General features: G+C 70.4%; 52 protein-coding genes and 1 pseudogene (1 of these 53 running past the window's edge). 19 read left to right on the top strand and 34 right to left on the bottom strand.

All coding sequences use genetic code 11. The features are described 5' to 3' along the window. A pseudogene (locus tag AB0M02_RS43655) lies at nucleotides 1–1,002 on the top strand (LLM class flavin-dependent oxidoreductase); it begins 84 nt to the left of the window's first position. Nucleotides 1,003–1,010: 8 nt separating this feature from the next. On the opposite strand, the gene AB0M02_RS43650 reads toward AB0M02_RS43655, so the two are convergent. Continuing rightward, the gene (locus tag AB0M02_RS43650; protein ID WP_364238410.1) at nucleotides 1,011–1,802 is read right to left on the bottom strand and encodes a sulfite exporter TauE/SafE family protein; all 792 of its coding nucleotides are present in this window, start codon (nucleotides 1,800–1,802) and stop codon (nucleotides 1,011–1,013) included. Nucleotides 1,803–2,057: 255 nt separating this feature from the next. Then, on the bottom strand, nucleotides 2,058–5,150 hold the full coding sequence (locus AB0M02_RS43645) for a glycoside hydrolase (RefSeq protein WP_364238409.1): 3,093 nt from the start codon (nucleotides 5,148–5,150) through the stop codon (nucleotides 2,058–2,060). Nucleotides 5,151–5,311: 161 nt separating this feature from the next. Here AB0M02_RS43645 and AB0M02_RS43640 point away from each other — a divergent pair, with 161 nt between their 5' ends. Then, the gene (locus AB0M02_RS43640) at nucleotides 5,312–5,854 is read left to right on the top strand and encodes a QsdR family transcriptional regulator (RefSeq protein ID WP_364238408.1); all 543 of its coding nucleotides are present in this window, start codon (nucleotides 5,312–5,314) and stop codon (nucleotides 5,852–5,854) included. On the opposite strand, the gene AB0M02_RS43635 is transcribed toward AB0M02_RS43640, so the two are convergent. Beyond that, the gene (locus AB0M02_RS43635; RefSeq protein ID WP_364238407.1) at nucleotides 5,846–8,992 is read right to left on the bottom strand and encodes a penicillin acylase family protein; all 3,147 of its coding nucleotides are present in this window, start codon (nucleotides 8,990–8,992) and stop codon (nucleotides 5,846–5,848) included. The genes AB0M02_RS43640 and AB0M02_RS43635 overlap by 9 nt on opposite strands. Before the next feature lie 175 nt (nucleotides 8,993–9,167). Then, nucleotides 9,168–9,542: a hypothetical protein gene (locus AB0M02_RS43630; protein WP_364238446.1), complete on the bottom strand. Its 375-nt coding sequence runs from the start codon at nucleotides 9,540–9,542 to the stop codon at nucleotides 9,168–9,170. Between the two features lie 120 nt (nucleotides 9,543–9,662). Between AB0M02_RS43630 and AB0M02_RS43625 the strand changes: the two genes are divergently transcribed. Continuing rightward, complete coding sequence (locus tag AB0M02_RS43625) at nucleotides 9,663–10,547, top strand: hypothetical protein (RefSeq protein ID WP_364238406.1); 885 nt, start codon at nucleotides 9,663–9,665, stop codon at nucleotides 10,545–10,547. A gap of 10 nt (nucleotides 10,548–10,557) precedes the next feature. Here the strand turns inward: AB0M02_RS43625 and AB0M02_RS43620 are convergent, their stop codons facing one another. Together AB0M02_RS43620 and AB0M02_RS43615 are read right to left on the bottom strand one after the other, a co-directional pair. Then, nucleotides 10,558–11,316, bottom strand: coding sequence for a hypothetical protein (locus tag AB0M02_RS43620; protein ID WP_364238405.1), 759 nt, complete (start codon nucleotides 11,314–11,316; stop codon nucleotides 10,558–10,560). After that, nucleotides 11,313–11,867: a sigma-70 family RNA polymerase sigma factor gene (locus AB0M02_RS43615; RefSeq protein WP_364238404.1), complete on the bottom strand. Its 555-nt coding sequence runs from the start codon at nucleotides 11,865–11,867 to the stop codon at nucleotides 11,313–11,315. Before AB0M02_RS43615 ends, AB0M02_RS43620 begins: the two co-directional genes overlap by 4 nt. Nucleotides 11,868–11,973: 106 nt before the next feature. On the opposite strand from AB0M02_RS43615, the gene AB0M02_RS43610 reads away from it, so the two are divergent. Next, on the top strand, nucleotides 11,974–12,546 hold the full coding sequence (locus tag AB0M02_RS43610; protein WP_364238403.1) for a DUF6817 domain-containing protein: 573 nt from the start codon (nucleotides 11,974–11,976) through the stop codon (nucleotides 12,544–12,546). 93 nt (nucleotides 12,547–12,639) lie between these two features. On the opposite strand, the gene AB0M02_RS43605 is transcribed toward AB0M02_RS43610, so the two are convergent. From AB0M02_RS43605 to AB0M02_RS43595, 3 genes are read right to left on the bottom strand one after another with little or no spacing between them, the layout of a single operon-like run. Continuing rightward, the gene (locus AB0M02_RS43605; protein WP_364238402.1) at nucleotides 12,640–14,598 is read right to left on the bottom strand and encodes a methyl-accepting chemotaxis protein; all 1,959 of its coding nucleotides are present in this window, start codon (nucleotides 14,596–14,598) and stop codon (nucleotides 12,640–12,642) included. Between the two features lie 31 nt (nucleotides 14,599–14,629). After that, nucleotides 14,630–15,697 (bottom strand): hypothetical protein, encoded by a 1,068-nt coding sequence (locus AB0M02_RS43600; protein WP_364238401.1) that lies wholly within the window; start codon nucleotides 15,695–15,697, stop codon nucleotides 14,630–14,632. A gap of 2 nt (nucleotides 15,698–15,699) precedes the next feature. Further along, nucleotides 15,700–16,224: a sigma-70 family RNA polymerase sigma factor gene (locus AB0M02_RS43595; RefSeq protein ID WP_364238400.1), complete on the bottom strand. Its 525-nt coding sequence runs from the start codon at nucleotides 16,222–16,224 to the stop codon at nucleotides 15,700–15,702. A 109-nt stretch (nucleotides 16,225–16,333) separates the two neighbouring features. On the opposite strand from AB0M02_RS43595, the gene AB0M02_RS43590 reads away from it, so the two are divergent. Together AB0M02_RS43590 and AB0M02_RS43585 are read left to right on the top strand one after the other, a co-directional pair. Then, a complete protein-coding gene (locus AB0M02_RS43590; RefSeq protein ID WP_364238399.1) occupies nucleotides 16,334–16,864 on the top strand; it encodes a sigma-70 family RNA polymerase sigma factor in 531 nt (176 codons plus the stop codon). Beyond that, entirely contained in the window at nucleotides 16,861–17,565 is a 705-nt protein-coding gene (locus tag AB0M02_RS43585) for a hypothetical protein (protein WP_364238398.1), read from the top strand. Before AB0M02_RS43590 ends, AB0M02_RS43585 begins: the two co-directional genes overlap by 4 nt. On the opposite strand, the gene AB0M02_RS43580 is transcribed toward AB0M02_RS43585, so the two are convergent. Further along, nucleotides 17,566–18,975: a diguanylate cyclase gene (locus AB0M02_RS43580; RefSeq protein ID WP_364238397.1), complete on the bottom strand. Its 1,410-nt coding sequence runs from the start codon at nucleotides 18,973–18,975 to the stop codon at nucleotides 17,566–17,568. Between the two features lie 84 nt (nucleotides 18,976–19,059). Continuing rightward, complete coding sequence (locus AB0M02_RS43575) at nucleotides 19,060–19,824, bottom strand: arylamine N-acetyltransferase (protein ID WP_364238396.1); 765 nt, start codon at nucleotides 19,822–19,824, stop codon at nucleotides 19,060–19,062. Nucleotides 19,825–19,927: 103 nt separating this feature from the next. On the opposite strand from AB0M02_RS43575, the gene AB0M02_RS43570 reads away from it, so the two are divergent. Then, nucleotides 19,928–20,287: a PadR family transcriptional regulator gene (locus AB0M02_RS43570; RefSeq protein WP_364238395.1), complete on the top strand. Its 360-nt coding sequence runs from the start codon at nucleotides 19,928–19,930 to the stop codon at nucleotides 20,285–20,287. Then, a complete protein-coding gene (locus tag AB0M02_RS43565; protein WP_364238394.1) occupies nucleotides 20,284–21,270 on the top strand; it encodes a permease prefix domain 1-containing protein in 987 nt (328 codons plus the stop codon). The genes AB0M02_RS43570 and AB0M02_RS43565 overlap by 4 nt, the downstream gene beginning before the upstream one ends. A gap of 150 nt (nucleotides 21,271–21,420) precedes the next feature. On the opposite strand, the gene AB0M02_RS43560 is transcribed toward AB0M02_RS43565, so the two are convergent. Beyond that, entirely contained in the window at nucleotides 21,421–22,158 is a 738-nt protein-coding gene (locus AB0M02_RS43560) for an NAD(P)H-binding protein (protein WP_364238393.1), read from the bottom strand. A gap of 122 nt (nucleotides 22,159–22,280) precedes the next feature. Between AB0M02_RS43560 and AB0M02_RS43555 the strand changes: the two genes are divergently transcribed. Beyond that, nucleotides 22,281–23,645, top strand: coding sequence for a hypothetical protein (locus AB0M02_RS43555; protein ID WP_364238392.1), 1,365 nt, complete (start codon nucleotides 22,281–22,283; stop codon nucleotides 23,643–23,645). 75 nt (nucleotides 23,646–23,720) lie between these two features. On the opposite strand, the gene AB0M02_RS43550 is transcribed toward AB0M02_RS43555, so the two are convergent. From AB0M02_RS43550 to AB0M02_RS43525, 6 genes are all read right to left on the bottom strand, one after another. Next, nucleotides 23,721–24,281, bottom strand: a complete 561-nt coding sequence (locus tag AB0M02_RS43550; RefSeq protein WP_364238391.1) for a helix-turn-helix transcriptional regulator — start codon at nucleotides 24,279–24,281, stop codon at nucleotides 23,721–23,723. Nucleotides 24,282–24,355: 74 nt separating this feature from the next. Further along, nucleotides 24,356–25,927 (bottom strand): ATP-binding cassette domain-containing protein, encoded by a 1,572-nt coding sequence (locus tag AB0M02_RS43545; RefSeq protein ID WP_364238390.1) that lies wholly within the window; start codon nucleotides 25,925–25,927, stop codon nucleotides 24,356–24,358. Between the two features lie 209 nt (nucleotides 25,928–26,136). Continuing rightward, nucleotides 26,137–26,547, bottom strand: a complete 411-nt coding sequence (locus tag AB0M02_RS43540; protein ID WP_364238389.1) for a DUF2809 domain-containing protein — start codon at nucleotides 26,545–26,547, stop codon at nucleotides 26,137–26,139. After that, nucleotides 26,544–26,972, bottom strand: a complete 429-nt coding sequence (locus AB0M02_RS43535) for a discoidin domain-containing protein (RefSeq protein WP_364238388.1) — start codon at nucleotides 26,970–26,972, stop codon at nucleotides 26,544–26,546. Before AB0M02_RS43535 ends, AB0M02_RS43540 begins: the two co-directional genes overlap by 4 nt. Before the next feature lie 458 nt (nucleotides 26,973–27,430). After that, entirely contained in the window at nucleotides 27,431–27,691 is a 261-nt protein-coding gene (locus tag AB0M02_RS43530) for a hypothetical protein (RefSeq protein WP_364238387.1), read from the bottom strand. Between the two features lie 64 nt (nucleotides 27,692–27,755). Further along, nucleotides 27,756–28,496: a DUF4386 domain-containing protein gene (locus tag AB0M02_RS43525; protein ID WP_364238386.1), complete on the bottom strand. Its 741-nt coding sequence runs from the start codon at nucleotides 28,494–28,496 to the stop codon at nucleotides 27,756–27,758. A 115-nt stretch (nucleotides 28,497–28,611) separates the two neighbouring features. Between AB0M02_RS43525 and AB0M02_RS43520 the strand changes: the two genes are divergently transcribed. Further along, the gene (locus AB0M02_RS43520; protein ID WP_364238385.1) at nucleotides 28,612–29,283 is read left to right on the top strand and encodes a TetR/AcrR family transcriptional regulator C-terminal domain-containing protein; all 672 of its coding nucleotides are present in this window, start codon (nucleotides 28,612–28,614) and stop codon (nucleotides 29,281–29,283) included. Between the two features lie 98 nt (nucleotides 29,284–29,381). On the opposite strand, the gene AB0M02_RS43515 is transcribed toward AB0M02_RS43520, so the two are convergent. Then, a complete protein-coding gene (locus AB0M02_RS43515; RefSeq protein WP_364238384.1) occupies nucleotides 29,382–30,776 on the bottom strand; it encodes a PLP-dependent aminotransferase family protein in 1,395 nt (464 codons plus the stop codon). Between AB0M02_RS43515 and AB0M02_RS43510 the strand changes: the two genes are divergently transcribed. Then, complete coding sequence (locus AB0M02_RS43510; protein ID WP_364238383.1) at nucleotides 30,775–31,743, top strand: DMT family transporter; 969 nt, start codon at nucleotides 30,775–30,777, stop codon at nucleotides 31,741–31,743. The two genes, AB0M02_RS43515 and AB0M02_RS43510, sit on opposite strands and share 2 nt — an antisense overlap. Before the next feature lie 49 nt (nucleotides 31,744–31,792). Here the strand turns inward: AB0M02_RS43510 and AB0M02_RS43505 are convergent, their stop codons facing one another. Continuing rightward, complete coding sequence (locus AB0M02_RS43505) at nucleotides 31,793–32,425, bottom strand: NAD(P)H-dependent oxidoreductase (RefSeq protein WP_364238382.1); 633 nt, start codon at nucleotides 32,423–32,425, stop codon at nucleotides 31,793–31,795. Nucleotides 32,426–32,534: 109 nt separating this feature from the next. Here AB0M02_RS43505 and AB0M02_RS43500 point away from each other — a divergent pair, with 109 nt between their 5' ends. After that, complete coding sequence (locus AB0M02_RS43500; protein WP_364238381.1) at nucleotides 32,535–33,062, top strand: MarR family transcriptional regulator; 528 nt, start codon at nucleotides 32,535–32,537, stop codon at nucleotides 33,060–33,062. Here AB0M02_RS43500 and AB0M02_RS43495 read toward each other — a convergent pair. Beyond that, entirely contained in the window at nucleotides 33,059–33,895 is an 837-nt protein-coding gene (locus tag AB0M02_RS43495) for a carbohydrate kinase family protein (RefSeq protein WP_364238380.1), read from the bottom strand. The two genes, AB0M02_RS43500 and AB0M02_RS43495, sit on opposite strands and share 4 nt — an antisense overlap. A gap of 1 nt (nucleotide 33,896) precedes the next feature. Then, complete coding sequence (locus AB0M02_RS43490) at nucleotides 33,897–35,324, bottom strand: FAD-binding oxidoreductase (protein ID WP_364238379.1); 1,428 nt, start codon at nucleotides 35,322–35,324, stop codon at nucleotides 33,897–33,899. Between the two features lie 93 nt (nucleotides 35,325–35,417). Here AB0M02_RS43490 and AB0M02_RS43485 point away from each other — a divergent pair, with 93 nt between their 5' ends. Continuing rightward, complete coding sequence (locus tag AB0M02_RS43485; RefSeq protein ID WP_364238378.1) at nucleotides 35,418–35,963, top strand: PadR family transcriptional regulator; 546 nt, start codon at nucleotides 35,418–35,420, stop codon at nucleotides 35,961–35,963. Further along, on the top strand, nucleotides 35,960–37,684 hold the full coding sequence (locus AB0M02_RS43480; protein WP_364238377.1) for an acyl-CoA dehydrogenase: 1,725 nt from the start codon (nucleotides 35,960–35,962) through the stop codon (nucleotides 37,682–37,684). Before AB0M02_RS43485 ends, AB0M02_RS43480 begins: the two co-directional genes overlap by 4 nt. A gap of 79 nt (nucleotides 37,685–37,763) precedes the next feature. On the opposite strand, the gene AB0M02_RS43475 is transcribed toward AB0M02_RS43480, so the two are convergent. The 3 genes from AB0M02_RS43475 to AB0M02_RS43465 form a co-directional block, all read right to left on the bottom strand. Next, nucleotides 37,764–38,456, bottom strand: coding sequence for a DivIVA domain-containing protein (locus AB0M02_RS43475; protein ID WP_364238376.1), 693 nt, complete (start codon nucleotides 38,454–38,456; stop codon nucleotides 37,764–37,766). A 167-nt stretch (nucleotides 38,457–38,623) separates the two neighbouring features. After that, nucleotides 38,624–38,971, bottom strand: coding sequence for a hypothetical protein (locus AB0M02_RS43470; RefSeq protein ID WP_364238445.1), 348 nt, complete (start codon nucleotides 38,969–38,971; stop codon nucleotides 38,624–38,626). A 47-nt stretch (nucleotides 38,972–39,018) separates the two neighbouring features. After that, complete coding sequence (locus tag AB0M02_RS43465) at nucleotides 39,019–40,452, bottom strand: APC family permease (protein WP_364238375.1); 1,434 nt, start codon at nucleotides 40,450–40,452, stop codon at nucleotides 39,019–39,021. 154 nt (nucleotides 40,453–40,606) lie between these two features. Here AB0M02_RS43465 and AB0M02_RS43460 point away from each other — a divergent pair, with 154 nt between their 5' ends. Beyond that, nucleotides 40,607–41,950 carry a glutamine synthetase family protein gene (locus AB0M02_RS43460; protein ID WP_364238444.1) on the top strand — a complete coding sequence of 448 codons (1,344 nt, stop codon included), beginning with the start codon at nucleotides 40,607–40,609 and terminating at the stop codon, nucleotides 41,948–41,950. Nucleotides 41,951–41,963: 13 nt separating this feature from the next. Next, nucleotides 41,964–42,473 (top strand): MarR family transcriptional regulator, encoded by a 510-nt coding sequence (locus AB0M02_RS43455; protein ID WP_364238374.1) that lies wholly within the window; start codon nucleotides 41,964–41,966, stop codon nucleotides 42,471–42,473. Nucleotides 42,474–42,835: 362 nt separating this feature from the next. On the opposite strand, the gene AB0M02_RS43450 is transcribed toward AB0M02_RS43455, so the two are convergent. Genes AB0M02_RS43450 through AB0M02_RS43425 form a run of 6 tightly spaced genes read right to left on the bottom strand, consistent with a single transcriptional unit; the run spans nucleotide 42,836 to nucleotide 49,041 of the window. After that, the gene (locus AB0M02_RS43450; RefSeq protein ID WP_364238373.1) at nucleotides 42,836–43,549 is read right to left on the bottom strand and encodes a gamma-glutamyl-gamma-aminobutyrate hydrolase family protein; all 714 of its coding nucleotides are present in this window, start codon (nucleotides 43,547–43,549) and stop codon (nucleotides 42,836–42,838) included. After that, complete coding sequence (locus AB0M02_RS43445; RefSeq protein WP_364238372.1) at nucleotides 43,542–45,017, bottom strand: aldehyde dehydrogenase family protein; 1,476 nt, start codon at nucleotides 45,015–45,017, stop codon at nucleotides 43,542–43,544. The genes AB0M02_RS43450 and AB0M02_RS43445 overlap by 8 nt, the downstream gene beginning before the upstream one ends. Beyond that, nucleotides 45,014–45,865 (bottom strand): fumarylacetoacetate hydrolase family protein, encoded by an 852-nt coding sequence (locus tag AB0M02_RS43440; RefSeq protein ID WP_364238371.1) that lies wholly within the window; start codon nucleotides 45,863–45,865, stop codon nucleotides 45,014–45,016. Before AB0M02_RS43440 ends, AB0M02_RS43445 begins: the two co-directional genes overlap by 4 nt. A 10-nt stretch (nucleotides 45,866–45,875) precedes the next feature. Further along, entirely contained in the window at nucleotides 45,876–46,796 is a 921-nt protein-coding gene (locus AB0M02_RS43435; protein ID WP_364238370.1) for a catechol 1,2-dioxygenase, read from the bottom strand. 2 nt (nucleotides 46,797–46,798) lie between these two features. Then, nucleotides 46,799–48,247: an aldehyde dehydrogenase gene (locus AB0M02_RS43430; RefSeq protein WP_364238369.1), complete on the bottom strand. Its 1,449-nt coding sequence runs from the start codon at nucleotides 48,245–48,247 to the stop codon at nucleotides 46,799–46,801. Next, nucleotides 48,244–49,041, bottom strand: a complete 798-nt coding sequence (locus AB0M02_RS43425) for an acetoacetate decarboxylase family protein (RefSeq protein WP_364238368.1) — start codon at nucleotides 49,039–49,041, stop codon at nucleotides 48,244–48,246. Before AB0M02_RS43425 ends, AB0M02_RS43430 begins: the two co-directional genes overlap by 4 nt. 105 nt (nucleotides 49,042–49,146) lie before the next feature. Between AB0M02_RS43425 and AB0M02_RS43420 the strand changes: the two genes are divergently transcribed. After that, complete coding sequence (locus AB0M02_RS43420) at nucleotides 49,147–50,394, top strand: cytochrome P450 (RefSeq protein WP_364238367.1); 1,248 nt, start codon at nucleotides 49,147–49,149, stop codon at nucleotides 50,392–50,394. Between the two features lie 17 nt (nucleotides 50,395–50,411). Beyond that, nucleotides 50,412–51,335 carry a PDR/VanB family oxidoreductase gene (locus AB0M02_RS43415; protein ID WP_364238366.1) on the top strand — a complete coding sequence of 308 codons (924 nt, stop codon included), beginning with the start codon at nucleotides 50,412–50,414 and terminating at the stop codon, nucleotides 51,333–51,335. 51 nt (nucleotides 51,336–51,386) lie between these two features. Here the strand turns inward: AB0M02_RS43415 and AB0M02_RS43410 are convergent, their stop codons facing one another. Genes AB0M02_RS43410 through AB0M02_RS43400 form a run of 3 tightly spaced genes read right to left on the bottom strand, consistent with a single transcriptional unit; the run spans nucleotide 51,387 to nucleotide 54,756 of the window. Further along, nucleotides 51,387–52,232, bottom strand: coding sequence for a geranyl diphosphate 2-C-methyltransferase (locus AB0M02_RS43410; protein WP_364238365.1), 846 nt, complete (start codon nucleotides 52,230–52,232; stop codon nucleotides 51,387–51,389). 2 nt (nucleotides 52,233–52,234) lie between these two features. Further along, the gene (locus AB0M02_RS43405; RefSeq protein ID WP_364238364.1) at nucleotides 52,235–53,344 is read right to left on the bottom strand and encodes a family 2 encapsulin nanocompartment cargo protein terpene cyclase; all 1,110 of its coding nucleotides are present in this window, start codon (nucleotides 53,342–53,344) and stop codon (nucleotides 52,235–52,237) included. Beyond that, nucleotides 53,344–54,756, bottom strand: coding sequence for a family 2B encapsulin nanocompartment shell protein (locus tag AB0M02_RS43400; RefSeq protein WP_364238363.1), 1,413 nt, complete (start codon nucleotides 54,754–54,756; stop codon nucleotides 53,344–53,346). Before AB0M02_RS43400 ends, AB0M02_RS43405 begins: the two co-directional genes overlap by 1 nt. A gap of 312 nt (nucleotides 54,757–55,068) precedes the next feature. Between AB0M02_RS43400 and AB0M02_RS43395 the strand changes: the two genes are divergently transcribed. Continuing rightward, nucleotides 55,069–55,670 (top strand): Clp protease N-terminal domain-containing protein (locus AB0M02_RS43395; RefSeq protein WP_364238362.1); only part of this gene is annotated, 602 nt, incomplete at its 3' end.

Genomic DNA, 55,670 nt, shown 5'->3' with positions numbered 1-55,670 from the left:
GGTCTGGGCTCCTTGAATGGCAGCCTTCTGATTACCGGTCTTGGCGAGCGGAAGGGCAATTCCGTTCACGCTCTTGATCGGGCCCAACTTGCCGAACTGCGCGAACCGGAAGGCGGCCCCGAACCCCACCCTTCCCGTCGACACCACGCATCGACAGCAATCGATGGCCACGCGTTCAAGCCGCTCGTCGCGATCCGGCCGGGTTACTGGCGGCCGGCCAACTTCGCGGCGGCCGCCGCCACCCTGCAGCACCTCTCCGGCAACCGCGCGCTGGTCAACATCGCCTCCGGGCGAGACAACCTCGCGGCGTACGGCGACAGCGAGGGTGACCAGGAGCATCGGTACGGGCGGACGAGGGAGTTCCTGCAACTGGTCCGCAAGCTGTGGACCTCGGACGCCGTGACGTACCGCGGGGAGCACTTCCACGTCACCGGCTCGCCCGTGGCGCTGCGCCCGGCCAAGCCGCCTAGACTCTACTTCTGAGGGGCGTCGGCGGCGGCCGAGCGGGTCGCGGCGACCGAGGCCGACGTGCAGCTGTTCTGGGGTGAGCCGTACGACGGTGTCCGCGAACGGATCGAGCGGCTCCGGGCGCTCAGCGACGCACTCGGCCGGGAGCACGCTCCGCTGGAGTTCGGGCTGCGGATCACCACGTTCGTCCGGGACACGACCGAGCAGGCGTGGGCGGACGCCGAGGCCAAGGTGGCGGAGATCGCCGTCTCCGGAGGCCGGGACCCGAACCGCTTCGTGGCCGTCGGCCAGCAGCGCCTCCTCGACCTGGCCGCCCGTGGAGAGGTGCTGGACGACAACCTCTACACCACGCCGGGCAGGTTCGGCGGCGGTGGCGCCGGGACCACGTGGCTGGTCGGCTCGGCGGAGGATGTGGCGAAGTCACTGCGCAAGTACCAGAACCTGGGCATCACGCACTTCGTGCTCTCGGACACGCCCCACCTGCGGGAGATCTCGCGGCAGGGTTCGCAGTTGCTGCCGCTGCTGCACCTCTGACGCCCGCTTCAGCCGCGGATCATCAGGATCACGGCGATCAGGCCGACCACGACGATCACGGCGCGCAGTGCCGGGTCCGGCAGTCTGCGCCCGAATCGCCCGGCGATCAGGCTGCCGAGGATCGAGCCGGCCGCGATCAGGCCGGCCGGCGCCCAGGCGACCGTCCCGGCCACGATGAAGATCACCGCGGCGACCGCGTTGACCAGGCCGGCGAAGACGTTCTTCACACCGTTGAGCTGCTGCAGCGTGGCGGGCACGAGCAGGCCGAGGATCCCGAGCAGCAGCACACCCTGCGCGGCGCCGAAATAGCCGCCGTAGACGCTGGTCAGGAAGATCCCGGCGGTCAGCAGCAGCCCGCGCCGGCCGGTCGGCCGGGCCTCGACGAGTACGCCACCACCACCCGGTTCCTCGCGGCCGCCGCCCTGCCGCTGCCGGAGGAACCGGGACAGCCAGGGCTGCAGGACGACCAGGACCAGGGCGATCACGATCAGGACCGGGACGATGGCGCGGAAGGCGGACGCGGGCAGGACCAGCAGCAGCACGGCGCCGGTGGTGCCGCCGAGCAGGGCGGTCGTGCCGAGGCGCAGGAGCAGGTGGCGCTGGGTGGCCAGTTCACGGCGGTACGCGTACGCCCCCGCCATCGACCCGGGCACCAGCCCCACGGTGTTCGAGGCGTTCGCGACCACCGGCGGATAGCCCAACGCGAGCAGCACCGGAAACGTGATCAGCGTGCCGGAACCGACGATGGTGTTGATCGCACCGGCCGCGGCACCGGCGGCGAACACCAGCAGGAGATCCACAAGTCGATCATCGTGGACGGCCCCAGCCCGCGCCCCCACAAGTGACGTACCCCGCACCCCCACCCCTGGTGTGTGTGGAGTTGGGCCCACCTGCGCGCCCGAACTCCACACGCTGTGTTTGGCGCGCTTGGTGTGTGGAGTTGGGCCCGCCGGCGCGCCCGAACTTCACACGCTGTGTTTGGCGCGTCTGGTGTGTGGAGTTCGGCCCACCTGCGCGCCCGAACTCCACACGCTGCGGTTTGGTGGGGGAGGGGTTCAGTGGAGGTGGAGGTGATAGACGTGGGTTGTGGTGGTGTCCTCGCTGGTGACGGTGATGGTGCGTGTCGAGGTGTGGCCGGTGACGGTGACGGTGGCGTACGGGTCGGCGGCGGTGGCGGTGACGACGGCGTTGGGGCGGGCCCTCACCCGGTAGTCGGTCACGTCGGGGTCGAAGCCGGGAAGTGGGCGGCCGTTGACGGCGATCGCGGCCAGGTGGGCGTCGGAGGAGACGCCCGGGACCTTGGCGAGGACGTCGATCTCGGCGACTGTCAGGTAACCGTTCGGCACCGGGGTCAGCACCACGCAGATCCGGTCGGTGGTGGCCGTCAGCGCGGCAGGGACCGCGAGCGGACTCGCCGTACCCACCGCGATCTCGGTGCCACCCGCGCAGGTGCCGTCGGCCGCGGGAACGCCGACCCGCAGCGACGCGGGGAGGCCACCACCCGAGGCGCTGTCACGGTAGAGGTGCGTGACGACACCGGTCACGTCCCGTGAGCGTGGGAGCGTCACGGTGAGTGTCTCGGAGGCGTTGCGGTCGCTGGGCTTCCAGTTCGACCAGGCCTTGTCGGTCGTGTCGCCGTTCACCAGCCCGGCCGCCGAGTACCCGCCCTCGGTGAACGTCGCCGTGACCGTGGTACCGGATTCGATCGCGCTGCCCGACGCCGGCTCGGTGACCTGCACACGGGCCGTTGCCGGGAGGGTCGTGCCCGGCACCACCGTGGCGGTTCCGGTCACCGTGACGACGCCGATCGAGGGGAACGGCGGCAGCGCGTCCCAGGTCACGGGCAGTTCGGCGCTACCACCGTGGCGGCCGGCACCGGTCACGGTTGCGGGCAGCGACGGCGCGCCGCCGGGGAAGGTCTTGGCCCGCCCGGGCGAGGTCGAGGTGAACACGTCCACCGTGACCTCCGCGCGAGCGGCGATCCGGTTGCCGAGGACGTCCGTCGCGGTGCCACGCACGGTGACGACGCCCGGCGACTTCCAGACCCGCTCGGGCGGCAGCTTCCAGGTCACCGGCAGTGCACGCGAGGCGCCGCCGGCCAGGACGGTGGTCACGGTGGCGGGAAGCTCCGGCACGCGACGCGGCACGGTGTACGCCGAAACCACCTCGGTACGCACCGGAGTCTCGTCCCGCAGCGCCCACCGCTGGTTGGACCCCGATGTCGGCTGGTACAGCCCCACCCGCGTCCCGTCGGCCGTGGCCTGCCCCGGCACGTCGACGAGCCGCCGCGCCGCCACGTTGATCAGCGTCCAGGTGCCGTCCCCGGTCGTCGACACCACCCACTGCGCACCCTCGTCAGCTGCGGAAACGGCGTCCTCGACCACCACCGCCCCGTCACGCACGGCGAGCCGCTGCCCGGTGCCCGCGTTGCCGATCACGTACCGTTCGCGGTTGCTCAAACCGTCACCGAGCGCGTCCAGGGTCCACAGTTGATCGGCCGCCGCCGGGTCCGACGTCCGCAGCACGGCGCCGCCGTCCGACGGGGTGAGCGAGCGGCCGCTCTGCACACCCTCGAGCCGATAGGTGTGACCCTCGCTCGTCACGGCGCCGGACACGCCGTCGATGAGGAACGTGGTGACCGACTGCGCGGGCACCGTGATCGTGGCCTGCTTGCCGCTGATCCGCACCGGCGTGCCCTTGACCAGCTTGCCGGCGGCGCTGGTGACCACCGGCGTGACGCTCGCCTTTCGCGATATTTCCGAAAAATGCGACAAATCCAGCGTGACGGCCCGGTCGGTCGCCGTCTGATTGGCGTGCACGGCCGTCGCCCCGGTCCCGTCCCCCCGAATCGCGGCAGTCGTCGCGGTGTCGCTGACTTTCACCATGCGATCGCCGGGGTGGATGTAATGGGTGAAGTTCCTAATCGTGTCGAACTTGGTGTTAGTTCGAACAGGGCATGTTTCGAGCGTGTCTGAAATATCGCAATCAAAGGATACGTGAATCGACCCCCACTGCAGATTCCCCTCGGCAACCATGTTGTCCGCGTCCTCGATCGGCTGCCACAACACCCACGCCGACGGCTCCAGCTCCCGAATGTCGTCGATGATCCGCTGAGCCATCCCGAGGCCCGAGTTCATGCTGGTGTAGTCGTTCCCCCAGCTGCCCTCCACCTCGCTCATCCACAACGGCAGCCGCTCCGCCTTCGCCACGTCCCGCGCCGCCGTCCGCTGCCCCGTCCCGTACGCGTGCACGTTCAACTGCGACACCGCTGCCTGCGCGGCGGCCGGGTACCCGTACCAGTCGGTGACGAACGTCCCCGGGTTCGTCTCGTCCGGCGCTGACACGAGGGCGCCCGTCGACGCCGTGGCCAGCCGGTTCTTGAGCGCCGTCACGACCTGCGCCTGCAGAGCCGGCCCCGCGTGCGCCCCCTCCTGCCGCCCGCCGGTGGGCTGCCCGTCCGCGCCGAGCGTCGTACGCCAGTAGTTGGTGTTCGGCTCGTTGAGCGGATCGATCGTGTCGAACGTGATCGCGTGCGCGTCCTCCAGGTGCTCGGTGACCCGCACCAGGTAATCCGCGAACTCGTCCACCCGGTCCGCCCGGATCTGGTCGGTGTTCGCGTCGAAGCCGCCGCTGACGTACCCGCTGACGGTCTGGAAGTACGGCGGCGAGTTGCTGAACGCCTCCCACCGCGTGATCCGGTCCTTGACCTGGTCGACCCACCAGCGTTGCGCCGGGTCCGCGTCGAAGTTCCAGTGTGCCGGGTCGGCGGGGTCCCACCACTCCTTGTCCTGCGGCCCGTACTCCTGTGGCGCCTTCCAGAAACCCGGCACCGCACCGCCCGGCCGCAGGTAGGGCCGGACCGCCGGCGCGTTGCCACCGCCGATGTTGAAGCGGGCGATGTTGAGGTTGAGCCCGTCCTCGCCGAACACCAGGTCGACGAGGCGTTCCCGGATCTCGTCCGGGTAGCCGCCGGTGGCCTCGGCCATCCAGGCCAGGCTGGTCCCCCACCCTTGGAACTCCGGCTGCTGGTAGGAGGGATCGATCGTCACGGTCACACCGGCGGCCGCGGCGGGGGCGGCCGCGGAAGCGGGCGGCGCGGGAAGCATCGCGAGGACGACGGCAGCGAGGACGCCAAGGCGGACGGACATGGGCTCGCCTCTCGTGTTTACGTAAACATCGACCGGTGGACGTCCAGCTATTCATAGCCGAGGATCGATGTCAAGAGCCGGATTGATATTTCCGGGGCCGCGATACGTATCACCACACGCGAGCTCATTCTTGGGGAGTGCCCTTGCCAGCGAACCGGCGTGTGATCGAACCGGATGCGTTGCTGCGCGGAGCGGCAATGCATTATCTGAAGCATTCAACGATCGACATGGATCTGCTCGCGAGTGAATTGGCGATCAGCCGCGCCACGCTCTACCGGGCGGTCGGCAGCCGCGACGCGCTTCTCGGCGATGTGTTCTGGGCGATCGGCCGGATATTCCTCGCCGAGGCCGGCGGTGAGGCGGGCGGAACGGGGGCGGAACGGGTCATCGAGGTCTCCCGCCAATTCGCCGAACTGATGTCCACGGCCCAGCAGTTGAAACAGTTCGTCGCGGCCGAGCCGCAGACCGCCGCGCGGGTGCTGCTGACGTCGGCCACCGAGGTGCACCACCGGGCCGTGGACGCCCAGCTGGAGATATTCACGGCGTCCGGCCTCACCGGCGAGCCGGAGGAGATGCGGCGGCGCGCGTTCCTCTACGTGCGGCTGATGGAATCGGTCGTCTACAGCGACCTGCTCGGCCTGCCCGAATTGAATTTCGAGCAGGCCGAGCCGGCCTTGCGGGCGCTGCTGGAGGAATCAGCGTGAATACAGTTCGACCTCATAGAGGGAAAGGCCGTACTGGGTCGCACGGGTGACGCCGACCAGGCGGACATAGCGGGCGGTTGCCGCGGGGAAGGCAACGTTGTCCACACCGCCGTTCCCTCCGGTCACGGCAATCGCCGGGGTCCAGGTGCTGCCATCGGTCGAGGTCTCTATACGGTACGCCGACGCGTACGCCGATTCCCACGACAACGTCATCCGCGCGACCGTCGTGGCGGCACCCAGATCGACCCGGATCCACTGCCCGTCGGCCCACGAGCTCGCCCACCGGGTGGACGGGTTGCCGTCGACCGCGTTCGCCGCGCCGTTCCCCGACTGCGTGCTGGACGCCGTGACCGCCTTCCCGGCTGCCAGGTTCGCGATGGTGTCCCCGCGCTTCGCCGGGAACGACACGACCTGCTGATACGTCGGCCGGTTCTGCCACGCGATCAGGTCGTGGCCGATCCCGCCGAGCGGCGAGTGCAGGATCGCGTCCGCACACCACTGGTTGCCGGCCGCACAGTGCTCGTCGGCCGGATACGTGGTGGCGGCCGGTTCGGCGATCGCGGCCGACAGGCTGGTGAGCAGGGCGCTGCGGCAGGCGCTGACCGAGCCGTTGCCGCAGTACTTCGTGGACCAGTTCGGGACCGTGTCGCCGAGGACCGCGCGCAGGTCCTTGTCGACGTAACCCCACCAGCCGTACTGGAACGAGGAGCCCTTGTGACCCTGCGCGGTGTTCGCCGAGTGCGGCAGATCGGAGACCGGCCCGGTCTGCTTGCCGGAGGGCGACTCGTTGATCTGCAACGTGTCCACCATCGCGTCGAACAGCCCGGTGCCCATGCCGGTCGCGAACTGTGCCTGGACCAGGCGCGGCCACCAGGCGTCGAAGATGCGGATCGCGTCGGCGTCCGCGTACACCTTGCTGTTTGTGTTTGTCTCCTTGCGCAACGCCCCGCCGGACAGCCAGGTGCGCAGCTTGGCCACCGCGGCGGCCTGGGTGGTGTCGGTGACCGTGGCGGTGTCGATCATCCGGAGCAGGACCGGCAGCACCTCCTTTCCGCGCAGATCGGTGAGCCCGGCCTGCTGGACGACCTTCAGCAGCGACGCCCGGTCGTATTTCGTGCCGGCCGCGATGCCGGCCTTGAGCGGAACGTCGAGCAGGTCGGCACGGTGCACCGAGCTGAAGCTGAAGTTGCCGTCGGCCGCCGAGTAACCGGCCGCCTGCTTGTTGTTCCAGCTGACGAAGTAGTCCTGGTTGACCGCCTGCACGTGCGCGGAGGCGGGACGCAGACCGGTCCACTCGTTCGCGGCCTCACCCCAGACCGGCAGGTTCGGATCGGCGGTGGCGGGGCGCACGGGCTCGGAGCCGGAGGTGAACATCGCGGTGTCGGTCGAGTTGACGTAGAACCAGTTGAACGCGAAGACGATGTTCGAGGCCGAGTTGGCGAACGCGGCCGGCGTGCCCATCTGCGCGGGCTCGTTGAACATCTGGAAGCCGATCGCGGAGTCGGCCTCGTAGCCGTACGTCGAGCGCAGACTGGTGAAGGCGACCGGGACCCCGCCGGACAGCCCGCGCCAGGTGACCAGGCCGTACCGGCTGCGCAGCACAGTGAGCCGATACGACCCGGCCGGGGTGGAGTCGGCCGTCGTGGGCGCCCACGAGTTCGTCCGGGTCAGGCTCTCGAACGGCGTGCACACCCCGCGATACAGATAGCTCGTCGAGGTCAGGGTGGCGGCGCTGCCGTCGGGGTTGCAGAGGCGGACCGCGTACGTGTCGGTGATGTCCTGCACCGACGAGGTGGCGCTCCAGGCGTAGTCGGGACCGCGCCCGAGCAGCGTGTAGAGGTTGAGCCCGCTGAACGCGACACCCCGGCTGCTGATCCCCGGGCCCTGCAGTTCCTGGAGCATCAGCAGTTGGGGCGCGAAGTACCCGGTCTGCGGCCCGAAGACGGCGACCGGGTGCCCGGTGGCGGAGTGCGCCGCGCTGACCACGGCCGCGTTCGACATGCCCTGATGCGCGCTGTTGATCCGCAGGGAGATCCGGCTCTGCCCGGTGACACCGGTGGCCGCCGAGCCCGTCCGGTCGTACACCAGAGGTTCGGGAGTCGCGCTCTCCGGCATGGCGACACCGGACGCACCCGGGTTGCCACCGCCATACGGGAACGACTGTCCGTTGTGCAGCGTGAGCACCGCCTCCGGGTCGTTCTGCGCCCGGAACTGCTGCCACACCTGGTCGCCGGCCGTGGCGCCGTACTTGGCCCGCGCCGCGATCCGCACCAGCGCGGACTGCATCTCGGTGCCGCCGCCACCGCCGAACAGGCCGCCGATCACCCCGCCGATCGCGATCAGATCGGTGGCCACGAAGTCCTCCGGCCCGCCGGCGTTGGTGACCGAGTCGAGGTGGCCGGTGAGCACGTACTCGCCGGGGCAGTCGCGGGCCGCCATGCAGTCGTCGATGTACCTGTTGATCCCGGCCAGGTACTGCTGGACGTCGTCGTAGAGCTGCGCGCCACGCGTACCGGAAGCGCGCAGCCGGTCGATCTGGGCCTGCAGGTCGGCCTCGGTGTACGGCGAGGTGCGCCAGACGCTCTGCTCCAGGTCACGGTTGCCCTCGGCGCCACCGGCGAAGCCCGTGAGGCTGCCGCGGGCCACGTGGCGCATCAGGTCCATCAGGAACAGCCGGTCCTGCGCTCCGGCGTAACCAGCGCCGAACATCGTCCCGGCGCGGGTGGTGCCGGTGATGTGCGGGACGCCGAGCTTCCTGTCGCGCACGATCGTGACGTCCGAGCGGGGTGTCTTCGTGCTCGCGACGTCGTTCGCGGCGACACCGTACGAGGCGTCGTTGAAGAAGCCGTTGATCTGCTGCGGGGTCAGGCCGGTGTAGCTGTAGGTCAGGTTGGCGTACGGGGCGAGCTGGTTGTCGGAGTTCGGCGGCATCGAGCCGAACGCCTGGTGAGCCAGGATCTGGGCGAGATCCGCGTCGCCGTTCTGTCCCGGCGGCAGGATGTCGGAGCACTCGCCGAGGCAGTAGTCGTTGGTCGCGAACGCGGCGGTGGCGGCCGGTTCGCTCGTGGTCGCTGCGGCCACCGAGATCAGGAGGGAGGCGGTGAGGACGGTGCTGACCTGGGCAAAGCGTCGGCGCATGGGGAATCCCTTCGGGGAACGCTCGGACGCGAAAAATGTTCATAGATATTAAAACTTCGATGTCTGCCGAGGCCAGGGCCGGCTTTTCAGTGCCGGCTTTTCAGGGCCGGCTTCGCAGGGACAACGAGAAGGCCGCGCAGCGTCGTGCCGCGCGGCCTCAGTGGTCGATTTGGGCTCAGTTGGGCGTGAACAGCCCCTGGATGCCGACGACGATCGCGATGATCCCGAAGATCGCGAGGAGCAATGCCCGGCCCGTCGGCCCGTCGCCGCTGTCCGCGGGCTTGCGACCGGTGATCCGGTCCCAGAGCAGCGCCAGCCCGACGCCGATGCCCACCACCTCGAAGTGGAACAGGTGCGGCCCGGAGGTGAGGTGCACGATCAGGTAGTAACCGCCCGCCACCAGCGCCAGCACGCCGATCAGCCAGGCCCACCGCCCGATCCGGTCGGCGAACCTACCGATCTCGTAACCGACCGCGGGCAACTGCCGCAGCAGCGGAACGGCGAGCAGCAGCCCACCCAGGATGTTGACGAGGTCGAGCAGCAGAGCCATCACGACGCCGGTCCTCTCGCAGAGATGGATCAAGAGCGTAGCGCGTTGTGGGAGCGATCCCATCGGCGCCCGCGAAGACCTTTCCAGGGGCGGCGGGCGCCAAACCCGTACGCTCTCGCCGTGCGTACCACTCCCTCCCCGCCGGTCGACGTGGCCGCGCTGTTGCCGGACCTCGCCCCGCTCGCCCGGACCACCGTGCGGCTGCACCCGCGCCCCGGAGACCCGGCCGCGGGGGAGAGCTCACTGGGCGGGCCGCTGCTGTGGCCGGCCGGCGAGCCCTGGCCGATGTGCGACGGCCCGAAGGGGTACGACCACTTCGACGAGCCGGCCGAGGCGGAGGTCCCGCTCGCGCCGGTGTTGCAGATCCTCGCCGAGGACGTGCCGGAACTGCCGTTCCCGGACGATGCCGACGTGCTGCAGGTGCTGTGGTGCCCGTTCGACCACGAGCCGTTCTCCTCGCCGCGGCCGCAGGTGCGCTGGCGTCGCCGGTCGGAGATCGGTGAGGTGCTCGCCGTGACGCCGGCACCGGACGAGGAGGCGCAGGAGCGCCACCTTCCGGACCCCTGCGTGCTGCACCCGGAACGCGTGGTGGAGTACCCGTCGTGGGACCTGCCGGACGAACTGTGGGACGAGATCGCGCGCATGGACGAGGCGACCGGTGAGTCCTACGAGAACGACCTGTCCGTCGCCTCCGGGACGAAGATCGGCGGCTACCCCGGCTGGACCCAGAACCCGCATTGGCCCGTGTGCGAGTGCGGTTCCCGGATGGAGCATCTGCTCACGGTGGCGAGCTGGGAGTTCAGCCGCGGCGACGAGAAGCGCTGGATCCCGGTGGAGGACCGGCCCGCGATGGCCGGCTGGACCTGGGACGCCGCCGACGACCACCCGTCCAAGCCGATCCAGAACCCGGCCGGCCTGATGCTCGGTGACGTCGGCGGCATCTACCTCTTCATGTGTGTGACGTGCCCGCAGCGCACGGTGGATTACCGCTTCGACTGCTCCTGACCTCCGGCGGTCAGTTGCCGCGCCAGCCGCGGGCATCGCGGATCACGGTGCCGTCGCGCAGGGTGATGTCGAAGGTCATGATGTCGTATGCGTCCGCGCCGTCACCCGCCATCGCCGGCCCCGGCCACCACGCCGCGTACCGGCCGTCGCGGACGGTGGCCTCCACGGTGAACTCACCGGCGTGGACCGTCACGCCGGTGACGTCCGCGCCGACCGTGCCGTTGGTGATCGACGCGTCGCCGAAGTCGGCGAGTGCGCCCTCGGTGTACTCGCGGGCGGGCGGGCGGACCATCGGGCCGGAGCTGCCGCCGGCGCCCCAGTTCACGTCGTCGACGTCGTCCGAGCCGGGCAGGTTGTGGGCGAGGCAGGCGCCGGAGATGTCCGGGTTGTCGTTGACGTAGAGCAGGACCGCGTACTCGCCGCGGCGTTCGGCCAGGACGATCCGCGCGCGGGAGAGGTCGAACGGGCCGCGGCCGAGGTCCTTCTTGCAGACCGGGCCGATCAGCGCGACCTCGGCGTCGGTGAGTGCGGCGGGCACCGGCGTCCAGGAGGCGTAGGAGCGGCCGCCGGGAAGGACGACGGCGGCCGCGGCGACCGCCGCGACCCCGAGGGCGGCGGCACCGATCAGGAGCGGGCGGCGCAGCGGCCGGCGGGTGACGGGAGCGGCTTCGGTCGCCAGGATCCGCTCGAGGGTGCCCGCGGCACGCTCGTGGTCGGCGTCGGTCAGTGGCTGTGCGGCGTCGAGGGCGCGCAGGTCGGAGAGGTTCACGACGGGTTCTCCATCCGGAACTCGAGGATGGCCGGCGACTCGGGCACCGGCGCGAGGTGGCGGCGCAGTGCGCGGCGGGCGCGCAGCAGTCGCAGCCGGTAGGACGCGGCGGTGATGCCCAGGACACGCGCCGCCTGAGGGGAGGTCAGGTCGTCGAAGACGGTCAGGGCGAGCGTCTCCTGCTCACCGGGTGTCAGCTGCCGCCACGCGGCGACCAGGTCGAGCCGGCCGGCCGCCGCCTCGTCCTCGAGCGTCTCGGGCGGCGCGATGCCGGCGAGCGCGACGCGCACCGCCAGGGCGTCCTGCCGCCCCAGCCCGCGCCGGGTGTTGAGCAGGCAGTGCCGGGCAATGCCGAAGAGCCAGGCCCGGACGTCGCCGGGCTGGCGCGGCGACTCCTCCAGGCGGCGCCAGGCCACCAGGAACGCGTCGGCGGCGACGTCCTCGGCGTGACTTTGCGGGACGCGGCGCTGGGCGAAACGCAGCACGTCGGCGTAGGTGTCGGCGTAGAGCGCCCGGAACCGGGCCTCTCGGTCGGGCTTCAGTGTCCTCACACCCCATACCTGTCCGGCGGCGCCCCGCCTGTTACGCACCGATTGTGACCGAGAGCGCACGCTCCGGGGCGGCGCTTTGGCGCCGTCTGCTCCTAGGGTGCCTGGTATGGGGACTGACGTGCGCGAATGGCTGAGGCAATGTGGAACCGAGACGGTCCGGCACCCGGGCGGAACGCTGTTCGCCCACCTGTGCCGGGTCCAGGAGCGGCTCGCCGGGTTCGGCCACGACGAGGACGTGCAGGCGGCCGGGCTGACCCACGCGGCGTACAGCACCGACGGCTTCGACCTGGCGCTGGTCTTCTGGCAGGACCGGGACCGGCTGCGTGACCTGATCGGTGTTCCGGCCGAGGAGCTCGTCTACCTCTACGGCGCGTGCGACCGGGACCGGACGTGGGAGCGGCTCGCCGAGACGAGGCAGGTCACCAACCGCTTCACCGGCGACGTCCACAAGCTCACCGATGCTCAGCTCACCCCGTTCGTCGACCTGAGCATTGTCAATGAGCTGGACGTCTTCGACCAGACCCCCGAGATCCTCAGCCGCAACATCGGATATTTCCGGAAATTGTTTACCGCCTGGGAGCCGATGGCCTCGACCCCCGTCGCGGCGGAGGTCCGCAAAGCCCTGTCCCGCCAGCAACGGCAACAACCGAGTCGTCCACCCACCCAGACGCGGAGATGAACGGACATCGAAGCGGCGTGCTGACGGGTTGCCTGTGGGGGAACAGCTGGCGTCGAAAGCCACCGTCACCGAGGTCCACCGCGTCCGGGCGGGTCAGTAGCGGAACGCGCCGACCAGGCTCGTCAGATCAGCCGCCAGCTGGGAGAGATTCGCCGCGGCCTGCTGCGTGGTACGGGCGCCGTCGGCGGTCGAGGCCGCCACGTGGGCAACGCCGGTGATCGTACGCGCGACGTCCCCGCTGTTGGCCGCCGCGTCCGTGACGGTCCGGCTCATCTCCGCCGTCGTGGCCGTCTGCTCCTCCACCGCCGACGCGATCGTCGTCGTGTAGTCACCGATCTGCGTGATGACCTGCGCGATCTCGCCGATCGCGGCCGCCGCCGAGTCGCTGGACGACTGGATCGCGGTGATCCGCGCGGTGATCTGCTCGGTCGCCTGAGCCGTCTGCTGCGCCAGCTCCTTCACCTCGCCCGCCACCACCGCGAAGCCCTTGCCCAGCTCACCGGCCCGCGCCGCCTCGATGGTCGCGTTCAGGGCCAGCAGGTTCGTCTGCTCCGCGATGCTGGTGATCAGCCGGACCACCTCGCCGATCTCGTTGCTGGCCGCGCCGAGTTCGGCGACCTGCCCGTTGGTGCGCTCGGCGATGGTCACCGCCTGCGCCGCCACCTGGGCCGCCTGGGTGGCGTTCGAGGAGATCTCGGCGATCGACGCGCTCATCTGCTCGGCACCCGCCGCGATCGCCTGCACACCGGCGTTGACCTGTTCGCTCGCAGCGCTCGCCGAACCGGCCTGCTCGGAGGCCCCGGTGGCGCCGGACTGCAGGCGCCCGCTGACCTCGTTGAGCTCCTGGGCCGCCGCCGCGAGCGTGCCGGTGGACCCGGCGATGCCCCGGATCGTGGTGGCCACCTTGTCGACGAACCGGTTGAAGGCGGCCGCCAGCTGACCGGCCTCGTCGTCGCGGGCGGCGTCGACCCGCAGCGTCAGGTCACCGTCGCCGTCGGCGATCTCGGCCATCCGGTCGCGGAGCCGCTCGATGGGCCGCACGATCGTCCGGGCCACGAAGAACGCGACGGTCCCGGCGACCAGCATGGCCACCAGGGTCAGCACGATGCTGAGCCGGCCGGTGGCGTTCGCCGCCTCCAGGACCGACGCGGTCGGCACCGTGACCACCAGCGACCACGTGTCCACCGCGCCGAGCCGCAGCCGCGCGGCGATCCAGAGGGTCTCCTCACCGTCGTCGGTCACCCGCCGGCTGGTCTCCTGCTCCGACTGCGCGGACCGGGCGGCCAGCGCGATGACGTCCTCCGGCACCGCCTGCCCGGCCTTGCTCACGTCACCGCCGGCCACCAGCAGCCCGGCGGTGCTGAGCAGGATCGCCGTACCGGTGCCGAACGGCCGCACCTCGCCGACCAGGCCCTGCAGCATGGCCAGCGACATGTCGATGCCCGCGACACCGACGACCTTCCCGTTCACGGTGATCGGCGCCGCGATCGAGGTGATCAGCGTGTCGACGCCACCCACCGCGTAGAGGTACGGCTCGATCACCTTCTCCTTGCCGCTGTCGTGCGGCACCAGGTAGTAGTCGCCCGGCCCAGCCTTGTCGTAGTCCACCAGCGGCGAAGAGCTGATCTTGCCGCCCTCGCGGAACCAGTACGGCACGAACCGGCCGGTGGCGTCGTGCCGTACGTCCGCGTTGCGGTGCCGGTTGTCGCGCCCGTCGAACGCGTTGCGGTCCCACCCCGCCCACACCCCCAGATAGTCGGGGTGCGCCTCCAGCAGGGCCCGCATCTCCGCGTTCGCGGCCGACCGGGTCGCACCGGTGGCCGCGTCCGCACCGAGCACACCGGCCAGGTCCCGTGCCGTGCTCAGCCCGGCGAGCAGCGTCTCCTCGATCTCGGCGGCGTTGTGCTTGGCCACCTCGTCGGCGTACGCGAACCCGGTCTCCCGAGCGTCGGACGCGTTCCGGCTGGTGATGTACGTGACGACCGCGGCCATCGCGACGACCAGCATCACCACCATGGAGGCGATGACGCGCACCTTGATCGTGATCCGCACAACCGGCTCTTCGGCAGGTCCCCGTAGGGACTTAGCGCTCGGTGAACAGGGTCAGGTAGTGCTCGCCCTCGCCCACGTCGTAGACAGCGCCCCGGATCATGTCGTCGTCCACCCAGCTCACCGAGACGTACGGCTGGTCCTTGCGCCCGCCGGTGCCGTCGATCGGCCGGTCGGCCAGGACCGCTCCGGAGGAGACGTCGAGCAGCGCCACGCCCATCCCGTCCTCGGGGTCCGGGTTCGTGTAGACCATCGCGACCTTGGAGCCGTCCGGGGAGAACCTCAGCAGGGACAGCGCGGAGCACCGCTTGAACGGGATCCACGTGCCGGTGGGGCCGGTGATCTCGTGCACCGCCAGGTCGCAGGAGTCCTGGGCGCGGGGCGTGACGAGCCGCCCGGCGGCAACGTCGGCCACCGGGCCCGGCAGTTCCTCATCGATCAGCGTCCGTTCCCTGCCGGAGGCGAGGTCGTGCTCGACGAACCCGGCCGGGCGCGACAGGTAGGCGACCCGGTCGGTCGCGCCGAGCAGGGCCACCCCCTCGCCCTTGCGGCGGATGTCGCGCTGCAACTCGACGTCACCGTCCGCGCTCACCACGACCAGGTTGAACTCGACACCCTCGACGTCGGGCCCATCGGTACGCTTCTTCCCCGGCATCGTGTCGTGGGAGCCGAGCGCCACGAAGCTCCCGTCCGCCCGGTCGACGAAGCTGTCCCAGCCATCCGCCCCTAAAACCGGATAAGTACGGATTTTTCCACTCATATCGACTTCAGCGATCCTGCCCTCGATCGCCACCGGACCGCTCTCCAATGTCCGATAAGTCCCGTTGGCCCCGCGTAGGAAGAGCCGCTGGGCGGGCCCGACAGACGACGACGGGGCCGGAGCAGGAGTCGCCGGCGGCAGCACCGCTTCCGGCCGCCGCACCGCCACACCCACCCCCGCCAGGGTCAGCAGCACCGCAACACCGGCGAACCCCGACACCACCCGCCGATCACGCCGCCGCCGGACCCGCCGCCGCACCTCCCCGAGGTCGGCTCCGTAACCCGGCCGGGCCTCCGCCACGGCCCGGACCGCACTCTCGATCTCCACCGGAATCCGGTCCATGGTCACTCCTCCACTCTCAGGGCACGCCGCAGGTCCGCGAGCGCGCGGGACAACCGGCTCTTGACGGTGCCCTCGCTGATCCCGAGCGCCGCCGCCGTCTCCGCCGTGGAGAGGTCCAGCAGGATCCGGCAGACCACGACGGCACGCTGCGGCCGGGGCAGCCGCGCCAGGCACTGCTCGGCGACCACCGCGTCCTCGGCCACGCCCGGTGGACCCGCCACGTCGTCGTCCGATCCCGGCGCCCGTTCCCGGCGAACCTTCCGCCACCACGAGGTCGCCCAGTTCAGCCCCACGCGGAAGACCCATCCGGCCGGGTTGTCCAGCTCGCGTACCGCCGGCCAGCGCGTGTAGGCACGCGCCATGGCCTCGGCCATCGCCTCCCCCGCCAGGTCGTCGCGGCGCAGCGTCACCGCGAGCGCCCGATAGACGCGGTCCGCGTTGGCCCGGTAGAAAGCCTCGAAATCGCCCTCGCCGGCCGCCTCCGCGGCCTCCTCGGACTCCGCGACCCCGCCGGTGGTCACTCTCACCGATCCCCTCATGCTCCGTACACGCATGGGCACGGCAGGCGGTTCCCGCAAGCTTGACGAAGATGTACGCGTAAACGCGCGCCCCGGCCGGACATTACGTGGTGTGAGAGTGAAGCAGACGCCCGACGAACAGCTCGTCCTGTTGTGGACCGAGCATGCACCGCGCGTGCTGGCCTACGCGTCCCGGCACGTCGACGCGGACACCGCTCAGGACGTCGTCTCGGAGACCTTCCTGACCGCGTGGCGCCGCCTGGCCGCCGTACCCGACGACGCGCTGCCCTGGCTGCTCGTCGTCGCCCGCAACACGATCGCCAACCAGCGCCGCTCCGGCCGCCGGCAGCAGCGCCTGGCCGCACAGATGGAACGCCTGCGGCAGATCACCGAACCCGCGCCCGCCGCCGACGTCCTCGCCGCCGAACGCGCCGCCGTGCTGGACGGCCTGGCCGCCCTCACCCCGCGCGAACGCGAGGCGCTCCTGCTGATCGCCTGGGACGGCCTGGAGCCGGCCCAGGCCGCGCGGGTCGCCGGCTGCTCCCTGCCCACCTTCCACGTCCGCCTCTACCGCGCCCGCCGCCGGTTGCAGGCCGCCACCGCACCCGCTTCCCCAGACCTCGCCACCCGGACGGAGACGACCGCATGAACACCACCGACGACCCGATCGACGTCCTGCGCCGGCTCAAGCCCGCCCCCGCCCTGGACCCGGCCGCCCTGGACCGGCTGCTCGCCGAGGCCGCGCACACGCCGCCCGCGAAACGGCGCGCCACGACGAAGATCGCTCTGACCGCCGGCCTGCTCGTCTCCGGCGTGGCGGTGGCCGGCGCGACCGGCATGCTGCCGCACGCCTTCACCGACTCGCTGTCGTTCTGGCACTCCGAGACCCGGGGCGGGGTCAGCGCCGGCAACGGCCACCGGGTGGCGCAGCAGCCCGGCCCCGGCGGCCGGGTCCTGACCGTCTGGTCGGCCACCGCCGCCGACGGCACCACGTGTGTCTCCGCGCTCTACGAGACAGCCGGCCCGCTCGACCGCCCGGCACCCGCCGACTTCCACTCCGCGGGCGGCCAGTGCACACCGGCGACCGGCCCGGCGGAACCGTTCGGCAACACGGGCGGCTCGTCCGAACCGGACGGCGTCCACACGATGTGGGTCTCCGCCGGCGACGCCGTCACCGCCGAGCTGAAGCTGGCCGACGGCACGACCCGCCCGGCTCTCGCGGCGGCCGGCCTGTTCTTCTGCTGGTACACCGCCGGCCCGTCGGACGAACCGCCGGTCCTGGTGGGCCACGACAAGCGGGGCCGGAAGACCGGTTCGATCCCGATGCCGAACCTCTCCCGCCCCCGCTGATCAGCTCGGGCGGCCGGTCTGCACCAGCCGGCGGGTCGGGGGCGCCACCTCGAAACCGTGCGCCCCGGCCCGCTTGGCCTCGTACATCGCCAGGTCGGCACGCCGCAGCAGCTCGCCCGCCCCGGAGCCCGGCGACGACACCGCGACGCCGATGCTCGCCCGGATGGGCAGTTCCAGACCGGCGAAGACCACCGGGTCGCTGAGGCCGGCGAGGATCCGCTCCGCCGCCTGCTCCGCGCACCCGTTGGGCCACGGGATGATCACGCCGAACTCGTCGCCGCCGAACCGGCCGACCGTCGCGCCGCGCGGTGACCACCGCCCGAGGATCTCGGCCGCCTTGATCAGCAGGGCGTCGCCGGCCTCGTGCCCGTACGAGTCGTTGATCTGCTTGAACCCGTCCAGGTCGACGAAGAGCACCGCCGTCTCGCCGGCCGCGCACGCCGCGTCCAGGGTCCGGCCGAACGCCTCCCGGTTCACCAGCCCGGTCAGCGCGTCGTGGGTGGCCGCGTGCGCGAGCCGCTGCTGGCTGGTCTTGCGGTCGTGCACGTCCCGCACGTTGATCAGGTGGCCGAGCACGTCGGGGTCGCTGGTCAGGTCGCGGATCGTCGCCTCGGTCCAGCGGTAGGTGCCGTCGGCGGCGCGTACCCGGATCTCGGCCGGCACCAGCTGCGCGCCGGGGCCGGGCGCCTCCTGCAGGAGCCGCACCGCGTCCGCCCTGTCCTCCGGGTGCACCCAGTCCCGCAGCGCCGCCACGTCGATCTTGTCGGGGTCGAGGCCGGAGAGGTTCCGGATGGCCGGGCTGACGTAGTTCACGGTCCCGTCGAGCTGGTAGATCGCGAAGACGTCGGCGGAGTCGTTGATCAGCGCCCGGTAGCGCCGCTCGGTCGCCCGCGAGGTCACCTGCGCCTCGCGCCGTTCCACGTCGGTGATGCCGATGGTGCGGATCAGCAGCGCGGACAGGACCATCGCGCCCAGCGCACCGAAGTGGACCGCGGGCGAGGCGATGTAGGAGGAGGCCCAGCCGAGCGCGATGGCGGCCTGGCCGGCGAGCGTGCAGACGACGGTCCAGACCACGCCCGCGCGCCACAGGTGCGGCCCGGTGTACCGCATGTGCACCGCCACCGCCATGGTCAGGCCGCACACCATCACCGCGCCCCAGCCGGTGGCGTAGATGAACACCGTGCTGGTGATCAGCAGCAGCGCCATCCGCAGCGTGGCGTGCCGCCGCAGGTCACCGCCGGACAGCCAGCGTTGCACGCCGGGCTGCTGCTGCGCGCCGCCGAGCACGCCCATGAGCAGGCAGAGGAACGGCGCGTCACCGCCGTACCCGGAGAAATACATGGCCAGGTAGGCGACCACCACCACGATCGCTTCGAGGCTGTAGCCGGCCACGGCACGCAGGCGACCCACCGCTGACCTCCCCGACCCCAGGATCTCTTCCACTGCCGTTGATCGGCCGGCACGGGTAGGTCTTGAACGTTTCCGCGGATCTGGTCAGGCGAGCTGCGGCAGGCGGTCCAAGATCAGACCGAAATTCTTACGGTACGCGGAAAGCACGTCCTCCCCGGTTGCCAGCTCCGTCTCGGTCCGCCCGTCACCACCGGTGCGGATGAGCGTCCGCCCGCTGATCGTGATCCGGGCGTCGCCGTCGAGCCGGGTGGCGAGGGGATTCTTCCGGAAGTGCGAGTCCGGGAACGTCTGCTGGTACCAGCACGTCGCCTCGAAGTCGGCGAGCACCCGTACCCGCCGCTCGATCCGATAGCGCCGCGCGCCGTCGGCGAGCACGTCCACGTCGCCGTCCGGGGTGTCCGCCAGCTCGAACCGCCCGCCCGGGTCGGCCTGCTCGGCCCGGTCGGCGAACCGCAGCGGATACGTGCTGTGCGCGCCGAACCCGACGTCCACCAGCCACGGCCCGTCCCCGTCGGCGGTGTCCACGACCAGCAACAGGTGGTCGAAGGGTGGCCCGAGGCGCTCTCCGCCGAACACCCGGGCGGCGAGCCGCTCCACCCGGTAGCCGAGGTTCTCCAGCAGCATCGCGAACAGCCCGTTGAGTTCGTAGCAGAACCCGCCCCGCCGCCTCCGCACGATCTTGTCGAACAGCTCCTGTTCGCCGAGAACGATGCGTTCGCCCAGGTGGATGCTGAGGTTCTCGAAGGGCACCGCGTTCAGATGCGCCCGCTGCAGGTCCCGCAGGTAGGCGGCGCCGGCCCCGGAGGGCTCCGGCATGCCGATCCGGTCGAGGTATGCACTCACGTCCATACGCACAGCAGACAACCTCAACCGCGCTCCAGGTCAACCCCGTGCGACGAACACAATGCTGCGTGACTTGCCATAGTGTGTGAGACACAGTATCGTGAGTGGCATGACAATGGATGCGACGCTCTCCAGCCACCTGCAGGAGCTGCGCCGCGGCACGGTCGTCGTCGCGAGCCTCACCGTCCTCCGCACGCCGGGGTATGGGTACTCGCTGCTCGAAACGTTGAGCGCGGCCGGGTTCGAGGTGGAGGCCAACACCCTCTACCCGCTGCTGCGGCGCCTGGAGACCCAGGGCCTGCTGACCAGTTCGTGGAACACCGATGAGGCGCGGCCGCGCAAGTTCTACCGCACCACCGAGCAGGGCGACGCCATCGCGGCCGCGCTGCGCGGTGAGTGGGCGCGCCTGGACAAAGCGATCACCGATCTCGACACCCCCGCCGGCACCGTCTCAGGGAGCGACAAATGAACAGCCTCATCGACCGCTACGTCGCCACCGTGCTGCGCCGCGTGCCCGAGCGGCAGCGCACCGACATCGACCGCGAGCTGCGCACCTCGATCGACGACGCCGTCGACGCCCGGATCGACTCCGGCGAGGAGCGCGACGCCGCCATCACCGCCACGCTGATGGAGCTCGGCGACCCCGACCGGCTCGCCGACGGTTACGCCGACCGCCGGGAGTACCTGATCGGCCCCGACCTCTACCCCGCCTGGCGCAGGCTGCTGACGATGCTGCTCACGGTCGTGCTGCCCATCGTGATCGTCGTCCTCGGCGTGATCGACGCGATCCAGGCGGACAGCGTCGGCGACGTGATCGGCGGCATCGTCACGAACATCCTGACCATCGGTGTGAACATGGCCTTCTGGGTCACCGCGGTCTTCGCACTGCTGGAGCGCTCCGGCGTGACCAGCCGGTCGATGCGCGACCGCGCCTGGTCACCCGACGACCTGCCCACCTACGAGCCCGGTTTCATGACCCCCGGTCAGCTCGCCGCCAACCTGGTCTGGCCGGTCCTGATGATCGCCGCGCTGATCCTGCAGCAGTTCACCTTCAGCGAGGTGCCGGTCCTCGACCCCGACAACTGGACCTTCTGGTGGCCGTACTTCATCGTGGTCCTGATCCTGGAGTGCGTCTACGCGGTCTGGCTCTACCTGCAGGGCGGCTGGACCCACCGGGCCACCGTGGCCAACGCGATCCTCGGCGTCCTCTTCGCCGTCCCGGCGGTCTGGCTGCTGGCCACCGAGCAGTTCTTCAACCCGGAGTTCATCGCAACCCTGGACTGGGGCACCATCGAGCCTCTCCCCTGGCTCACCGGCATCGTCATCATCACCGTGGTGCTCGCCCAGATCTGGGACGTCATCGAGGTCGCGATCCGCGCCGAGCGGGCCCGCCGCGGACTCGCCACCCCGGTCCCCGGCACCGGCCGCGAGTTCACCTCCCCGCTCCGCTGACCGATCCCCCGGCCCGGCGCCGGTTCCCCGGCGCCCATCCCCCCGGTGCCCTGCCCGTCACGGGCGGGGCACCGTGCCCGTCGGCCGCGGGCCGCACATCAAGCCGCCACGCCCGTCGGCCGCGGGCCGCACATCAAGCCGCCACGCCCGTCACGGGCGGTGCGTCGTTTCGGTCAGCCACTCGTCGAATCGCGTCGCGCCGAGCATCGCCTCCCCCGCCGGGAGCAGCCCGCCGCCGGCCATCCCCCGCGTCCCCGGCACCTGCAGGACCGGCCGCCGCCGGCCCCGGGCCCGCAGCACCCGCCGGGCCATCACCGCCATGTTGAGCTGCTCCGGCCCGGCCATGTCCAGGATCTCCCGGCGCGGCGCGCCCTCCGCGATCCGGACCAGCTCCGCGGCCACGTCAGCGGCGGCCACCGGCTGGGCGAGCATCTTCGGCACCACAGCGACCGGCCCCGGCACCCGAGCGAGCATCTGCTCGGGGAACTCGAAGAACTGGGTCGCCCGCAGGATCGTCCACGGCAGCGGGCCGTCCTGCACCAGCCGCTCCTGACGCAGCTTGCCGTCGTAGTAGCCCGACTTCACCCGGTCCACCCCGACGATCGAGAGCGCCACGTGGTGCCCGGCGCCGGCCCGCTGCCCCGCCGCGAGCAGGTTCCCGGTCGTGGTCTCGAAGAACGCCACCGACCTGGCCCGGCTCAGCGTGGTCACGTTCGCCACGTCGATCACGGCCTGAACATCGCGCAGCGCCTCGTCCAGTCCCGCGCCGGTCATCAGGTCGACGCCCGCCGACCGGGAGATCACCACCGCCTCGTGCCCGACGGCCCGCGCCGCTGCCACCACGAGACGTCCCATCACGCCGGTACCACCGGCCACCGCGATTCGCATACATCAGAGACTGGACAGCGTCCCGATTTGTGACAGCTATTTCGGATGGTTCTTGGACAGCTGCGTTGACTCGGCCCGCGCCCACGGATACCGCTGGAGGTCGAGACCCGAGGAGGTCAGTCATGTCCGTGAGCCTCGATCGCCGCATCGCCGAGTCCGGCACCCGTTTCCGGATCTTCCCGCAGCCCCGATTCCTCCAGAAAGCCGACGGTTCCGGCCCGTTGTTCCCCGAGCCGGAACAGGTGGTGATCGCGCTCGAGCCGTCAGCGATCCAGCCCGGTCCCGCCGACGACCGCATGTTCGTCGTCGACGCCGTCGGCAAGCTGCCTTACAACCGGCTGTTCCGCCCGCCGTACCGCGGTGAGTTCCGGCCACCGGTCCAGCCGGGTCCGGAGGGCCACTTCGACCACCTCGACCCGACCAGCCGGGAGTTCTCGGCGGCCACCATGTACGCCACGGTCCGCCGCGTCCTCGACATCTGGCAGGACTACTTCGGCCGTACGATTCAATGGCATTTCTTCACGTCTTTCGCCCGGATGGAACTGATCCCGCTGATCGAGTGGAACAACGCCCAGTCCGGCTACGGCTTCCTGGAGTTCGGGTACGGCCGCAGCCCGAACGGGACGATCGACCACACCCGGCCCTACTGTGAGAACTTCGACGTGCTCGCACACGAACTCGGGCACAGCATCATCTTCGCCGAGGTGGGCGTGCCGACCGCGCCGAACGACGAGGGCATCGACTACGGCGGCATGCACGAGTCGGCCGGTGACCTGGTGGCGATCGTGGCGTCGCTGCACTTCCACTCGGTCGTCGACCACCTGCTGGCGACCACCAAGGGCAACCTGCTCACGATCAACGGCCTGGACCGGGTCGGCGAACTCTCGGACAGCCGGCAGATCCGGATCGCGTTCAACGCGCTGCGCATGTCGGACGTCGGCGACGAGCCGCACGACCGGTCGCTGCCGCTGACCGGTGCCATCTTCGACACGATGGTCGAGGTGTTCCAGGCGGACCTGGTCGCCAAGAAGCTGATCAGCGAGGACCTGCGGATCCGCTCGACGAACCTGCCGGGCACCGCGTCCGATCTCGATCAGATCCAGGCAGACTTCACGGCGGCGTACACCGGCAACGAGGAGGCTTTCAAGGAGTCGCTGCTGATGGCCCGGGACTACCTGGGGCGGCTGCTCGCTCTTACGTACAGCAAGATCTCGCCGGACTTCCTGACGTACCACGGGATCCTGCGGGCCGTGCTGGAGGCGGACCGGGAGCTCACGGACGGGGAGAACGCCACCATCATCCGGGACTGCTTCGCCTGGCGGGAGATCGCGCCGGTGCCGACCTCGCTGCTGCTGCGCCAGCACACGCTGGCCGACTGTGGACTTGCCGGGGCCGAGCCGCTCGGTTCTGACACTGGGAACGGGCACGCGGGGTATCGCATCCCCTCGCCCCGGCCGGACGGCGTCACCCTGTACGCCGGCCGTTGAATTCTCTCGTCAGTGGCATGGCGGCCACGCCGTGGTTCGACTACCGGGTGGCCGCCGGCCACTCCGAGTCGTGTCTCAGTTGGACAGTCGTAGTGGTTCTTCGACGGCACGCGTGGCCGCCTCGGCTATCTCCGCGATCCGTTCCAGTACCTCGAACGGATCACCGTGTTGCTGGTTCAGATTCCCTCGGGCCAGTTCACCCACGTAGTGCAGAAGCTCCCTCGCCGACGCGACGGGCGAGGTTGATTCCGGACACGACGTGAGCTCGGCGACCTTAAGCAAAGCTGTGAGGTCGGCGATCGTGGTGCGTAGCCGCTGTGCATTGAGACTGGCGATGACAATCGGTTGCATCGCCGGGACGGCCCCGTCGCGGCGGGACACGGGGCCGTCCATGGTCCGGAGCACACCGAGCCGGAACGCGATCGCCACCGCGTGCGCCTGATCACGGGCGCCGAGCTGCCGATAGAGCGTCCTGAGCCGCGACTTGACGGTGTTCGTGGAGATGTACAGCCGAGCTGCCATCTCCCGCGCCGTCTCCCCCGCGGCCAATGACTCGATGGTCTCCTGTAGGTGCGGTGCCAGCACTGGCCTTCCTGATACGTCACCAGCGTGGCTTTGATGCGGTAGCAGTGACATGTCAGGAATGTAGATCTTTAAGATTGCGACATCCCCGAGTGTTCTCTACCGGACACAGCCTGGCAGACGAAGGATTAGCCCGCGACGGATAGCCCCGGCCAGTCCCGCAGGTCGCGCCGCATCTGCCGGTCGTGCGTGGCGACCACGACCGCCGCACGCGTCACCCGCAAAGCGTCCGTGAGCTCGTCGACCAACGTGATCGACAGATGGTTGCTGGGCTCGTCCAGCAGGACCACATGCGGCCGCGCCGCGAGCACCCTGGCGAGATCGACCCGTCGCTGCTGCCCGAGCGACAGCTCACGCACCGGCCGCGCACGGTCCACAACGGACAGCAACCCGAATTCCGCGATCTCCGGGACCACCTCCTCCGCGCAGCGCGCCTCACCCTCCGGCGCCTCTTGCGCCAAAATTCCCAGACGTACGCCGCAAGCCCGCCAAACCCGCCCGCCCGACACCTCCCGCCGCCCCGCCAGGACCCCCAGCAGAGTCGACTTCCCCGCCCCGTTCGGCCCACTGACGAGCAGCCGCGCCCCAGCCCCGACCACGAGCGAAACAGGCCGCCGCAGCCGCCCCTCAACCACAACCTCCTCCACCACCACCAACCCGGCCCGATCTCCCACCTCAACCCGGCCCGTCACCTCCGTCCGGCCCCGCGCCTCCGCCCGGCCCCGCGCCTCCCCCAGGCCCTGCGTCGGGGTCGCCGGGAGTTCTGGCATGTGGAAACGGAGCGGGGGCTCGGGGGCGGTGACCGCGTGCCGTTCCAGGTCCTCGCGCCGCCGATGTGCCGACCGCACCAGGCCGGGTGCGCGGGTAGCCCGCTTGTGCTTGCCCACGCCCTTGTCCGGCCGCCATCCCGTGACCAGGCGATCCTGCGCCGCCGAGAGATCCCGCTCGAGCCGGGCCCGGGTTTCCTGCTGCCGTGCGTACTCCTGCTCCCACCGGACCAGCGCCGACTCCCGCCCGGCTCGGAAACCGGCATATCCCCCACCGTGGACAACCGCCCGCCCGTCCACGGTCGGATCCAGGTCCAGGATGGTGTCCGCCACGTCACCGAGCAGCGCCCGATCGTGGCTGACCAGCACGATCCCGCCCGGGTAATCGATCAGCCGCGCCGTGAGGAACTCCAGTCCGGCCGCGTCCAGATGATTCGTGGGCTCGTCGAGCAGCAGAAAATCGTGACCGGCACCGAGCAGACAGGCCAGCCGCACCCGGTATCGCTGCCCCACCGACAACGTCCCCAACGGCCGCGCCCGGTCACTCACCGCCCCGAGCGCCGCCAGCGCCACATCGACCCGCCGGTCCGCATCCCACGCGTCCAGCGCCTCCGCCGCCGCCAGCGCCCTCGCGTAGTCCTCGCCGGCACCGGCCCGCCCGGCAGCCATGCCCCCGGCACTCTCCTCAAGAGCCACCAGCACAGCCCGCATCGCCGCAAGCTCCCGGTCGATCGCATCCCCGACCGTCACCCCGGACCCCGCCTCGGCGACCGTGGTCATGTGCTGGTCGGCGACGCCGAGGGTCCCGTGCAGGTGCACCGAGCCGGCATCCGGCGTGATGGCGCCGCTCAGAACCTGGAGCAGGGTGGTTTTGCCTCGGCCGTTCTCACCGACGACTCCCCAGCGGGAACCGGCCGACACGGCGATTGTCACGCCGTCGAGGATCGGGCGGCCGCCGCGGATCACACGAATGCCGGAAGCGGCCAACTGGGCCTGGGCGCGCGCGGGCACAACGATATTGACAGACATCCTTGACTTCCTCTGAGAACCCCGCCGGCTCATGGGCAGGGTGAAGCGACTCCGGTCTCGTCAGACGGAGTCGAACTCAGAGGTAGAGGACGTACGGCACCCGGCAAGAATAGTCAGGCCCGTCGGGCGCCCGCGACGGATTTTCTGGCGTGGAGGGCGGCGAGGGGGAGGACGCCTACGACGTACCAGAGAAGGTCTTCAGGGTCGAAGGTGACGCCCAGCGCGAGCCGCGCGAGAAGGCTGTGGGACGACAAGGTCGCGGGGACGCCGGTCAGCTGGAGCAGCTCGATCGTCCAGCAGAAGCAGATCGCTGCCGCGCCGGCTACGGCCGGGCGCACCGTCGGCACCAGCACGAACACGCCCGCATAGATCATGGAGGCGTAGAGCGCGGTCCCGGAGTTCTGCGCCAGAGCGCCGGAGCCGTCCAGGATCCCGCCGTCGCTGACCAGCAGCCGGATACCGAGCGCCAGCCCGAGAAACCCGGCCACGGCGGCCAGTGCGGCTCCGCGCGTCCGCCAGTTCACCGGATCTCGACCTCCAGCAGGGAGTAGCCATAGATGCCGGAGCGCTTAACCCCATAAATCCTGACATAGCGGGCAACAGTCGCGCCCGCGTCGACCCGGACGGTGCCGCCCTGGCCCGCTTTCGTGGACCAGAGCGTCTTCCAGGACCGGCCGTCGAGGGAGGCCTCGACCCGATAGCTGACAGCGTGCGCGTGCTCCCAGAAAAGCGTGACCTCGCTCAGCTGCCAGCGCCGCGTCAGGTCGATCCTCAGCCACTGACTGTCGGTGAAGGCGCTCGACCACCGGGTGGTGTCGTCCCCGTCGATGGCGTTCGCGGGCAACCACGGATCGCCCTCGCTGCCGGAGGCGGTGGCCGTGCCACGGAGAGCGAGGTTCACCCGGGACGGGTTGGCCTTGCCGGTCTCCACAGCGGCCGGGCGGCTCACCCCGGCAGACGACCCCGCCGGCCCGGACGACGCCGCCGGGCCGGACGGCAAGCCGGGCAACAAAGCTGGACCGGCGGACAAACCGGACGACCCCGCCGCCCCCGAGGACACCCCGGCTGGTTCCGAGGCGGCGGGAGTGCTTTCACCCGTACCCCCGAAAGCCCAGACCGACCCGCCCAGCAGGACCACCGCGACAACAAAGCCGGCACCGGCCCACCAAGGTCCCCGCCCAGATGGCGGTGGCGGGACCGAAGGGACCGATGCCGGAACCGGGACCACCCTCGGCGCCGGACCCGCCGGACCCGCCGGACGCGGCGGACGCGGCGGCATTCGGGTCAGGCGCAGACTGTCCGCACGCGACGGCCTCTTCTCAGGCACGAGCTGTCTCCCCCATCGGCATCCCGCGTATCTAAGCGCACGAAGATGTCCGAGAACGCCGACCGGGAAGATCAACCGGGTCAGACGGCGAGTCCCCGCTTCGTCAGCTCCGCGCGGGCGTCGAACGCCGGGTCCACCTCGCGGACGCAGTGTTCGGCGTCGTCGACGGGGACGCCCTGGGCGAGGAGTTCGACGAGGACGTCGCCGGTGGTGCGCAGGCCGGACGCGACCGCCGCTGGCTGGATCACGTCGAACTGGCCGTCGGCGCGCATCAACTGGATCCGGTGGTGGTCGCCGGCCCGCTCGACCCGGACCGCCGTTACCTCCGCTGATTGAGCCACGATCGCAAGCCTAGCGAGTGACCGGAGGTTGCGGATTCGGACCGTGGCCCGCCGGGTGCGGATCTCACTGATGCGGCCGCCCGGCGGTGGGGACCGTGGCGGCTGGCCCGACATCACCGTGCTGATCATCGGGGCCGGGCGCGGTGGTGACTGAGCGGCGCACGCCGAAGATCAGCAGGTAGCCGACGATCCAGAACTCGCCGACGGACGCGGGGAGGGCGACCAGGTCGGTGAGGATGCCCGGGTCGGGGAGCAGGTAGCGCAGGAACGCGCCGGCCACGTAGCCGACGCCGCCGGCCACGAGCACCCAGCCGAGGGGCCGCGGCATCCAGCCCGAGTTGAGCACGCAGCGGCCCATCGGCATCAGCCACAGCCCGAAGAAGATCGCTCCGACGCCCCAGAGGTTGTCGCTCAGCAGGAACAGCGACTGGACGGTCTCCGCGTCCCGAGGACCCTCGAGTGCGGTGCCGAGCATCGCCGCGCTGATCAGGATCACCGTCGAGTTGATCAGGCCGAAGGCGGCGATCCCCAGCGCGTTCACCGGGTCGGCTCGGCGGAACAACCGGTAGAACCAGGCTGCCGCGAGGGCCTGGGTGAGGACGATCAGCAGTTCGAACGCGACCCCGGCTCGGGCCAGTGACTCGTGTTCCGTCAGGTTGGCGAGGGTGGCGGCCGGGTCGCCGGCCACGTAGAGCTGCGGGCGGATCAGCAGGAAGCCCAGCACGCCGGCGACGGCGAGCCCCAGGTAGAAGAGCCCGGTGGTCCGGGCGGTGCGCACCAGCGGTTGCATCGTGAATCCCTCCATGCCTTACAAGGTAAGGTAGCCTTACGTTGTAAGATAGCCCCCGGGGTCAAGTGGTCGCCCGGGATGTGCTTTCGTCGGCCTGGAGCGATCCGTTTCCGCCAACCCGAGGAGATCCGTGACGCCGAGGGCAGTCCGAGAGCCGCTGAGCCGCGAGCGCGTGCTGGGCGCGGCGGTGGCGATCGCGGACGCCGAGGGGCTCAAGGCGCTGACGATGCGCCGCCTGGCCGCCGACCTGGACGTCGAGGCGATGTCGCTCTACTACCACCTGCCGGCCAAGGAGGCGCTGCTCGACGGAGTGGTGGAGACGGTGCTCGCAGAGGTGCTGGCAACGGTGTCGACCGCCGGCGACAGCGGGCACTGGCGCGAGCGGCTGCGCGGGCGGTTCCTCGCCGCGCGGCAGGTGATGCTGCGGCACCCCTGGGCGCCGGGACTGCTCGGCACGCGCAAGTCGGTGCCCGCGATCATCTACGCCTACTACGACGGCATCGTGGCGACGATGGTCGGCGCCGGCTTCTCGTATCGGCTGGCCCACCGGGCACTGCACTCGTTCGGGAGCATGACGCTCGGGTTCGTGCAGGAGATCTTCAGCCCGGCCGACGGCTTCGAGGAGGACACCTCCGAGGACGAGCTGGCCGCGATGGCCGAGGCGGTGCCGAACCTGACCGCCATGATCGCCTCCGAGGTGCACGCGGCCGGCGATCCGATGCTGGGGTGGTGCGACAGTCAGGTGGAGTTCGAGTTCACGCTGGACCTGCTCCTCGACGGCCTGGAACGCCTGCGCACCTGAGTCCCGACGGTTGGCCGCACCGCCGCGCGCAGATCTTGGAAAGTTCGGGTGCGTATACGGGCCGAAAGCTCCAAGATCTCGCGCGGACAGAGGCGGACCTAGCGGGCTCGGATAGCGGCGGCCAGGCGGCGGACGGCCTCGTCCATCTGCTCCGGCCGGGCGGCGGCGTAGGTCAGGCGCAGGTGCGGGGCCGGGGGCTCGGCCGCGTACCAGGGGCGGCCCGGGAAGACGATCACGCCCTCGTCGGCCGCCGCCCTGGTGACGGCGACGTCGTCGGCGGTGTCCGGGAGGCGTAGCCACAGGTGCAGGCCACCGCGGGGGACGGCGGGCGGCTGCAGCTCGGGCAGGTGGCGGGCGAGCGCGGCGAGCAGGGATTCGCGCCGGGAGCGGAGCGCGGCGCGCAGGGCGCGCAGGTGGCGGTTCCAGGAGGGGGAGGTGACGAACTCGTAGGCGGCCTGCTGCAACGGGCCGGCGACGAAGAAGTCGTCGAGGAGGCGGGTGGATCGCAGGCGGGCACCGGCGGGGCCGCGAGCACCGATGGCGGCGACGCGGAGGCCGGGCGCGGCGGACTTGGTGAGCGAGCGCAGATAGATCACATGACCGTCGGGGTCGGCTGCGGCGAGGGGCGGCGGGGCGTCGCCGTCGATCTGAAGATCACGTGCGTAGTCGTCTTCAAGTAGAAAGGCACCAGCATTGCGTACGCTCCGCGCGACCTCGGCACGACGAGTAGCCGACAGCGTCGCGCCGGTCGGGTTGGCATGCAGCGGCTGGCAGTAGAAGAGCCGTGCACCCGTGCGCTCGAAGGCCGCCGCGAGATGCTCCGGGCGTACCCCTTGGTCGTCAGCCGGCACCGGCACCACCCGCAGCCCCGCCGCGTGGGCCGCAGCCAGCGCACCCAGATAGGTGGGCGACTCGACCAGCAGGGTGTCGCCCGGCGCGGCGAACGCGCGCAGCGCGGAAGAGAGCGCAGCCTGCCCGCCCGGGCAGATCACCAGGTCGTCCGCGCGCAACCCGGACCCGGCCTGCTGGGCGAACCAGGCGCGCAACTCCGCACGGCCCTCGGCCGGGCCGCGCTGCCAGGACGCCGGCTGCCGGGCGGCACGGGCCAGCGCCGCACCGAGCGCCGCGGCCGGCTGGAGATCGGCGTCCAGATAACCACCCGAGAGCGCGATGGCGTTCGACGGCGGTAACGCCAGCAACGCCTGCATCTCGTCGCCGGACCGGCGCGGGCCCAGAGCGACCGTCTGCCAGGAGAGATCGGGAGCGTGGTGCGCGGGAGCCGCCCTGGGCGCCACGAACGTGCCCCGTCCCGACCTCGCCTCGACCAGGCCTTCCGCAGCCAGGTGGCGGATCGCCTCGGCGACGGTCACCGGTGAGGCCCGATGGTGCGCGGTCAGCTCGCGCACCGAGGGCAGCCGGGTCCCCGGCTCGGCGGCGGTGGCGCGCGCCCGGAGATCTTGGATAACGCGAGCGGCTGCGTTACCGTCATTCATGAGAGACAAGAGTAGCGTTACTGCAGCCGGGGCGGTAACACTCGGCGCGCTGGGAGTGCTGGGGTTCAGCCTGTCGCTGCCGTTCACGCGCGTCGCGGTGCAGGACCTCGACCCGTGGTTCGTGGCGTTCGGGCGCGCGGCCGGTGCGGCGCTGCTGGCGGCCGGCTATCTGGGGTGGACCCGGGCACCGCGCCCGGCTCGCGACCAATGGACGCGGCTGGTGCTCGTCGCACTCGGGGTGGTGGTCGGGTTTCCGCTGTTCACGTCGCTGGCACTGACCACACAGAGCTCGTCGCACGGCGCGGTGGTGGTGACCGTACTCCCCGCGGTGACGGCGGTCTTCGCGGTGGCGCGCGCCGGTGAACGACCCCCGCTGCTGTTCTGGCTGGCGAGCGCCGGCGGGCTGGCGGTGGTGCTCGGTTTCCTCATCGGAACCGGCGCGGTCCACGGTGGCGTGTCGGCGGCGGACCTCTGCCTGCTCGCGGCGGTGGCGTTGTGCGGGCTGGGCTACGCGGAAGGCGGCGTGCTGGCCCGGTCGCTGGGCGGTGCCCGCACGATCTGCTGGGCCCTGCTGGTCTCGCTCCCGGTCACCGTCCCGATCACGCTCGTCGCGGCGGTGACCCACCCGCCGAGGGGCGACGCGGCGGCCTTCGGGGCGTTCGGCTACCTGACCGTGGTGTCGATGTTCCTGGCGTTCTTCGCCTGGTACGCGGGCCTGGCCCGGGGCGGGATCGCCCGCGTCGGCCAGATCCAGCTGGTTCAGCCGGTCCTGACGCTGGCCTGGTCCGGCCTCCTGCTCGGCGAACACGTGACGGCCGGAACCCTGGGCGCGGCGGGAGCGGTCCTGCTGTGCGTGGTGCTCACCCAGCGGGGCCGGCGCACCCCGGCGGTCGATCAGCGCGAGGCGCGGCGGGCGGAGGAGCGCGCGGACCAGCGGGCGGAGCAGCGCGCGGAGCAGCGGGCCTGACGGCCGGGCCCGGGACCGGCAAATCCCGGGCCCGGGCCTCAGCGCGGGGTCAGCGCGTAGCCAGGTGGCGGCCGGCGGCGGTGGCTGCCTCGTGGGCGGCCTTGCGCATCAGCGCGGCCTGCTCGGTGAAGGCGTCCAGCGCCGGGTTGACGCCGACCAGGGTGAACTCGCGCTCCACCAGGGTCAGGTCACCGCCCCAGATGTCGGCCACGACCCGGCGCAGGTAGTCGGTGTTGTGGTCCCAGCCCTCGCGCGGGGTTCCCGGCCCGTACGCACCGCCACGGGTCGTCAGCACGATCGCGGGCTTGCCGTCGAGGAGCTTCTCGCCCTGCCCGCCGCCGACCATGGCCAGGTCGATCCAGGCCTTCGCGTGCTGGGAGATGCCGTAGTTGTAGAGCGGCAGCGCGAGGATCACCGCGTCGGCGTCGCGGAGCTCGGCGGCGACGGACGACGCCAGGGCGATCGAGTCGTGGTGGGCGGTGGTCCGCTGGTCCTCCGGCAGGAAGGAGCCGTGGACCGCGTTGGCCCAGGCCTCGGCGGGCAGCGGGTCGGCGCCGAGGTGCCGGCGTACGACCGTGGTGCCGGGACGGGCGGCGGACCACTCGGCCTCGACCAGGTCGGCGAGCTCGGTGCTCGCGGAACGCGGGCCCTGGATGCTGGCGTCGATACGCAGAACGGCCATCGATTTCTCCCAAATTGCGAGCAACTGCGAGGACTTGAATGTTCAACACGAACTGTGCCACGGCTCGGGTTGAATGTTCAAGTGCCGAGGCCGGGTATCGTGCTCACCTGTGAGCGACCACACCGACGTCCCGTGGCTGACCGACGACGAACGCCGCGCGTGGATGGCGTTCAGCACGATGCTCATGGTGCTGCCGCCCGCCATCGACACCCAGCTCAAGCGGGATGCCGGCATCAACTTCTTCGAGTATTCGATTCTCGCGTCGCTCTCCGGCGCCCCGGACCGCACGGTGCGGATGAGCACGCTCGCGCACCTCGCGTCCGGCTCACTGTCGCGTCTCTCACACGCGGTCAGCCGCCTCGAACGGCAGGGCTGGGTGCAGCGCCGCGCGGGCGACGGCGAGCCGCGCTGCACCATGGCCGTGCTCACCGACGAGGGCATGGAGGCGCTGATCGAGGCCGCGCCGGGTCACGTACGCGAGGTTCGCCGTCTGGTCTTCAACGCGCTCAGCGCGGAGCAGGTGGGCCTGCTGGAGCAGATCGGCCGGCAGCTGGTCCTCGCCTCCGACCCGCAGATGAGCCCCTGCCTGGCGGACCCCCGCCGGAAGATGTCACCCAGCGCCGGCCAGGCCTGCTAGGAGCCCGCCAACCCGGGCGACTGCACGGCCGCGGCCGCCGCCCGAGCCCCGTCCCGCAGGCTCTCCTCCAGCGAGACCCCGCGCAGATGCCCCGCCAGCACCCCGGCGAAGAACGCGTCCCCGGCCCCGTTGGTGTCCACCACCGCCGGGACGCGCTCGGCCGGCACGCGAACCAAAGACGCTCCGGGCCGCAGCGCCAAAGCCCCCTCCGCGCCCATCGTGCAGACCGCCAGCCGGGCCCCCGCCGCAACCCGCTCCGCCAGGAACGCCTCCGGATCCGCCAGCCTCCCGGAGCTCACGAACACGCAGTCAGCCGCGTCCAGGAACTCCCGGTGGAACTCGCTGACCCCGTCGTAGTCGTGCAGGTCACACCAGATCTGTTTACCCGCCGCGCGGGCCGCCCGCAGCACCGGAAGGCTGTGCTCCGCCAGGTCAGCGACCACCACCGCCGCCGAATCCAGGGCTGCCGGAGACACCGCGACCGGCCGGACCGGCACCGGCACGTTCAGGAAGATCGACAGCCGTTCGCCGTCCCCCGACATCAGGTTCGTGTGCCGTTCCGACCCGTTCCCGCTCGGCGTCACCACCACCTCGACACCCGCGGACGAGAGCACGTCGACGATCCGCCGCCCGTACGAATCCTCACCGACGACGGTCAGCAGCGTCACCGGCACCCCGAGGCGGCGCAGATTGAGCGCCTTCCCCGCCGAGGTCCCGCCGACCGCCTCGTGATGCCGCTCCGCGATCACCATGTGCGGCTCCGGCCGCGGCAGCGACTCCAGGTGGATCATCAGGTTCCAGGCGACCGGCCCGGCGATCAGAACACGCTGCACGTCAGAGAGCGTAGGGCGACCGGAACAGCCCGTGCGGGTCGGCCGCCGTCCGGATCCACCGCAGGCGGGCGAAGTTCGCGCCGTAGTAGCGAGGAAGCACCGCGGGTGACGGCTCCAGATAGTTCACGTAGCGCCCCGCCGACCACTTCCGCACCGCCCGATGACCGGATTCGATCCACGCGTAGCCGTCCCGCACGGTAGCCGCGTCCGAAGCACCCGGCGTGACCAGCCACTGCAGCATGGTGTGCACGCCACGCCACGGGAACGCCGTCGCCGCAGGATTCACCCGCCCCACCGCACCGGTCATCCGCTTGAACTTCGCCAGACCCGGCCGCCCGTCCCGCGCACGCCGCTCCACGACCGCCAGCAGTGCCGCGATTCCGGCCGCCGGCAGCACGTGCCGGAAGATCTCACTGCCGACGAGCTCGGTCGCCCGGTCCGCCTCCCCCGCGCGATCCCGGAGAACGTCCAGGTGCGGGCGGCTGTCCAGCTTGGTCGTCGCGGGCTCCCGGCCCACCGCACGCGCGATCTCCGCGGCCTCGTCGGCCGGGTCACCGTCAAAGACAACACCATTTATGCGTACGGATAAACGACCCCGATCGTCCGAGGCGAACTGACACGCCGACCACGTCTCGTCCCCCGCCTTCAGCAGACGCTCCTGCCACCCGGCCGCCACCCGTCGCGCGTCGGTCCACGGATAGGTGAGTACGAACGTCCCGACGGTCCCGGTCCGGTAGGCCCTCATCCGCCACCGGGTCACGACACCGAACTGACCGCCACCGCCGCCGCGCAGCGCCCAGAACAGATCACGCTCGCGCCCCGCGTCCACCGAGCGAACCCGGCCGTCGGCGCCGACCACCTCCGCTCCGGTGACGGCATCGCACGTCAGCCCGTACGCCGAAGCCCCCATGCCGATCCCCCCGCCGAGCGTGACCCCGCCGATCCCGACCGACCCGCAAGATCCCGAAGGGATCGCCAGCCCCGCCGCACCGAGCCGCTCATAGACGTCCCCGAGCCGCGCCCCGCCCCCGATCTCCGCCGTGGCGCTCCCCCGGTCCGCCCGCACCTCCTCGATCCCCCGCAGATCGATCACCACCCCGGCCGCCGCAACCGACGCGCCCACATAGGAGTGCCCACCCCCACGCGTAACCACCGGAATCCGCATCCGCCGCGCGAACCGCACCACCTCGCTGACATCAGCGCTGCTCACACACCGCGCCACGGCCGGCGGCCGAACCTCGTCGAACCGCGGATCATTCAGCTGCCGCGCCACGTCGTAGCCGGCCGCCCCCGGGGTCTCGACGTCCCCGTCGATGGACGCGTCGAGCGCCGCCCAGTCCGCCGGGGCCGGCCCTTCACGCGGCCGAACAGCCGCCCCGGTCAGCGCCGCAGCCCCGACACCGAGAACAGCCCGGCGGGAGATCGTCATCCCCATATCGTGTCATAACCGACTAAATCACCCGTGCAACGAATCACAGCGATTCGGTTGCTATGCAACGAGTTGCATAGGAGGATGGCGGGCATGGCCCTGGAGCACGCGATCCTCGTCTCCCTCCTCGAGCAGCCCGGCTCCGGCTATGAGCTGGCCCGCCGGTTCGAGCGGTCGATCGGCCGGTTCTGGACCGCGACGCATCAGCAGATCTATCGGGTGCTGAAGCGGATGGAGGCCGACGGCTGGGTGGTGTCCGAGGAGATCGGGCAGGACGGGCGGCCGGACAAGCGGGCCTACTCCGTGGCAGCGACCGGGCAGGCGGAGCTGATCACCTGGCTGCGGGCGCCGGTGCAGCCCGAGGCCGTGCGGCACGAGCTGGCGGTGAAGATCCGGGGTGCGGCGTTCGACGACGCCGAGGGCCGGGCCGCGCTGGTCGACGAGGTGCGGCGTTACCGGGCGGAGCACGAGGCCACGCTGCACCGCTATCTGACCGGGGAGAAGCGTGATTTCCCGGCCGGTGCCGAGCTGGACGCGGGGCAGCGGCTGCAGCATGTCGTGCTGCGCGGCGGGATCGCGTACGAGCGGATGCTCCTCGACTGGCTCGACGACGTCCTCACCACTCTCCGAGAACTGTGAAGAGAACTCTGAAAGGCAGGACGGTGCTCCTCAACCCGCACACGTACGACCCGGCGCATCTGGACCCGGAGTCGCGGCGGCTGCTGCGCGCGACCATCGACTTCTTCGAGGAGCGCGGGAAGAAGGCGCTGCTCGACACGTACATCGACCGGGCCTGGTATCAGGACTTTCTCGACTTCGCGGCGAAAGAGGGGCTGTTCGCGCAGTTCCTGACGCCGTCCGCGGACGACCCGGCGAAACGCTGGGACACCGCCCGCAACGCCGCGCTCAGCGAGATCCTCGGCTTCTACGGGCTGAACTACTGGTACACGTGGCAGGTCACCGTGCTCGGGCTCGGGCCGGTCTGGCAGAGCGACAACGCGATCGCCCGCGCGCACGCCGCCCGCCTGCTGGAGGACGGGCACGTGACGGCGTTCGGGCTCTCCGAGCGGGCGCACGGCGCCGACATCTACGCCACCGACATGATCTTGACGCCGTCCAAGGACGGCTTCGTCGCGAACGGCGGGAAGTACTACATCGGCAACGGCAACGTCGCCGGGCTCGTCTCGGTGTTCGGCCGGCGCGCCGACGTCGAGGGCCCGGACGGCTACGTGTTCTTCGCCGCCGACAGCCGCCACCCGAGCTACCGCTTGGTCAAGAACGTGGTGAACTCGCAGATGTTCGTCAGCGAGTTCCACCTCGACGACTACCCGGTACGCGAACAGGACGTCCTGCACACCGGCAAGGCCGCCTTCGACGCCGCGCTCAACACCGTCAACGTCGGCAAGTTCAACCTGTGCACCGCCGCGATCGGCATCTGCGAGCACGCCACCTACGAGGCGGTCACTCACGCGCACCGCCGGCTCCTGTACGGCAAACCCGTCACCGCCTTCCCGCACGTACGCCGCGAGCTGACGGACGCGTACGCTCGCCTTGTCGCCATGAAGCTCTTCGCCGACCGCGCCGTGGACTATTTCCGGTCGGCCGGGCCCGACGACCGCCGTTACCTGCTGTTCAACCCGATGACCAAGATGAAGGTCACCACCGAGGGCGAGAAGGTCATCGACCTGCTCTGGGACGTGATCGCCGCGAAGGGCTTCGAGGCGGACACCTACTTCGACAAGGCCGCCCGTGACATCCGGGGCCTGCCGAAGCTCGAGGGCACCGTGCACGTCAACCTGGCGCTGATCCTCAAGTTCATGCCGAACTACCTGTTCCAGCCGGCCTCCTACGATCCGGTTCCGACCCGGCAGGACGCGGCCGACGACGAGTTCCTGTTCCGGCAGGGCCCGGCCCGCGGACTCGGGCAGATCCGGTTCCACGACTGGCGGATCGCGTACGACGCCCACGCCGCCGTTCCCAACGTGGCCCGGTTCCGCGAGCAGGCCGACGGGCTGTGCGAGCTGCTGCTCAAGCACGCGCCGACCGAGGAGCAGCAGCGCGACCTGGACTTCCTGCTCTCGCTCGGCCAGCTGTTCGCGCTCGTCGTCTACGGTCAGCTGATCCTGGAGCAGGCCGAGCTGACCGGCCTGGACGGCGACCTGCTCGACGAGATCTTCGGGATCCTGGTCCGGGACTTCTCCGGGTACGCCACCGAGCTGCACGGCAAGTCCGCGACCACCGAGGAGCAGGCCGCCTGGGCACTGTCACAGGTGCGCCGGCCTGTCGTCGCCGAGGACCGCACCGCCCGCGTGTGGGAGCAGGTTCTGAACCTGGTCGGAGCCTACGAGATGCGTCCCTGACGGGGCGGACCCCACCTCTCGCGAGCCCGAACAGGCAAAGGCCGGTGCCAATGGCACCGGCCTTTGTCATGAACCTTGCTCAGGTCAGCTCGCGCCCCGCGGAGTCCGGGCTGCTCGTCAGGTCCATCAGCTGCTGGGTGACGTGGTTGGTCAGCGCCTCCTGGTAGCTGTTGGCGAGCTGGCCCAGCCGGTCGATCTCGTCGAGCAGGGCGGCACGCTTCTCCACCAGGCTGTCCATCGCCTCGGTGTGGTTGCGGCGCGCGTCGCTCTCGATCGTGCCGGCCTTGAGCTGGGCGTCGGCCATCAGCTGCTCGGCCTTGTCCTGCGCTCCGGAGATCACGTTGTCGGCTTCGCTCTGCGCGTCGCGCATGTGCTCGTCGGCGGTGCGCTGGGCCATCATCAGCACCCGCGAGTTGCGGTCGTCGTCAGCCGCCGACGCCGGCGGGCCGCTCGGCTGCCGGCGAGCGGTCTCCAGCTGGGACTGGACGTTCCGCGCGTTCTGCTCGGCGCGGGCGCGGGCCTCCTGCAGGCGCTCCAGCTGGGCGGCCAGGTCGGCGAACTCGTTGTTGAGCACCATCGTGGAGGCCGCGCTGCCGCCTCCACCGCCACGCTGGGCCTGCTCACGGAGAGCGCCGTTCTCCTCGAGGAGACGGATCAGCTCCTGCTCGACCTCGTCCAGGAACGCGTCGACCTCCTCCTCGTCATAGCCCCGCTTGCCGATCGGAGGCTTCTTGAAGGCGACATTGTGAATATCTGCCGGAGTGAGCGGCATCTGTTCCCCTCGCTAGCGGTGGTGCGGTGGTGCGCTGAGAGATCCTACGCAACGAACCTTTGACCCTGCCGTTGGCCTGATCACGGGCACCGCCGTCCACCGGCGGCTGTCCGAGCGTACGCTGGCGCGGCCACCTGCGCAGGCCGCGGGCATGCCCGAGTCTGCGGTCAGTGCCAGAAGACCGCGACTGCCGCATTCACGACTGTCAGCGCGATGATCCCGATGAAGTGACCCTTGTTGATCTCCTCACGCTTCCGTGGGACGAAGACCATGATGAAGATCAAAATGGCGAAGAGCAGCTTCACGCCGAGCTTCACCGGACTCGGCTCGTCGTCGCCACCACCGCGGAGCGGCGCCGAGAGCGCGATGCCCGAGACGAGCTGAATGATCGATCCCCACAAGATTGCCGGATTGATCCAGAATTTTCCCGAAATAAACTGAGTTACCGCTCCACCGAGGAGAAGCGCGAACCCCACCAGGTGAACGAAAAGAAGAATCAACCGAAGTGCTTCCACGGCTGCAAAGCTTGCCAGGGCGTGCACCTCGGTCGACCCTCGGGTCCTCAGTCGAGGCTGTGCGGGGCTATCACTCGGCGGCGGATGATCCCCAGGATCAGCCCGGCCAGTGCCACCACCGGCACCGAGGCGATCAGCCACACCGCCGTCGTCGCCGTCCCGCCGATCAGCGTCTGGAAGTTCGCGACGATCAGCCAGACCGCCGTGGCGATGCCGGCCGCTCCAAGAATTGGTGCCACCAGGGTGGTGAAACTCCGGCGACCCTTGAAAAACGCGATCACCGACAGGCTGGTGAGGAAGTAGAGAAGCATCATCGCCAGCACCGCCACCCCGCTGAACCACGAGAAGAGCGTCAGCACCGGATCCTTCCCCAGGATCGCGAACGGCATCGTGAAACAGACGACCACCACGGTCTGAATGAGACCGGCGCGCCACGGCGCGTGCCGCTTGTTCAGCCGCGACACCGACGCCGGCAGCACCCGGTCCCGGCTCAGCGAGAACAGATACCGCGTGATCGAGTTGTGGAACGCCAGGATGCCCGCGAACAGTGACGTCGCCAGCAGGATCTCCAGGACCGTCCCGCTCCAGCCGCCCAGCTGCCCGCCCACCGCGGCGAACACGAACCCGGCGCCGTCGCCCGCGTCGAGGGCCTCCCCCGCCGCGCCGACCACCTGGGACGGCCCGTAATAGGAGATCAGCATCCAGGTCACGAACGCGAAGAACCCGGTCACGATCACGACCGACAGGTACGTCGCCCGCGGAACGGTCCGGTGGGCGTCGCGCGCCTCCTCGCCGTAGATCGCGGTCGCCTCGAACCCGAACATCGACGCGATCGCGAACATCAGCGCCACGCCGGGCGCGCCGGAGAGCGCCGCGCTCAGGCTGAACGTCTCGGTCACCGCCAGGCCCTCCGGACCACCGCCCTGAAAGAGCGTGACCAGCGCGAAGACACCGAGCAGGCTGAACTCGGCGGCGACCAGGACGGCCAGCACGCGGGCGCCGATGTCGATGCCGAGGGCGCCGAACACCTGCACGATCGCCATGGTGAGCAGCGCCCAGATCCACCACGGCGCGTCGAGGCCGGTGTACTTGGCGACGATGCCCTGGACGACGACGCCGTACAGGCCGTACATCGCCGCCTGAATGGTGTTGTAGGCGAACAGCGCGACCGCGGCGCTGGAGACACCCGCGTTCTGCCCGAGCCCACGGCCGATGTAGGCGTAGAACGCACCGGCGTGCACCACGTGCCGGCCCATCGCCACGAACCCGATCGAGAACAGCAGCACGATCACGCCCGCGGCCAGGTACGCCATCGGCACGCCGGCGCCGTTGCCGAGCACGATGGCGATCGGGGCGGCACCGGCGATCCCGGTGAGCGGCGCCTGCCCGGAGAAGACGAAGAAGAGGATCCCGAGCACGCCCAGCGAGTTAGGTTTGAGCCGGTCGGGGGCTTGCGGAGGGGTTTCCAAAGAGGGGGTCATGAGCGACTCCTGATCGTTCGGCTACGAACGTTTGGGTCCAAAGAGTGGTCCGCGGCCCCGCCCGTGTCAACGGTTTCCCGTAACCCTTGTCACCGGAGTCGAAGGGCCCTATCGTACGGATCCAAACGACCCAGGGAGGCTCTCCGTGACAGCGATGGATCCCGCCCGTCTCGCCGAGGCGGCCGAGCAGCTGAGCGCGCGCGGTATCGACGTGCTCCGGGTGGGGTACGCCGACCTCACCGGCTCCGAACGCGGCCGCGACCTGCTCGTCGCGCACCTGCCCCGGGTCGCCTCGGCCGGTGTCGCGTTCTGCAAGTCGGTCTTCGCCACCAGCCCGATGGGCGACGTCATCCCGATCGACGGCGGGCTCGACGACGGCCTGCCCGACGTCGTGGCCGTCCCCGACCTGGACACCCTGCAGGACGTGCCCTGGGAGCCGGGCGTCGCGCACGTCATCGCCGACATCCACGACGTCGGCGGCGAGCCCTGCGAGACCAACCCGCGCACCGTGCTCAAACGGGTCGTGAACGCCTTCGAGCAGCTCGGGCTCACCCCGGTGGTCGGGCCGGAGCTGGAGTTCTACGTCCTGGAGCGGGACGCCGGCAGCAGCACCGGATGGCGGCGCTACGGCGAGGCCACCGGCAACGTCTACGTCACCGGCCGCCGCGGCGACCCCTCCAACATCCTGATCCGGAAGCTGCGCCAGCTCGACGCGTACGGCCTGGAGGTCGTCGCCGCCAACCACGAGTTCGCCAGCGCCCAGTTCGAGATCAACCTGTGGCACTCGGCCGCGCTGGACGCCGCCGACCGCGCGTTCCGCTTCAAGACCGCGGTCAAGGAGCTGTCCCGGATGGAGGACCGGCTCGCCACGTTCATGGCCAAGCCGTTCAACGACGAGGGCGGCTCCGGCTTCCACCTGCACTTCTCCGCGGTCCGCCCGGACGGCGGCAACGCGTTCGCCGACCCGGACGGCGAGTGGGGCCTGTCGAAGATCGGCCAGGCCGCCATCGCCGGTGTCATCAAGCACGCGGCCGCCATCGCCGCGCTGAACAACCCGACCGTCAACTCGTACAAGCGGTTCGGCCCGGACACCCTCGCACCCTGGCTGATCGACTGGGGCCTGGACAACCGCAGCGCCATGGTCCGCATCCCGCCCGAGCGCGGCGGCGCGACCCGTCTCGAGCTCCGCCTCGGCGACGCGACCGCGAACCCGTACCTCGCCATCGCCGGCCTCCTCGCCGCCGCCCTGCTCGGCATCCGCGACGCCCTGGCCGCGCCCGCGCCGCTCGACGGTTACGGATACGACACCAGCAAGGCCGCGCTCCTGCCGCAGGACCTGGGCGCCTCGCTGGACGCGCTCGAGGCCGACACCGACCTCATCCACCTGCTCGGCCCCCAGTTCGTCAAGACGTTCCTCGCCTACAAGCGCAACGAACTGGAACGCTTCGGGCGCCACGTCACCGACTGGGAGTTCCGCGAGTACTCCTACCACCTCTGATTACGATCAGCGAATGACGGACCAGTATTCGCTCGTCGCGACCGAGCGGGCCGCCCGCGCCCACATCGAGCAGTTGGACCCCGCGCTGGACTATGAGTCGGCGCAGACGGTCGCGAGCATCTACCGGGCCGCCAACGCCGTCCGCGGTCACGCCACCAACGAGGTCCTGCGCCCCCACGACCTCAGCTGGACCGGTTTCGTGGTGCTCTGGGTCGTCTGGATCTGGGACGGCCTGGAGACCCGCCACGCCGCCGACGCCGCCGCCATCTCGAAGGGCACGCTCACCGGCGTGGTCAAGACCCTCGAATCGCGCGGCCTGATGACCAAACAACAGCGCCAGGACGACCGCCGCCTCGTGGACCTGCGCCTCACCCCCGAGGGCATCGCGCTGATGAACGAGATCTACCCCAAGTTCAACGCCATCGAGGTGAAGGTCGTCGCGGGCCTGTCCAGCAAGCGCAAACAGGACCTCACGGCGAGCCTGCGCACCATCGTCCAAGACATAGAACAACAAAAATCATAAAAGCCATATTGTACGCGCAATCGTGCTCTCCTCCTACACATAACCGCGACCACCTGCACCCTCAAGGCCGCAGCGCCCCTCTCGCGCCATGCGCCCCCTCAAGCGTGTGGAGTTACGCCCCACCACAAACCCGAACTCCCCACACGCCACCGACCCACCCAGGCGTGTGAAGTTGCGCCCCGCTCCGAACCCGAACTCCCCACACCCACCGCCCCACCCAAGCGTGTGAAGTTGCGCCCCGCTCCGAACCCGAACTCCCCACACGTCGCCGAACCACCCCGGCGTGTGGAATCGCGCCCTCCCACAAACCCGAACTCCACACGCCCACCGCGCCGCGCTCAGGCGTGTGGAGTTGCGCCCCGCTACGAACCCGAAGTCCCCACGCTTCGCTGGGCCGCGGCCTCGACGAAGGCGCTGAACAGACGCGCCTGGACCGGGTCACCCGCAGCCGTGTCCTCGGGATGCCACTGGACACCCTGGAACCAGCCCACCCCACCGCTCAGCGCAACCGCCTCGATCGTCCCGTCCTCAGCACGCGCCGTCACCTCCAGGCCCGCACCCAGCCGCCCGATGCTCTGGTGGTGATAGCAGGAGATCTTGAGCCGGTCCGCACCGAGCACACCGGCCAGCGGCGCCCCCACTCCGATCTCGTGCCGCACATGACGGTGATCGCGCCCCAGCACCTCGGTCATGTCCTGCACCAGGTCCCCACCGAGCGCCACGTTCACCACCTGAACACCCCGGCACACGGCCAGCAGCGGCCACCCCTCCCCGATCGCCACCCGAGCCACCGCCAGATCGAAAGCGTCCTGGCTCTCGGAGACGTCATAGAGCGTCTCGTGCACCGCCTGCCCCGACCACCGCGGCGCCAGGTCACCACCACCGGGCAGCAGAATCCCGTCCGCGAAGGCCAGCCGCTCCCGCACCTCGACGCCGGCCGGGTGCACCACGAGCGGCTCCCCTCCGGCCGCGAACACCGCCTCCACCAGCGCCGCAGCCGCCACCTCGGCCCGGTAGCGCAGAGCCGAAGCACTCTCCGAGAACCGCGCCGGAACCGCGATCAGCGGCCTACCCATGGTTGATCCAGACAGTCCGCAGATCGGTGTACTGATCCAGCGCATGCCGCGACTTGTCCCGCCCGCTACCGGAGAGCTTCACCCCGCCGAACGGCACAGTCATATCGCCCTCCTCGTAGCAGTTCACCCACACCGTCCCGGCCCGCATCGCCCGCGACACCCGGTGCGCCCGCCCGAGATCGCCAGTCCAGACCGCCGCCGCCAGGCCGAACTCGGTGTCCCGCGCCATCGCAACCGCCGACTCCTCGTCGTCGAACACCTGCACCGCCAGCACCGGCCCGAACAGCTCCTCCCAAGAAAGAACGTTCGTTCTACCAACCGAGACGACGGTCGGCGGGAAGTACAGCCCAGCGCCACCACCACTACTGCCGGCACACAGTGACCCGCCCTGCGCGAGACCCACTCCCACCCTCTCGCGCACCCGATCAGCCGCGCGCCGGTCGACGAGCGGCCCCATCACGGTCCCCGCCAGAAGCGGATCACCCGGCTGCCACCCCGCCGCCGCCTCCACCACCAGATCCACCACCCGGTCCGCGACCGACCGGTGCACGAGCAGCCGCGACCCCGCCGTACACATCTGCCCCGCGTTGAAGAACCCCGCCCACGCCGCCGTGGACGCCGCGACCTCGAGCGACGGCGCGTCCGGGAAGACGATGTTCGGGCTCTTGCCGCCGAGCTCCAGGTGCACCCGCTTGAGGTTGCTGTCCCCGGCGTATCGCAGGAAGTGCCGCCCCACCGGCGTCGACCCGGTGAACGTCAGCACGTCGACGTCCGGGTGTTCGCCGAGGCGGCGGCCGACGACCGCGCCGTCGCCGGAGAGCACGTTGAAGACGCCCGGCGGAAGGCCGGCCCGCACGCCGAGCGAGGCCACCCGCTGCATCGACAGCGACGACTGCTCGGCCGTCTTGAGCACCACGGTGCAGCCGGCGGCCAGGGCGGGTGCCATCTTCCAGCCGCCGATGGTGAGCGGGAAGTTCCACGGCACCACCGCCGCCACCACCCCGGCCGGTTCCCGGGTGACGATCGCCAGCTCGCCCGGCCCGGTCGGCGGCACCTCGCCCGAGGTCTTGTCGGCCAGCCCGCCGTAGAACCGCAGGCACCGGATCAGCGCCCGCAGCTCGATCTCCCACGCGTGCCGGATCGGCTTGCCCATCTCCAGCGTCACCAGCAGCGCGAGCTCGTCCCGGTGCTCCTCGACCAGGTCGGCCCAGCGCAGCAGCGTCTCGCCGCGCTCGCGGGCCGGCGTCCGGGGCCACGGCCCGTGGTCGAACGCCCGCCGCGCGACCGCCACGGCCGCGTCGGCGTCGGCAGCGCCGGCCCAGGCGAGCTTGCCCAGCACCGACCCGTCCCGCGGGGTGACGATCTCGCGCACATCGGAGGCCGGCCGCTCCTCACCGCCGACGAAGACACCCGAGGGCAGCGAAACCGAGCCGGCGAGCGCGATCCAGTCGACGTCCGCCACGCTCACAACGCCACCCGCGGCTTACGGATGCCGCGGAACTCCCAATCGCCACCCTGCGCCGTCGACAGCACCTCCTCGCTCTCGGTCGGCTGGGCCCCCACGTCCGTCCGCACCTCGACCGGCCCGGAGACGATGTGGTTCCGCAGCGTGCCGAGGCCCTCGACCTCGACCTCCACCACGTCACCCGGGTAGACCGTCCGGGAGATCGCCGGCGTGCCGGAGAGCAGCACGTCGCCGGGTTGCAGGGTGATGGTCCGGGCGATGTCGGCGACGAGGTAGTGCATGTCCCACTTCATCTCGTCAGTGGTGCCGTCCTGTTTGACCACGCCGTTGACCAGCGTACGAATCCCCTTCCCCCGGAAGTCCCAGCCCTCCACGACGCCGGGGCCGAGCGGGCAGAGCGTGTCGGCGCCCTTGACCCGCAGCATCGAGCCGGAGTCGGTGTCCCGGAAGTCGTGCAGGCCGTAGTCGTTGCCGATCGTGTAGCCCCGGATGTAGTCGCCCGCCTCGGCGGGTGAGATGTTGCGGACGGTCCGCCCGATCACGATGCCGATCTCGCCCTCGTAGTTCAGCCACTTGCAGCCGCTCGGCCGGACCACAGCCGAGCCGTGCGCGTTGAGCGCGGAGACCGGCTTGTGGAAGTACGTCGGGGCGGCCGGCAGATCGGTCATCATCTCGGCCACCCGGGACGCGTAGTTCAGGTGGACACAGATGATCTTCGAGGGGGTGACCGGCGGCAGGTGGACGGCGTCGTCGGCCGATGCCGACCGGCCGTCACCGGCGACCAGGGTGTCCCCGTGCCGGACGACGTCCACGGCGGTGCCGTCGAGCAGGATGCGGCGGAACTCTCTCACGGGGGTCCCTTCAGGAGGTCTGGCGGACATAGTCAGCGTCGGTGGGGGTGCGGTGGGGCGGGGCGAAGGGACCGTCGAACCAGACGTGCACCTGGCCGGTGCCGACCGAGTTCTCGTACTCGCCGTAGCGGCGGCCGCGGGCGGTGCAGTCGCCCTCGCCCAGAGCGCCGATCATCATGAGGTAGTGGCCGAACCGGGCCTCCGGCTTGTAGCGGTAGAACTCCGGCATGGTCGCCAGCACCCGGGCGTGGTCACCGGCGTAGAACCAGTCGAGCCGTCGCAGGTCGGCGGCGTACGCCTCCGGACTGAAGATGTGCTCGGGCCCGGCCGCCTCGTGGTCGCGAAGCCGGCGCAGCGGCCAGAACGTGTGCGACATGGCCCCCGAGGCGATCAGCAGCACTCGCCGGTCCGACTCCCGGATCGCGTCGCCGAGTGCCCGGCCGAGCCGCAGGTTGTCCTCGGTGTCCGCGGTCTGGCAGACGCCGATCGAGATCCACCGCTTGTCCGGCAGCCCCTGGCCGAGGAACTCCCACACGTTCGTCGTGGCGTAGAAGATCGGCAGATGGTCGTCGGAGATCGGCGTGATCCAGGTGCTGTGCGAGGGCCCCTTGCTCGCGATCAGGTGGGCCAGTGACGGGTCGCCGAGGAAGTCGTACGGCCGCTGCGCCATGCCACGCGGCAGTTCCTCGGAGGTGAACAGCCCGCTCCGGCGCTCCTGTGCGGTCACCACGAACTCGACAGTGGTCGCCCAGTGCGAGTCCAGCACCACGACGGTGTCGTAGTCGACCGTGTCGAAGACGTCCTTGCGCAGCCGGCGCAACCCGGAGACGAGCGTGCTGTCCTCGCCGTTGTTCAGCTCCCGCCGGGTCTGCTCGGGCAGCACGATGGTGGGTACGTGGGCGATCAGACCGGCGCCGACGATTTCTCCCATGGTCAGAGCCCCTTACCGAAGACGGTGTTCTTGACGTCGCAGTAGAAGTCGAACGACCAGGTGCCGCCCTCCCGGCCGATCCCGGAGCGCCCGTTCCCGCCGAAGGGTGCGCCGAGGTCCCGTACGAAAAAGCAGTTGATCCAGACCGTCCCGGCGCAAAGCCGGGAGCTGACCCGCTCAGCCCGCGCCGCGTCGGCGGTGACCAGTGTCGCCGCGAGACCGAACCGGGTGTCGTTGGCCATCGCGATGCCCTGCTCCTCGGTGTCGAAGGTCTGCATCGTCAGAACCGGCCCGAACACCTCCTCGGTGAGGATCTCGCTGCCCGGCTCGGCGTCGACGAGGATGGTCGGCCGGAAATAGAGGCCGCCCAGCGACGTGTCGGGACCGCCACCGAGCACCGCACGGGCCCCGGAAGCCAGGGCCCGGGAGACGAAACCGGAGACCCGGTCGAAATGCGCCCGGCTGACCAGCGCGCTCACATCGGTGGACGGGTCGCGCGGATCGCCCTGCACCAGACGTCCGGCGCGTTCCACCAGTTTGTCCAAGAAGGAGGAGGCCAGCGACGAGTGCACGATGAGCCGGAACGCGCCCAGGCAGACCTGGCCGGCGTTGTCGAACTGCTCGACCGCCAGATCGACGGCGAGGTCCAGGTCGGCGTCCTCCAGCACGAGCAGCGGCGACTTGCCGCCCAGCTCGAAGGAGAGCGGCACGATGTTGGGCGCGGCGGCGGACGCGACCACCCCGGCGGTCGGCACCGAGCCGGTGAACGACAGCCGGTTGATGCCCGGGTGCCGGGTCAGCGGCGCGCCCGCCTCGGCACCGGTGCCCTGGACGACGTTGAGGACGCCGGCGGGCAGCCCGGCCTCGTGCGCGATGTCGGCGAGCAGCGACGCGGTCAGCGGCGCCCACTCCGGAGGCTTGACCACCACGGTGTTGCCGGCGGCGAGGGCCGGGCCGATCCGCCAGGTGGCCAGCATCAGCGGCGCGTTCCACGGCGTGATGACCGCGGTGACGCCGGACGGGTCGTAGGTGATCCGCTCCCGGAGCCCGCGAATCTCCCGGTCGAGATGCACGAGTTGCTCGGCAAAGTCCGCGAAGTACCGGAAGTTCATCGCCACCCGCGGCATGACTCCGCGCCGGTGTGAGCGCAGCAGCGAGCCGTTGTCGCGGGTCTCGACGCGGGCCAGGTCCTCGACGCGCGCCTCGATGCCGTCGGCCACCCGGCGCAGGATGTCGCCGCGCTCCTTGGGCGTCAGCGCGGCCCAGGCGGGGAAGGCGGCCCGTGCGGCGGCCACCGCCGCGTCGATCTCGGCGGCACCACCGGCCTCGATGTCACCGAGGTGGGCTTCGTCGATGGGGGAGAAATTCGCAAAGGTACGCCCGGACGACACCCGCCGCCCGCCGATCCAGTGCCGGGTGTCGACCGGGACGCCCTCGACCTCGATGATCACGCCTTCTCCTCCAGCCGCGCCAGGGTCGTGCCGCCGTTCCAGACCACGCCGACCTGGCGGTAGTAGCCGCCGATCACCTCGTGCACCTCGAGCCGCGCCAGTTCCTCGGTCGGCGACTCGTAGAGCTTCAGGTCCACATCACCGCGCCAGGCCTGGCCACCGCTGAACTCGGCGGCCCCGGAGGAGATCAGCTCGGCGAACGCATCCGGAGCGCCCGCCTCGATACCCGGGTAGACCCGGTGATGGGCCATCGGATGGCCGTTGACGAAGCCGTTGGTCGCCGACTCCGCGCGCAGGGTCAGCACCGCCTCGGCGAGCCGGCGGTCACCGGCGGCGAGCGTCGCCCCGAACACGCCGCCGGGCCCGATCTGAGGCGCGGCCTGGGCGAACGGGTGCGGCCGGGTCTGCCACATGCTGCCGAGCTTCTTCGGGTACCCCTGGTGGATTCCGCGCGCGACGGCGAAGTCCTTGTCCACCCAGATGAACACGCACCGCGAGTAGGTGCGCCCCTCGAACCGGCAGCGGACGACGACGAACGCCTCCCGGTACTGGGAGCGCACCGGGTCGAGCAGTTCCTCCCGGCTGCCGGAGCAGGACTGCCAGTCGGCCCAGATCAGCGCGACCGCGCCCGGATCCTCCGCGGCGAGGCTCAGCGGCTCGGGCAGCAGTTCCGCCACCCGGGCCGGGTCGGTGCGGTACTCCACGGTCAGCAGATCGCCGGAGTAGTACCAGGGCGGGTTCGGGATCAGGCTCGACGACCCGGTCGCGGTACGCGGAAAGAAGAAGCCCCGCATGTCCGTCCCTTCAATCGTTTGGACCCGTACGATAGCCGCTGACCTTGCCTTCGACAATCCTCGCACCTATCGTTCGTATCCAAACGACCAGACGAAGGGGGAACGATGCACATCCCGGTGCCGCTGGAGGACGTGAACCTCGACGACCTGGACCGCTTCGCGCGTAACGAGGCCTGGGGCCAGTTCGACACCCTGCGCCGCGAGGCTCCGGTGCACTGGACCGAGGAGGAGCGCGGCACCGGCTTCTGGGCGGTGACCCGGTACGCCGACATCACCGCGATCGACCGGGACTCCGAGACGTTCACCTCGATGAAGTTCGTCAACCTGGAGGACGTCGACGACGACCTGCAGGACCTGCGCCGCTCGATCCTGGAGACCGACGGCGCCCGGCACACCGCGCTGCGCAGGCTGATCCAGCGCGAGTTCAGCGCCCGCAACCTGCGCCAGTACGAGGACTTCCTGCGCGGCCTCACCAGGGCGACAGTGGACGCCGCCCTGGCCAAGGGCGAGTTCGACTTCGTCAAGGAGGTCAGCGCCGACTTCCCGATCCAGGTCCTGGCCCGGCTGCTCGACGTGCCGGAGTCGGACACCGGGCAGCTGATCGACTGGGGCAACCAGATGATCGGCAACACCGACCCGGACTACTCCGAGTTCCTGCTCACCGATCCGTCCAGCGACCGGTACAAGCATCTGCCGTTCCGCTCGCCGGCCGCCCTGGAGGTCTTCGAGTACGGACGTGACCTGGCCCGCAAGCGCCGCGGCCAGGACGGCAGGGACCTGGTCAGCGTGCTGGTGAACCGGGTGCCCGAGGACGGCGAGCCGCTGACCGCGACCGACTTCGACAACTACTTCCTGCTGCTCGTCGTGGCGGGCAACGAGACCACCCGGCACACCATCAGCCAGGCCATGCTCGCGCTCATCCAGAACCCGGCACAGCTGGCGATCCTGAAGCAGGACCCGTCGCTGATCCGTGGGGCGGTGGAGGAGTTCCTGCGCTGGGCCTCGCCGGTCTACCACTTCCGGCGTACCGCCACCCGGGACGTGGAGCTCGGCGGTCAGCGGATCCGCAAGGACGACAAGGTCGTCATGTGGTTCGCGTCGGGCAACCGGGACGAGTCGGTCTTTGACGACCCGTACCGGTTCGACGTCACCCGCAAGAACGTCGACCACCTGTCGTTCGGCCGCGGCGGACCGCACCTGTGCCTGGGCAACAGCCTGGCCCGCCTGGAGATCCGGCTGATGTTCGAGGAGCTCATCCCCCGCATCTCGGAGGTGGAGCTGACCGGCGATGTCCGGCGGGTCCGGAGCAACTTCGTCAACGGCATCAAGACGCTCCCGGTCCGCATTTCCTGATGATCGAGGAGTGTGAAATGGACATCGACCTGGTGGTCGTGGACGCCGGTCGCCCCGCGGAGGACGTGGTGACGCTCCGGCTGGCCCGGCCGGACGGCGGCCCGCTACCGGACTGGGCGCCGGGCGCGCACATCGACCTGGTGCTCAGCGACGATCTCGTCCGGCAGTACTCGCTGTGCGGCACGCCGTCCGACGCGGGCGAGTGGCGGATCGCGGTGCTCAACGCCCCGGACGGTCGCGGCGGTTCGAAGGCGGTGCACGATCTGGCGGCCGGTGACCGGGTGCGTGCCCGGGGCCCCCGCAACCACTTCCCCCTCGAGCCCGCCGATCGCTACGTCTTCGTGGCCGGCGGGATCGGCATCACGCCGCTGCTGCCGATGATCAGCGCGGCGGACACCGCGGGCGCGGCCTGGGAGCTTCATTACGGTGGGCGACGCCGTCCGGCCATGGCGTTCCTTCAAGATCTTCAGGGGTACGGGCAAAGCGTGCACGTCAGTCCCCAGGACGAGTGCGGGCTGCTGGACCTCGACACGATCGTCGCCGGATACCGGCCGGGGACGCTCATCTACGCCTGCGGACCGGAACCGATGCTCGCCGCTCTGGAGCAGCGGTGCGCGGGCCTCGAACTGCGGCTCGAACGGTTCGCCGGACAGGCCGTGGACACCGGCGGCGACCGGGAGTTCGAGGTCGTGCTGGAGAGGTCCGGTCAGGAGCTGACCGTGCCGCCCGGCCGCTCGATCTTCGAGGTGGTGCGCGAGGCCGGGGTGAGCGTGCTCGGTTCCTGCCTGGAGGGCACCTGCGGCACGTGTGAGACCGAGGTTCTCGACGGGGAGGTGGAGCACCGGGACACCGTGCTCACCGCGGCGGAGCGGGAGTCGAACGAGTGCATGATGATCTGTGTCTCCCGCGCCTGCGGCAGTCGTCTCACCCTGGACCTTTAAGGGCGTGGCCGGAACGTCCAACCGGCCACGCCCGGCCTAAAGGGAATCGAATCAGATGCGGTCGGCCGCGATCAGCAGGTAGTGGAAGCTTCCCTCCTGGTACGCGGTGAGGAACGCCTCCTCGATGCCGGTGGCCACCGGCGACATGGCCCGCAGCTGCCAGTACGGGATGGTCGCGGCGGTCAGGTCGACCACCTCGAGCGGCACCAGCCCGTTCGCCGCGAGCGCCTTGAAGTACTCGCTGCGCGGGTGGATGTCGCAGGTGTAGTGCTCGTTGATCCGGCTGACCGCCTTCGAGCGCAGCCCGGTCACGTCGTTGGCGCAGCCGGTGATGCAGACGTAGCGGCCACCGAACTTCAGGACCCGGGCGAACTCGTGGTAGAGGTCGCCGAGGTCCACGTACATCGTGGTCTCGTTGGTCCAGACCGCCCGCCGGCTGCCGGCCGGCAGCCGGGTCTCCAGCATGTTCCGGAAGTGGAAGCGGACCCGGTCGGCGATGCCGCGGCGCTGGGCCTGCTCGTTGGCGAACCCGACCTGGTACTCCGAGATGGAGACACCGTCGACCTCGCAGCCGAACCGCTGGTGGGCCATGATGCTGGTCCCGCCGCGCCCGGAGCCACCGTCCAGGATCACGTCGTCCGGCTGGATCGGCCCGAGGTGGTCGAGCAGCAGGTCGGCCTGCGCGCTCTCCAGGCGGTGCAGCTCGGCGATGATCCGCTCGTCGCGGGTCTCCGCCGGGCCCTCCAGAACCGTGGGGTCGTACACACCGACCCCGTAGTGGTGGTGATAGAGGTCGTCGACCTCGCCCAGCCGCAGGTTGACCGGATCGTGCTGGTTCGTGTTCCAGTACTCGGCGACGGACTTCTCGAAGTCGGTGCGCAGAACCGTGGTCGTCATGATCAGCTCCCGTTCTGGTATCGGCCCGTGGTGGCGTGCCAACGCCGGCTCCCGCCCAGCCACGCCCAGGTGTCGGCGAGGAAGCGGCGCAGGTTCGGCGACCCGGTGGCGCTGAGCCCGGCCGCCAGCTCGACGAAGGTGTGCATCAGCTCGTTGTGGATCTCGACGGTGCGCAGGACCGCCTGGCGCCGGCTCAGGCCCTCGTTGGCAACCAGCACCGTGGGCAGGTTGAAGTCGTTCTCCGACTCCCGGGCGCCCGAGTACAGGTCGTTGACGAGGACCGCGGCGTTGCCGGCCGTGGTGAAGGCGCGGCGCACGTCGGGGTGGAAGAACTCGTTGGCCGGCAGCTCGTAACCGGCCAGCACGTCGATCAGGATCATCGGCGGCAGGTAGCTGTTGAGGTGGCGCTGGACGAGGTACTCCCAGACCGGCGGGGTGCGGCGGTTGACGTGCCAGTCCGCCTCCTGCGTCCAGGCCAGGAAGAGGATCGCCATCTGGTTCTGGAAGCGGCCCATCTGCGCCGGGGAGGCGTACCGGGCGAGGTGTTCCATGGCGGTGCGGAACGCCACCGAGATCGGCTGGAGCCGGTGGTGCGCGTCGAGGTCGGTGGCGTACCGCGGGACCAGCTGGGCGGGGTCGACGACGGCGAGGAGGTTGGCGAGCCGGGAGCCGACCACGGCCGGGTCGGCGCCGAGCTCCACCTCGTCGACGTAGTAGTCGTCCGCCGCCCACTCGGCGACCAGGCACTTCGCGGCGGCCACGAGCCGGTCCGGGTCGATGACCGCCGGGTGGGCCAGCATCATGTAGCGGCCGAAGCCGTACGAGCGCAGCTTGTCCAGCCGCCCGGGGTAGATGCCGACCTGGCCGGCCCATTCGACGACACGGTCGTCGACGAGGTCGCCGAGGACCGGGTCGTCGCGGAGTGCGCCCGGGCAGAAGAGCTCGTCTGATTTATCGGATTTTTCGGGTTTTTGGGCAAGGAACGCGCGGGCCGCGGACGTGCCGATGCCGGACGGCCGGTACTGGGCGTTGAGCAGGCGATGCAGCTCGGGCGGGGCCTGGCCGCCGCCGGCCAGGATCGCCGACGCCAGCTCGACGGTCGAGGTGGACATCAGTGGGAGAGTTCGACGTGGTCGAGCACGCCGAGCGCGTCCGGCACCAGGACCGCCGCCGAGTAGTAGGCGCTGACCAGGTACGACATGATCGCCTGCTCGCTGATGCCCATGAACCGCACGTTGAGCCCCGGCTGGTACTCGTCCGGCAGCCCGGTCTGGTGCAGCCCGATCACGCCCTGGTCGTCCTCGCCGACCCGCATGGCCAGGATGGACGTGGTGTGCGTGTCGGTGACCGGGATCTTGCCGCAGGGCAGGATCGGCACGCCGCGCCAGCCCGGGACGGTGTGCCCGTGGAACTCCACCGGTGGTGGATAGATGCCCCGCTTCGTGCACTCCCGGCCGAACGCGGCGATCGCCTGCGGGTGCGCCAGGAAGAACCGGGTGCTGCGCCGCATGCTGAGCAGTTCGTCGAAGTCGTCGGGGGTGGGCGGCCCGCCCCGGGTGTGGATGCGCTGGCGCAGGTCGGCGTTGTGCAGAAGGCCGAACTCCGGGTTGTTGACCATCTCGTACTCCTGGCGCTCGCGCAGCGCCTCGACGGTCAGCCGCAGCTGCTGCTCCAGCTGGTTCATCGGCTCGTTGTAGAGGTCGGCGACCCGCGTGTGGATCCGCAGGACGGTCTGGGCGACCGACAGCTCGTACTCGCGCGGCGCCAGCTCGTAGTCCACGTACGTGCCGGGCAACTGTGGCTCACCGCGGTGCCCGGCGGTCACCGCGATCGCGGCCTCGCCGTGCTTGTTCTGCGGGCGGCGGGCCTTGTCCCGGAAGCGCTCCACGTGCTCCCGCAGTGCCTCACTGCGCGACGTGATCTCGGCGAAGGCCGCGCGCGGCAGGGCCAGGATGGTCACCGCCGTCATCGCCTTGGCCGTGTACTCCCAGATCGGGTCGTCGGCCACCAGGATCTTCTCGCCGAACTTCTCACCGTCGGCCAGCACGCCGAGGCTGACCGGGTCGCCGTACGCCCCGACGCCGATCTTGTCGACCTTGCCGTGCGCGATCAGGTAGAGGTTGTCGGCCACCGAGCCGAACTCCACGATCACCTGGCCGGGCTGGTACTCCTGCTGGACGAACCGGTCCGCGATGGCCCGCAGCACCTCCTCGTCCTCGACCTGGGCGAGGACGGCCAGTTCCCGCAGCTCGACCGGGACGACCTGGACCGAGGCGCCGGTGTTGATGAACGTCAGCCGCCCGTCCCCGAGCCGGTACGTCATCCGCCGGTTCACCCGGTAGGTACCGCCGGAGACCTCCACCCACGGCAGCGCGCGCAACAGCCAGCGCGAGCTGATCTCCTGCATCTGCGGGACAGACTTGGTGGTGTGTGTCAGGTTCCTGGCGGCCGCGGTGCTCAGGCTCTGCCGCTTGTGGTGCTGGTGCTCCTCACGGCTTTCCGAGGACTTCAGGGAACTGGTCACGGCTCAACGCCCCGTTTCATCCGGAATGTGGGCTTACTACTTAAGCCGTTCTATCCCATGCAAAGCGTGTTTTGTCGGTTTTTGCAGATAAAGGCGCATATCAGTTGATCATGAGGCTTTGCCGCGTCGCTTTCGGGTGCGACGGGGCTGGAGTGGTTGGGATAAGCTTCTGGTGGGTGGAGCGCCTGCCTGTGCCACGAGTGGCTGCCCACGTCAACCACGGGATGTGGCCAAGAGTCCACGACTCAGCGTTGGGTTGACCGCCGTCCGTCCGGCGGGTGACGTGGGTGCCCGGGCTGGGGCGTGATGGGCATGTTCGAGCGATTCACCGACCGCGCGCGGCGGGTTGTCGTCCTGGCTCAGGAAGAGGCCCGGATGCTCAACCACAACTACATCGGGACCGAGCACGTGCTGCTCGGCCTGATCCACGAGGGTGAGGGCGTCGCGGCCAAGGCTCTGGAGAGCCTGGGCATCTCTCTGGAGGGAGTGCGGCAGCAGGTCGAGGAGATCATCGGTCAGGGCCAGCAGGCGCCGGCCGGGCACATCCCGTTCACCCCGCGCGCCAAGAAAGTGCTGGAGCTGTCGCTGCGGGAGGCGTTGCAGCTCGGCCACAACTACATCGGCACCGAGCACATCCTGCTGGGGCTGATCCGCGAGGGCGAGGGCGTTGCGGCCCAGGTGCTGGTCAAGCTGGGTGCGGACCTCAATCGCGTACGGCAGCAGGTCATCCAACTCCTGTCCGGCTACCCCGGCAAGGAGCCGCCGGTTCCCGGTGGCGCCCCGGGTGAGGCGACGCCCGCGACCTCCCTGGTCCTGGATCAGTTCGGGCGTAACCTGACGCAGGCCGCCCGGGAGGGCAAGCTCGATCCGGTGATCGGCCGGGAGAAGGAAATCGAGCGGGTCATGCAGGTGCT

Origin of the sequence: Actinoplanes sp. NPDC051861 (assembly GCF_040681145.1) — a bacterium.
In the GTDB taxonomy this organism is placed as follows: Bacteria; Actinomycetota; Actinomycetes; order Mycobacteriales; family Micromonosporaceae; genus Actinoplanes.
The sequence above is the reverse complement of the archived record's forward strand: the minus strand, read 5'-3'. Positions and strand labels throughout refer to the sequence as shown.

What these genes read in the sequence shown, in the direction of transcription:
- AB0M02_RS43645 (WP_364238409.1), bottom strand. Translation starts at nt 5,150, where the DNA reads ATGTCCGTCCGCCTTGGCGTCCTCGCTGCCGTCGTCCTCGCGATGCTT.
- AB0M02_RS43635 (WP_364238407.1), bottom strand. Translation starts at nt 8,992, where the DNA reads ATGCGCCGACGCTTTGCCCAGGTCAGCACCGTCCTCACCGCCTCCCTC.
- AB0M02_RS43630 (WP_364238446.1), bottom strand. Translation starts at nt 9,542, where the DNA reads ATGGCTCTGCTGCTCGACCTCGTCAACATCCTGGGTGGGCTGCTGCTC.
- AB0M02_RS43610 (WP_364238403.1), top strand. Translation starts at nt 11,974, where the DNA reads ATGGGGACTGACGTGCGCGAATGGCTGAGGCAATGTGGAACCGAGACG.
- AB0M02_RS43600 (WP_364238401.1), bottom strand. Translation starts at nt 15,697, where the DNA reads ATGGACCGGATTCCGGTGGAGATCGAGAGTGCGGTCCGGGCCGTGGCG.
- AB0M02_RS43585 (WP_364238398.1), top strand. Translation starts at nt 16,861, where the DNA reads ATGAACACCACCGACGACCCGATCGACGTCCTGCGCCGGCTCAAGCCC.
- AB0M02_RS43575 (WP_364238396.1), bottom strand. Translation starts at nt 19,824, where the DNA reads ATGGACGTGAGTGCATACCTCGACCGGATCGGCATGCCGGAGCCCTCC.
- AB0M02_RS43570 (WP_364238395.1), top strand. Translation starts at nt 19,928, where the DNA reads ATGACAATGGATGCGACGCTCTCCAGCCACCTGCAGGAGCTGCGCCGC.
- AB0M02_RS43565 (WP_364238394.1), top strand. Translation starts at nt 20,284, where the DNA reads ATGAACAGCCTCATCGACCGCTACGTCGCCACCGTGCTGCGCCGCGTG.
- AB0M02_RS43560 (WP_364238393.1), bottom strand. Translation starts at nt 22,158, where the DNA reads ATGCGAATCGCGGTGGCCGGTGGTACCGGCGTGATGGGACGTCTCGTG.
- AB0M02_RS43555 (WP_364238392.1), top strand. Translation starts at nt 22,281, where the DNA reads ATGTCCGTGAGCCTCGATCGCCGCATCGCCGAGTCCGGCACCCGTTTC.
- AB0M02_RS43550 (WP_364238391.1), bottom strand. Translation starts at nt 24,281, where the DNA reads ATGTCACTGCTACCGCATCAAAGCCACGCTGGTGACGTATCAGGAAGG.
- AB0M02_RS43525 (WP_364238386.1), bottom strand. Translation starts at nt 28,496, where the DNA reads ATGGAGGGATTCACGATGCAACCGCTGGTGCGCACCGCCCGGACCACC.
- AB0M02_RS43510 (WP_364238383.1), top strand. Translation starts at nt 30,775, where the DNA reads ATGAGAGACAAGAGTAGCGTTACTGCAGCCGGGGCGGTAACACTCGGC.
- AB0M02_RS43515 (WP_364238384.1), bottom strand. Translation starts at nt 30,776, where the DNA reads ATGAATGACGGTAACGCAGCCGCTCGCGTTATCCAAGATCTCCGGGCG.
- AB0M02_RS43505 (WP_364238382.1), bottom strand. Translation starts at nt 32,425, where the DNA reads ATGGCCGTTCTGCGTATCGACGCCAGCATCCAGGGCCCGCGTTCCGCG.
- AB0M02_RS43490 (WP_364238379.1), bottom strand. Translation starts at nt 35,324, where the DNA reads ATGACGATCTCCCGCCGGGCTGTTCTCGGTGTCGGGGCTGCGGCGCTG.
- AB0M02_RS43485 (WP_364238378.1), top strand. Translation starts at nt 35,418, where the DNA reads ATGGCCCTGGAGCACGCGATCCTCGTCTCCCTCCTCGAGCAGCCCGGC.
- AB0M02_RS43475 (WP_364238376.1), bottom strand. Translation starts at nt 38,456, where the DNA reads ATGCCGCTCACTCCGGCAGATATTCACAATGTCGCCTTCAAGAAGCCT.
- AB0M02_RS43465 (WP_364238375.1), bottom strand. Translation starts at nt 40,452, where the DNA reads ATGACCCCCTCTTTGGAAACCCCTCCGCAAGCCCCCGACCGGCTCAAA.
- AB0M02_RS43460 (WP_364238444.1), top strand. Translation starts at nt 40,607, where the DNA reads ATGGATCCCGCCCGTCTCGCCGAGGCGGCCGAGCAGCTGAGCGCGCGC.
- AB0M02_RS43455 (WP_364238374.1), top strand. Translation starts at nt 41,964, where the DNA reads ATGACGGACCAGTATTCGCTCGTCGCGACCGAGCGGGCCGCCCGCGCC.
- AB0M02_RS43450 (WP_364238373.1), bottom strand. Translation starts at nt 43,549, where the DNA reads ATGGGTAGGCCGCTGATCGCGGTTCCGGCGCGGTTCTCGGAGAGTGCT.
- AB0M02_RS43435 (WP_364238370.1), bottom strand. Translation starts at nt 46,796, where the DNA reads ATGGGAGAAATCGTCGGCGCCGGTCTGATCGCCCACGTACCCACCATC.
- AB0M02_RS43425 (WP_364238368.1), bottom strand. Translation starts at nt 49,041, where the DNA reads ATGCGGGGCTTCTTCTTTCCGCGTACCGCGACCGGGTCGTCGAGCCTG.
- AB0M02_RS43420 (WP_364238367.1), top strand. Translation starts at nt 49,147, where the DNA reads ATGCACATCCCGGTGCCGCTGGAGGACGTGAACCTCGACGACCTGGAC.
- AB0M02_RS43415 (WP_364238366.1), top strand. Translation starts at nt 50,412, where the DNA reads ATGGACATCGACCTGGTGGTCGTGGACGCCGGTCGCCCCGCGGAGGAC.
- AB0M02_RS43410 (WP_364238365.1), bottom strand. Translation starts at nt 52,232, where the DNA reads ATGACGACCACGGTTCTGCGCACCGACTTCGAGAAGTCCGTCGCCGAG.
- AB0M02_RS43405 (WP_364238364.1), bottom strand. Translation starts at nt 53,344, where the DNA reads ATGTCCACCTCGACCGTCGAGCTGGCGTCGGCGATCCTGGCCGGCGGC.